The sequence below is a fragment of the Xanthomonas sp. NCPPB 3005 genome, assembly GCF_041228095.2.
GTDB classification, from domain to species: Bacteria; Pseudomonadota; Gammaproteobacteria; order Xanthomonadales; family Xanthomonadaceae; genus Xanthomonas_A; species Xanthomonas_A bonasiae.
On record NZ_CP166096.2, the window covers coordinates 507,500 to 564,061 of the forward strand.

The window sequence follows — 56,562 nt, forward strand, 5'->3', positions numbered from 1 at the left end:
GTGTCCGTACACCGCGCCGCCCAGCGTGCGGCGGCGCTGCCGCTGCTGCTCGGCGCTGGCGCCTTCGAGCAGCTCCAGCGGCATGAACACGGTGCGCGCCGGGCTCAGCCGGCGCCAGGTCAGGTAGCCGAACATCGGGCCCCAGCCCCAACGCAGTTGCGCGCGCAAAGTGTCGCGCACGCGCGGCACGTCGCCGAACACGCCGCGCGAGATCACGAACAGCGGGATCCGGTCCAGTACCGGTTTCAGCCACCACAGCAGCAATCCGGCGAGCCAGAGTTGGTCGATCGCCCAGGCACCGAGATTGAGCAGCGCGAACAGCGGCAGGGTAAACAGCAGCCACGGTTTCCAGATCGCGCCGGCATGGCGGCGCACCAGCGCGCTGCCCAGCTCCATCGCCTCCCAGGCCGAGCGCGCGCGCAGCACCACGTCCAGGCGCTCAATCCGCATCGCCGGCCTCCGCCACGCCGCGTCCGCCGCGCCACAGCCACAGCAGCACCAGCGTCCACAGCAGGCCGGACACGCCGTACTTCACCGCCGCCGGCAGCGAGCCGATCGAGGACCAGAACGCCTCGATGAAGGCGGCGACCAACAGCATGAACGCCACGCCCAGGCACAGCTTGGCGCCGATGGTGCCGCCTTCGACCAGCGCGTCGATGCGCCGGCGCCGGCCCGGCGCCAGCAGCTTCAGGCCCAGCTGCAGGCCGGCGCCGCCGGCGATCACGATCGCGGTCAGCTCGAACGGCGCATGCCCGGCGACGAAGCGCCAGAACGTCACCCCGTACCCGATCTGGTGCAGATGCCCGGCCACCGCGCCGATGGTGACGCCGTTGAACAGCAGCACCAGCACCGTGCCGAGCCCGGCCAGCAGGCCGCTGGCGAAGGTGCGCAGGCCGATGCTGATGTTGTGCATGATATAGGTGCCGAACATCTGCCAGTCGTCGCCGCTGTCGCGGCCGAGCTTGTGCACGGCGGTGGCCGGGTCGTACATCGCCTCCATCTGCGCGATCTGCATGGGATCCATCAAGCCATGGATCAGTTCCGGCCGGTACTGCAGCAGCACGAAGATGGTGACCAGCGGCACCACGAACAGCGCGGTGGCCGCGGCCATGCAGCCGGCCTGGCTGCGCACCAGCTGCGGGAAATCGGCGAACAGGAACTCGGCCGCGCGCCGCCAGCGCGGCCGCGGCGGCCGGTACAGCTCGGTGTGGCCCTGCTGCATCAGCTGCTGCAGGCGCGCGGTGACCAGCGGGCTGTAGCCGCGCTTGCGCGCCAGCGCCAGCTGCTGGCAGAGGCGCCGGTAGCGGGCCGGCATGTCTTCGTCGGCCAGGCGCCATGCGTCCGCGGCGCTGTCGGGCGCGCTGGCGTCCGCGTTCGCGGGGCGCTTGCGTCCGCGCGTGTGCAGCCAGGTCTCGAAGGCCTCCCACTCGTGCTGGTGGCGGGCGATGAACTGCTCCTGCCTCATCGCCGCCCCAGCAGCCAGTTGGCCATCGCATACAGCCGCAGCACGCCGGCCTGGCCGGGCGTGTGCGTCAACGGCAGCGCCAGCGTGGCCAGTTCCAGCTGCCGCGCTGGCGCCAGCCGCGGCGCGCGCTCGGCGAAGGCGATCAACGCCGCCTGCTCGGCCGGCAGCAACACCAGCGGCGGCGGCGCGGCGCTGGCGATCGGCGGCAGTCCGGTCTCGTGGCGCGGCGGCTGGTGGATCACCAGGGTGCCGGCGACCATGTCGCCCAGGCGCCGCGCATGCACATCGAACAGGCAGGCGATCAGGCCGACGGCGTAGCCGAACGGCAGCATGTCCACGGTGCGCAGCAGGTTGCGGGTGATCGCCGCCATCCATCCGGCCGGCGCGCCGTCGCGCGAGACCACGCGTAGGCCCAGCGCCTTCTTGCCCAGGGTCTGCCCGAACCAGCCTTCGAGCACGATCGGATAGGCCCAGAACACCAGGAACATCGCCACCAGGTACAGGCCCTGGCCGAAGCCGCCGAGCGCACCGAGCAGCAGGCCCATCAGGGTCAGCACGCCGAAACGCACCGCCAGGTCGATCAGCCAGGCCAGCGCGCGCGGCACCGCGCCGGCGGCCGGCAGATGCAACGGCACGCCTTCGGGCGTGATCACTTCACGGTAGGTATCGAGCATGCCGCTCACTGCCGGGGTGCGGCGTGGCGCGCATGCGTGCCTGCGATGTAGGGAGGCCGTCCTTCCGTCCGGCCGGCTGCCTGTGGCGGCATGCGTGATCTCGACTGCGTCCTGCTCCGAACCGCGACTTTAGCCGGCGCGGCGCCAATTGCCCAGCCGGGCGCCGTGGTCGGCGCCGGAAAGTCCTCACGCGATGACGACGGCGGCGCGGCAAGCGTGCCGCGCAGGCCGCTCAACGCACCGTGCCGCCGTCGCGCTTGCGCCCGGAGAACAGCTTGCCGATCCCGCCGACCAGCGCCATCAGCCCCAGCGCCACCAGCTTCCACGCCTTGGCCAGGATCAGGCCGAGCTTGGCGAACAGGCCGGCCTTGGCCGCCAGGCCGCCGCCGATCAGCGTGGCCAGGCCGTAGCTGGCGATCTTGTCGGTGGACGGGTTGTGGTCGGCGTAGCGCGCGCCGCTGTCGAACTCGGCCATCGGCAGCAGTTGCTGCATGCCTGCACGGACCTGCGGCAGCTCGTCCATGCCGGCGATCGCGTTGAGGCTCAGGTAGCCGTGGCGGCCGAGCACGCGGATGTCGTAGTTGAGGGTGTGGCCTTCGTTGCCCTGGAACGCCAGTTCGCGGGCCCAGTACAGCTTCTTGGTCGCGGCGTCGTAGCGCGGCGGCACCGCCCAGCCCACCAGGTCCACGCTCTCGTAGCCGGCTTCCTTGCGCTGCGTGTTCTCCTCGCGGGTTTCCTTCTGCATGTCCGCGAGCATGTCCTGGTAGTCGATCTTGCTGGCGTCCTCGTCGGACACGTAGCCGTCGTCGGCATAGGTGACCACCACCGCCCAGCTGCCCTTCTCGTCCAGCGCAGGCTGGCGCGGCACGATCAGGCCCAGCACGGTGTCGTCCGGCGGGTTGCCCCAGTACGTTTCCAGCACCTGCCGCGCATCGTCCTTGCCCAGGTAGCGGAAATCGTGGTTCAGGTCGAAATGCACCTTGGCCTGCGGCACCTCGATGTGCCCATCCTGGAAATGCAGCGAGGCGACGAACTGCTCGGCGGTCATGCCGTCCTCGCCGTGCGCTTCCTCGGCCATGGCCGATCCGGCGCTGGCGCCCAGCGCAAGCAGGAAAGCGGCCAGCAGGCCGCGCAGCGGAAGTGTCTTGGTCATCGCGAATCCATTCGGTGGCGTCCCCACGCCAGAGGCGCGCAGTGTCGCGCAAAGCGCCACGCCGCGCCAGTCGTCCGCGCCGATCAGGCGCGCGCTGCGGGCGCGTGGCCGATGCCGGCGTCGAAGGCGGCCAGCAGCTGCGCGCCGGCGGGCCACTCGCCCAGGCCGCTGGCCGCATTGAGATGTCCCAGGCCGTCGAGTTCGACCAGTCCGCTGCCCCAGTCGCGTGCGCGGCGGCGGCTGTAGGGCGGTGTCGCATACGGATCGTCGCTGCTGGCCACGATCAGGCTGCGGAACGGCAGCGGCGCCGTCGGCACCGGGACGAAGCTGGCGGCCTGCGCATGCGGAAACGCCGCGCTGTCCGGATCGGGGACTGCGACCAGCAAGGCGCCGCGCGGCAACCGTTGCGCGCGCGCCGCCCAGTGCGCGACCAGCAGGCAGCCCAGGCTGTGCGCGACCAGCAGCGGCGGCGTGGCGCAATCCTGCACGCAACGGTCGAGCGCGTGCAGCCAGTCGTGCAGCTGCGGTTGCGCGAATGAACTGGGCTGCAGCCGCCGCATGTGCGCGTTGCGCCGTTGCCAATGCGTTTGCCAGTGCTCCGGCCCCGAGTCGCCGATGCCCGGCACGATCACCACCGCTTGCATGCGCTACGCTCCGTTCGAGAGAGCGGTCAGTGTCGCGATGCGTGCGTCGCCGCGCCATGGCGATTCATCGCCATACGCGGCGTTTTGCCGATGAATCCAAGGTGCACGAAGAGAGGACGAGCGGCGTGGCAGCGAAACCCTGGCAGGGCGATGCCCTGGATCACGCGATTCTGGAGGCGTTGCAGTGCGACGGGCGCATCGCGTTGGCGGAACTGGGCCGACGCATCGGCCTGTCGCAGCCGGCGATGTCCGAGCGCGTGCGCCGGCTCGAGGAGCAGGGCGTGATCACCGGTTACGCGGCCCGGGTCGATCCGCGGGTGGTGGGCCTGGCGACCGCGGCCATCGTCCGCCTGCGTACCACGCATGCGCAGATCGGCGCGTGCCTGGAGCAGTTCGCGCAGATGCCGCAGGTGCTGGAAGTGCATCGGGTTACCGGCGAGGACTGCTTCGTGCTGCGGGTGCTGGTGCCCGCGCCGGCGCAGCTGGAGCCGATCATCGATGCGTTGGCGCGGTTCGGCGCGGTGACCACCAGCGTGGTGTTGCGCAGCGAGGCGCCGCGCCCGATCGGCCGCGCCTTGCTGGCGTTGGCGGCAGAGTAGCTACGGCGCCACGCGCGACATCTGCGCTTACTGCGGCGCCTGCGCGGCCGCGTCCAGATAACGGTCTTTCAGGCGCACGTAGTGCTGCGCGGAGTAGTGCAGGCTCTCGACCTCCTTGTCGCTGAGCGTGCGCGCCAGCCGCGCCGGATTGCCCAGCCACAGTTCGCGCTCGCCGACCGTCTTGCCCGGCCCGACCACCGCGCCGGCGCCGACGAAGCCGTATTTCTTCACCGTGGCGCCGTCGAGGATGCACGCGCCCATGCCGATCAGGCACAGGTCCTCGATGGTGCAGGCGTGGATAATGCAGCCGTGGCCCACGGTCACGTCGGTCCCGATCAGGGTCGGATAGCCGGCGGTGTTGAACGGGCTGTGGTGGCTGACGTGGATGATGGTGCCGTCCTGGATGTTGCTGCGCGCGCCGATGCGCACGTGGTTGACGTCGCCGCGGATCACCGTGCCCGGCCAGACCGACACGTCCTCGTCCAGCACCACGTCGCCGATGAGGGTGCAGGCCGGGTCCACGTAGACGCGTGCGCCGAGCTGCGGCGTCTTGTCCAGAAACGGGCGGATCGGGTTCACGGCATTCTCCGGCGGAAGCGGCGGGGGACATGCGCCGGGCTGCGGCGCGGTCGTCGATCATAGCGCCTGACCGCGCCGCGCCTGCCGCGACGCAGGCCCGCTCTGGCCGGAACAAGGCATGGCGGAGCAGCGCCCGGACGCCAGGCGCCAGCGGCCGACCATCGAAGCAAATCCGGATTTTGTTCGATAAACGCACATTACATCGATATTCGCACTTGAATGGTGCAGTGCGATAAAACTAGCGTTGCCTCCTGTTCCAGCGTTCCATCCCTGACGCGGCGAGGACGGCACTTGCGTGCCGAGGTCGGGTGCAGGGGATGACCGCCGGGAGTGCGCGCCGCGTGGCGGCGCCGATCAACGTCCTTGTGCGGAGATGTGTCCCATGCGTCGTAGCTTGTCCGGGTGTGCGCTGCTGGCCGCAGCGGTGGTGCCGCCGTGCGTGTCCGCCTACCAGGCCGAGCCGCTGCCTGCCGCACTGAGCGTGCTCACCGTGGACCGCTATGCCGACGACACCGCGCCGGGCTCGCTGCGCTGGGCGATCGCCACCGCCAACCTGGCGCCGGGCCGCCATCGCATCGAGATCGCCGCGGTGGGCCGGCCGCCGTACGTGATCCGGCCGGCGTCGCCGCTGCCGGAGATCAGAGGGCCGGTGCAGATCGTCGGCACTGCGCGCGACGTGGACGGGCAGTACATCGCCATCGACGGTTCGGCCTATGTGCGCGGCAAGGGCACCGAGGCGTGCCCCGGCGCGGAGAAGGGCCAGTTCGGCGCCAACGTGCGCACCACCACGCTGCCCGGGCTGGTGCTGCGCGATACGCAGGGCGTGGAACTGAGCGGCCTGGAGATCCGCAACTTCTGCATCGGCGTGCTGATCAACCGCGCCAGCGGCAACGAACTCCACGACAACCGCATCGTCGCCAACAAGGGCGGCGCCGGGGTGATGCTGACCGGCGACGACGGCAGCGGCCAGTCCACCGCCACCAGCACCGTGCACAACCGCATCGTGCGCAACGAGTTCCTCGACAACGGCGACGGGCTGGAGCTGACCCGCGGCGCCGCATGGAACCTGGTGGCCGACAACCTGTTCCGTTCTACCGACGCCAATCCGGAGCCGTCGCAGGGCATCGAGATCCTGTGGGGCAACGACAACAGCGTGCTGCGCAACCGCTTCGAGAACTACTCCGACGGGCTGCAGATCAACTGGGGCAACCGCAACACCATCGCCGCCAATACCTTCACCGGCAATTCGATCGGGGTCAGCATCAGCGGCCGCGGCAACGTCGTCGACGGCAACACCCTCAGCGGCAACGGCATCGGCATCGCGGTCCGCCCGCAGCCGCGCAGCGAGGCCAACCGCTTCACCGCCAACCTGCTGTCCGGCAACGGCCTGAAGATCGAGCGCTGCCAGGCCGGCGGCGCCTGCGTGCCGGGGCAGCCGCGCGGCGCGATCGTGTTCGGCGTGCCCGGCCTGGAACACGCCAGCTTCGTCGGCTCGCGCGGGATCGGCGTGGACACCGACGCGTCCAAGCGCGCCAGGATCTGCGCCGCGGGCGAGAGCGCGGACTGCCAGCCGGCGCCCAACCATGGCCAGGCGCCGCCGCGGCTGCTGGCGGTGAGCGGCCAGCGCGAACTGCAGGGCGAGTTCGCCGGCACCCCGCGCAGCCGCTACACGGTGGAGCTGTTCGGCAACCGCGACGCCGGCAGCGACGAGGCCGAACGCTACCTCGGCCGGCTCGACGCGGTGGTGGATGGCGACGGCCATGCACGCTTCCGCTATCGCCTGCCGCCGGACAGCGCCGACCTGGCCAATCTCACCGCCACCGTCACCAGCGCCGACGGCGCGACCTCGCCGCTGAGCGCGCCGCTGGCGTTGCCGCGTTGAGCGCCATGACCCTGCTTCCGCCCAGCAAGAGTGTCCGCATGTCCGCATCGCCGCCTCCATCCCGCCTGCTGCTCGTCGCCGTGCTGCTGGCGCTGCCCGCCGCGGCCGCCGCGCAGTCCGCAGCCAACGCCTACGCCGGCAACACCCTCACCGGCGATTGGGGCGGCACGCGCAGCGCCTGGGCCGCGAACGGGGTCAGCGTCCGCGGCGACTACGTCGGCGAAGCGCTGGGCGTGACCGACGGCGGCTACGGCCGCACCGGCGCGCGCTATGCGCAGCAGGTGCGGCTGGGGCTGGACCTGGACATGGGCAAGCTGGCCGGCTGGGAGGGCGGCACCTTCCGCTTCACCCTCAACGACCGCCGCGGCCGCAGCACGTCGGTGGACCTGATCGGCAACCGCTTCCCGGTGCAGGAGGCCTATGGCGGCCAGTACACGCGCCTGTCCGAATTCAGCTACGACCAGAAGTTCGCCAGCGGCACCTACTTCAAGCTCGGCTACTACGCGATGGGCAACCAGTTCGGCCTGCTCGGCGCCGGCACCAGTTTCGTCAATGCCGCGTTCTGCGCGCATCCGCTGGCGATGTCCGGCAACAGCGGCTGGTACAACTATCCGGTCGCGCGCTGGGGCGGCGAAGTGGCGCAGCAAATGAGCCCGGCGCTGAACCTGCGCGTGGGCGGCTTCCAGGTCAATCCGAACCTGGCCGGCGACAATGTGCACAACGCGTTCCGCCCGTTCGTCGGCGGCACCACCGGCACGCTGTTTCCGGTCGAGCTGACCTGGACCCCGGGCAAGGGCACGCGCCATGCCGGCGTGTACAAGCTCGGCGGCTATTACGATTCCTCGCGCGTGGCGCGCAAGGGCCTGGACAGCAGCGACACCACCGGCCGCCATGGCGCCTACCTGCTGGCCGAGCAGAAGCTGTACAGCGAGGCGGCCGATCCGGCGCGCGGCTTCAGCGTGTTCGGCGAATACATGCAGTCCGACCGCGCCACCGCGCAGATCCGCCGCTGGTACGCGCTGGGCGGCATCTACCAGGGCATCGGCGCGCGCAGCCAGGACCGCATCGCGCTGGGCTATGTCGGCGGCGACATCAACCGCACGCTGGTGGATGCGCGCCGCGCGTCGCTGGTGGACGCCGGGGTGCCGGCGGATTCGCCGCTGTACGCGTTGAGCGGGGCGGAGGAACTGTACGAGCTGTCCTACAGCGCCCAGATCACGCCGTGGCTGATGCTGCGCCCGGATGTGCAGTACGTGGTCAATCCCGGCACCTTCTCCTACCGCCAGACCGACAACGCCTGGGTGGTCGGCCTGCAGGCCAAGGTCACGTTCTGATGCGTGCCGGCGCTTTCCGGCGCGCCGCGCTGCGCGCTCCGTCGTTTCCACGAGGTGTTCCGATGACCATATCCCTGTCGCGCGTTTTCGTTGCCGCCCTGGCCGGAGTGCTGCTGCTGGCCGCGCTGCCGGTGTCGGCGCAGTCCGCTGCGGCGGCAACGCCGTTGCCGGCGACCAAGGTGCTGGACGTGCGCGGTGTGCGCATCGGCGAGGGCGCGCCCAAGACCATCGTGCCGATCACCGCCACCACGGCCGAGGAGGCGCTGGCGCAGGCCGCGCGCATCGCCGCCAACGCCGATACCGATATCGCCGAGTGGCGCATCGATTACCTGGACAACGCGCTCGACGGCAAGGCGCTGGCGCGGCTGGGACCGCAGGTGGCCAAGGCGCTGCACGGCAAGCCGCTGCTGCTGACCTTCCGCACCAAGGCCGAGGGCGGCGCCAGGCCGATCGCCGATGCCGACTACGGCACGCTCTATGCGACGCTGCTGCAGGCGCGCTTCGCCGACCTGCTGGACGTGGAGATGTTCCGCGACGCGGCGGTGGTGCAGGCGCTGGTCGCGCAGGCGCACGCGGCCGGCGTGTCCGTGGTCATGTCCAGCCACGACTTCCAGCGCACCCCCGACACCGCCGAGATCGTCGCGCGCCTGCAGCGCCAGCAGGCGCTGGGCGCGGACGTGCTGAAGATCGCGGTGATGCCGCGCGACGCCGGCGACGTGCTCAAGCTGCTCGACGCGACCTGGCAGCTGCGCCGCAGCAGCGACCGTCCGCTGCTGACCATGGCGATGGGCGGCACCGGCGTGGTCTCGCGCCTGTCCGGCGAGACCTTCGGCCAGGCGCTGACCTTCGGCATGCTCGGCAAGGCGTCCGCGCCGGGGCAGGTCGAGGTCGGCCGCCTGCGCGAGGTGCTCGACACGATCCACCAGGCCGCCAGCGCCGCGCGCTGAGCCGGCGCCGCCACCCAGGAATCCCGCCATGAGCCATGCCGCCGCCGCGCCTTCCTCCGTCGTGCTCGAACGCATGAGCGGCTTCCAGTGGGTCGCCATCGCGATCTGCGTCCTGCTCAACATGCTCGACGGTTTCGACGTGATGGTGATGGCATTCACCGCGCCGCACATCTCCGGCGACTGGCAGCTGTCGGGCAAGGCGCTGGGGCTGCTGCTCAGCGCCGGCCTGGTCGGGATGGCGGTGGGGTCGCTGTTCCTAGCGCCGCTGGCCGACCGCATCGGCCGGCGCGCGGTGATCCTGTGGTGTCTGGGCATCCTGACCGCCGGCATGGGCCTGTCGGTGCTGGCGCAGGGGCCGTGGCAACTCGGGCTGCTGCGCGTGTTCACCGGCGTCGGCATCGGCGGCATGCTGGCCAGCGTCGGCGTGATCACCGCCGAGTACGCCGACGCCAAGTGGCGCAGCACCGCGGTGGCGCTGCAGGCGACCGGCTATCCGATCGGCGCCACCCTGGGCGGGCTGATCGCCGCATTCGTGCTCGAGCGCTGGAGCTGGCATGCGGTGTTCCTGCTCGGCGCGGCCGCCTCGCTGCTGTGCGTGCCGCTGGTGCTGCGCTGGCTGCCGGAATCGCTGGACTTCCTGGTGACGCGGCGCCCGCCCGGCGCGCTGGCCCGGCTCAATGCGCTGCTGGCGCGGATGCGGATGGCGCCGCTGGCCGCACTGCCGCCGGTGGCGGTGCGCGCCAGCGGCGACAAGCAGGGCTATGCGGCGCTGTTCGTCGGCCCGCTGCGGCGGCCGGCGCTGCTGATCGCGCTGGCGTTCTTCCTGCACATGTTCGCGTTCTATTTCGTGCTGAGCTGGACGCCGAAATTGCTGGTGGCCGCTGGCGTTTCGGCGCAGCAGGGCATCACCGGCGGGGTGCTGCTGAACCTGGGCGGCATCGTCGGCGGCAGCCTGTTCGGCTGGTTGGCGTCGCGCCTGCCGCTGTCGCGCCTGACCAGCGTCAGCCTGTTGCTGGCCGGATTGGGCATGGTGCTGTTCGCCGGCTTCAACACCCGGCTCGGTATCGCCTTCCCGGTGGCGTTCGTGATCGGCGCGGCGCTGTTCGCGGCGATGGCCGGTCTGTACGCCACCGCGCCGGCGGTGTTCGCGCCGCAGGTGCGCAGCACCGGGCTGGGTTGGGCGATCGGCATCGGCCGGCTCGGCGCGATCCTGTCGCCGCTGACGGTGGGCCTGCTGGTCGATCGCGGTTGGTCGCCGTCGACGCTGTACGTGGTCTGCGCGGCGCCGCTGCTGCTGGCGGCCACGGTCTGCGCGCTGCTGCAACGCAGCGCGCGCTGAGCCGGGCGCCGGCGCGCAGCGAGAAGGCACGAGGACGCGGCCGCCGAATGCTGCAATGCAGCTTGCGATAATACTTATGATCAATAACTATTATTGAAAGTAACAGAAGCGTGCGGTCCCCGATCCGGGTGCCGGCGCGGGACGGATCGGAACAGGGCGCTCGGCGCCGTTGCGAAGCCGCGATATCCATGGCGTGTGGTCGGATCCGGGAGGATGCGTCGTATGCAGCAGCGAGGCAGTGCGTCGTTCTCGCCGACCGTGCCGGCGCCCGCAGCGCGGGCCGCGCACGGTGCCGCTGCGCCATGCGGCGGTGCGCCGGCGCCGGCCGAGCCCGGCGAACGCCTGCGCTATGCTGTGCGCACCGCTTCCCCTGCACGGCGCACCGCCCTTGAGCAACACGCAACTTCCCGACAGCAGCGCACCGGCCGAATCGATCGACCAGGCCCGGCTGACCCGGCTGCTCGGCTTCCGGCTGACCCGGACCGAATTGCAGATCCGGCGGATGTTCCTGGAGTGCGTGCGCGACTACGACCTGAAGCCGGTCGACTTCTCGGTGCTGGTGCTGGTGGATGCGAACAGCGGCGCCAACCAGCGCCAGCTCGCCGAAGTGCTGGATGTCTCCCCGCCCAACCTGGCGATCGTGATCGCGCGGCTGATCAAGCGCCGGCTGCTGCGCCAGGTGCGCGGACGCCAGGACCGGCGCATGCAGCATCTGCATCTGACCGCGACCGGCAAGGCATTGCTGGACGAGGCCGAGGCGGCGGTGCAGCGGATGGAAGCGCAACTGCTGGACGCGCTGGGCGCGTCCGCAGGGCGCTCGCTGCTGCGCGCGCTCGACCTGCTCGGCAGGATCGCACCGACGACCTGATCCTCGCGGCGCCTGCGCGCCGCTCCGCCGCAGCCCGCTCCACGCCGCCGGATTCCCCGGCCGGCGCGTGCAGCGCGTGCGGCGTTCGTCTCCCCCCGCGCTCGGCCGTTCCATCCTGTCCAGGAGAACCCTCGCCGTGAGTCGCATGCCCGTCGCTGTCCCCGCAATGCCGCGTCCGCGGCACCTCGCCTTCGCCCTCCTGCTCTCGCTCGCCGCTACCCCGGCCTGGGCGCAGAGCGTGCCGCAGACCGTGCAGCTGACCAACGGGCTGAACACCGGCGGCACCAGTTTCCTGGATGGCTTCACCCGTACCGAACCAGGCTGGGCGATCGTGCAGTACGCACGCTATACGCACCTGGATGCGATCGAGGACGCGCACGGCGACGACGTGCCGGCGTTCCGCGGCACCGACATCGGCTCCACGCTGCTGCTGACCCAGTTCGCCTACGCGACGCGGTACAAGCTGTTCGGCGGCGTGTTCGGCCTCAACGCGCTGGTGCCGCTGGTCAATCTCGACGCCGCGTTCGCGGCCGACAGCCCGGCACGGCTGCGCGACAACGGCTTCGGCCTCGGCGACATCACCTTCGGTCCGTATCTGCAGATGCTGCCGACGATCCGCGACGGGCGGCCGGTGTTCGTCCAGCGTTTCGAGTTCGACGCGATCGCGCCGGTCGGCAAGTTCGATCGCGACCGCGATCTCAACCAGAGCTCGGGCTATTGGTCGCTGATCCCGAGCTGGGCGTTCACCGTGTTGCCCACGCCGCAGTGGGAACTCAGCGCGCGCCTGAACTACGTCTACAACTTCCGCGCCGACAAGGCCGCCAACCCACCGCAGCTGGACGGTTTCACGTTCCGCAACGGCCAGGCCGGCGATGCGTTCTGGGTCAACTTCGCCAGTTCCTACGCGCTGACGCCCGCGTTCCGGTTGGGCGTGAACGGCTACTACCTCAAGCAGCTGCGCGACAACCGCACCAATGGCGAGCGCGTGGCCGACACCAAGCAGAGCCAGTTCTATCTCGGCCCCGGCGCGTCGTGGCGGATCGATGCGCACAACATGCTCAACGCCAATCTGTACCTGCCGGTGGAGGTGAAGAACGCCGCCTCCGGCAACAACGTCAACTTCCAGTACGTCCACGTGTTCTGAACCGGATTTCGCTCTCATGAACCTGCACAACAAGACCCTCGTAGTGACCGGCGTGGCCTCGGGCATCGGCGGCGAAGTGGCGCGGCTGGCACGCTTCCACGGCGCACGCGTGATCGGCGTGGACCGCAATCCGGTCAACATGACGCTGGACGGTTTCCACCAGGCCGACCTCGGCGATCCGGCCGCGATCGATGCGCTGGTCGCGCACTTGCCCGAACGCATCGACGCGCTGGCCAACATCGCCGGCGTGCCCGGCACCGCGCCGGTGGAACTGGTGGCGAAGGTGAACTACCTGGGCCTGCGCCATCTCAGCCAGGCGCTGCTGCCGCGCATCGCCGCCGGCGGCAGCATCGTCAACGTCGCCTCGATCCTCGGCGCGGAATGGCCGCAACGGCTGGACCTGCATCGCGCATTGGCGCAGACCCCCGACTACGCCGCCGGCGAACGCTGGCTGCAGGCGCATCCGGTGGCGCAGGCCACCTGCTACCAGTACTTCAAGGAAGCGCTGATCGTGTGGAGCGCGCTGCGTTCGCAGGACTGGTTCGCCGGCCACGACGTGCGCGTCAACAGCGTCGCGCCTGGCCCGGTGTTCACGCCGATCCTGGGCGATTTCGTGGCGATGCTCGGGCCGGAGCGGGTCCAGGCCGATGCGGGCAAGATGAAGCGCCCGGCCTATGCCGACGAGGTCGCCGAGGCGATCGTGTTCCTCGCCTCCGATGCCGCGCGCTGGATCAACGGCGTCAACCTGCCGGTGGATGGCGGCCTGGCCGCCACCGCGATCTGAACCTTCGTTCTCCCGTCCCTTTTCCGAGACCACGCACGATGAACAACCCCAGCACTCCCCTGGCCCTTGCCGCGACCTGGCAGGGCGCGCTGTTCGACGGCGACTGGATCGCCGCGGCCGACACCCTCGAGGTGATCGAACCAGGATCCGGCCAGCCGCTGTATTCGGTCGGCAAGGCCGGGCCGGCCGAGGTCGACGCCGCGGTGGCGAAGGCGCGCGCGGCGCAGCGCGCCTGGGCCGCGACGCCGCCACGCGAGCGTGCCGCGGTGTTCCATCGCGCCGCGGCGATCCTGCAGGAACAGGCGGCCGCGGCCGCGGCGCTGATCGCGCGCGAGACCGGCGGCATCCTGGCCAAGGGCGAGCACGAAGTGCGCGAGGCGATCGTGCTGCTGCAGCGCGCCGCGGCGATGCCGTTGCACGCCAGCGGGCAGGTGCTGCCGAGCGCGCCGGGCCGCTTGAGCCTGGCGCGGCAGCTGCCGTTGGGCGTGATCGGGGTGATCTCCCCGTTCAATTTCCCGCTGGTGCTGTCGTTGCGCTCGGTGGCACCGGCGCTGGCGGTCGGCAACGCGGTGGTGCTCAAGCCCGATCCGCGGACGCCGTATGCCGGCGGCTTCGTCATCGCCGAGGTGCTGGCCGCGGCCGGCCTGCCCAAGGGCCTGCTGCACGTGCTGCCCGGTGGCGCCGATGCCGGCCAGGCGCTGGTCGAGGCGCCCGGCGTGCCGATGATCGCGTTCACCGGTTCCACCGCGGCCGGCCGCAAGATCGGCGAGCTGGCCGGCAGGCACCTGAAGAAGGTCTCGCTGGAACTGGGCGGCAAGAACGCGCTGATCGTGCTGGAGGACGCCGACCTGGAGCGCGCGGTCTCGGCGATCGCGTTCGGCGCCTACTTCCACCAGGGCCAGATCTGCATGGCCACCGGCCGCGTGCTGGTCCAGCGCGGCATCGCCGCCGAGTTGACCCGGCGCCTGGCCGAGAAGGCGCGGCACCTGCCGGTCGGCGATCCGGCCAGCGGTCAGGTCGCGCTCGGGCCGATCATCGACCGGCGCCAGCTGCAGAACGTGGTGGACATCGTCGCCGCCTCGGTGGCGGCCGGCGCGGTGGTCGAGGCCGGCGGCAGTCACGAGGGCCTGTTCTACGCGCCGACCGTGCTGTCCAACGTGCAGCCGGGCATGCGCGCGTTCGAGGAGGAGGTGTTCGGACCGGTCGCCAACATCATCGTGTTCGACAGCGACGACGAGGCGGTGGCGTTGGCCAACCGCACCGAGTACGGCCTGTCGGCGGGAGTGATCTCGGCCTCGGTCGGCCGCGCGCTGGCGATCGGCGAGCGCCTGCACACCGGGTTGCTGCACATCAACGACCAGACCGTGGCCGACGAGGTGGTCAACCCGTTCGGCGGCACCGGCGCCTCCGGCAACGGCACCAGCGTCGGCGGCCCGGCCGACTGGGAGCAGTACACCCACTGGCAGTGGGTCACGATCCAGGATGCGGTGCCGCAGTACCCGTACTGAGCGCCATGCTTAAGCCCCTCTCCCTCCGGGAGAGGGGTTGGGGTGAGGGTCCGGCGCGAAAGCGACCCGCGGATTCAAGTGCACGAGGCTGCGCCCGGACCCTCATCCGCCCCTTCGGGGCACCTTCTCCCGACGGGAGAAGGAACACCCCCCCCATTCTCCCCCCACCGAGGTCGATCCACATGAGCAGCAAACCCGAACACGACACCGTCGCCTATGCCGTCGAGGACGGCGTGGCCTGGGTGAAATTCAACCGCCCGGAGAAGCGCAACGCGATGAGCCCGGCGCTCAACAGCAGGATGCTCGAGGTCCTGGATGAACTCGAATTCCGCGACGACGTGCGCGTGCTGGTGCTGACCGGCGAGGGCAGCGCCTGGACCGCCGGCATGGACCTGCAGGAATACTTCCGCGACACCGAGGCGCACGGCCTGGCCGGCACGCGCAAGGCGCAGCGCGAGAGCTACGGCTGGTGGCGGCGCCTGCGCTGGTACCAGAAGCCGACCATCGCGATGGTCAACGGCTGGTGCTTCGGCGGCGGCTACGGCCCCCTGTTCGCCTGCGACCTGGCCTTCGCCGACGAGGACGCCAAGTTCGGCCTGTCCGAGATCAACTGGGGCATCCTGCCTGGCGGCGGCGCCTCCAAGGTGGCGGCCGAACTGCTGTCGTTCCGGCGCGCGATGTACCACGCGATGCTCGGCGAACCGATCGACGGCCGCACCGCCGCCGACTGGGGCCTGGTCAACGAGGCGCTGCCGGGCGAGCGCCTGCGCGCGCGCGTGGCGGAGGTGGCGCAGGCGCTGTCGAAGAAGAATCCGGTGGCGCTGAAGGCGACCAAGGACGCGGTGCGGCGCGTACGCGAAATGACCTACGAGAACGCCGAGGACTATCTGGTGCGCGCGCAGGAAGCGGCCAACAGCTACGACGACGGCCGCAAGGAAGGGCTGAAGCAGTTCCTGGACGAGAAGAGCTACAAGCCCGGCCTGGGCGCCTACGATCTGTCCCGGCAACGCCGCGACGCCTGAGCACAGCGAGGTCACGATGGATATGAGTACGACTCCCGCCGCGCCGCCGCTGGGCGCGGTGCGGACCCCGGTGCAGCGGCTGCTGGAACCGGCTTCGATCGCCATCGTCGGCGCCTCGCCGACGCCGGGCGCGCTCGGCGCCTCGGTGTTGGGCAATCTCGAACGCAACGGTTATGCCGGACAGATCCACCTGATCAACCCCAAGCGCGAGGAGATCGGCGGGCGGCCGTGCCTGGCGTCGATCGCGCTCCTGCCCGATGGCGTGGACGTGGCGGTGCTGGCCATCCCGCAGCCGGCGGTGCTCGACGCGGTGCGCGCGCTGGCCGCGCGCGGCGTGGGCGCGGCGGTGATCTTCTCCTCCGGTTTCGCCGAGGCCGGCGAGGCGGGCCAGGCGCAGCAGCGCGAGATCGCGCGGATCGCCGCGGCGGCCGGCATGCTGGTCGAAGGCCCCAACTGCCTGGGTTGCATCAACTACCTGGCGCGCATCCCGCTGACCTTCATCGAAGCCGACGTCAGCGCCGAACAGGCCGCGCGCAACCGCGCCGCGCCGGCGATCGGCATCCTCTCGCAGAGCGGGGCGATGATGACGGTGCTCAACACCACGCTGGCCAGCCGCGACCTGCCGCTGTCCTATGCGATCTCCACCGGCAACGAGGCCGCCAGCCACATCGAGGACTACCTCGACTTCCTGCTCGATCACGCCGGCACGCGGGTGATCGCGATGATCGCCGAACAGTTCCGCCAGCCGCGCCGGCTGCTGGCGCTGGCGCGGCGCGCGCGCGCCGCCGGCACGCGGCTGGTGTTGCTGCATCCGGGAAAGAGCAGCGCCGCGCGCGACTCCGCCGCCACCCACACCGGCGCGCTCGCCGGCGACTACCAGGTGATGCGCACGCTGGTCGAACGCGCCGGCGTGGTGCTCGCCGACACCCTCGAAGAACTGGGCGACATCGCCGAGATCGCGCTGCGCTGCCCGCGCCTGCCGGCGGCGGGCACCGCGATCCTGGGCGAGTCGGGCGCGTTCAAGGCGCTGTGCCTGGACCTGTGCGAAGACCTGGGGCTGGACCTGCCGCCCCTGCACGACGGCGATTCCCCGGCGCTGCGCGCGGCCATGCCGGCATTCGTCGCGGTCAGCAATCCGCTTGATCTCACCGCGCAGGGACTGGTCGATCCGGACCTGTACCAGCGCACCTTGGCGGCGTTGTTCGACGACCCGCGCTTCGCCACGATCGTGGTCGGCCTGATCCAGACCGATCCGGTGACCTGCGCGATCAAGCTGCCGCCGGTGCTGCGCGCGGTGCGCGAGCTGCGCCCGCACAAGGCGGTGATCTTCGCCGGCCTCGACGAGGGCGCGGCGCTGCCGGCCGACTATTTGGCGCAGTTGCGCGAAGTGGGCGTGCCGTACTTCCCCAGCAGCGAACGCGCGCTGCGCGCCATCGCGCGCCTGGCGGCGCTGGCCGAGCGCGATTTCGACGAAGCCGCGACGGTGGCGGTGCAGGTCGCGTTGCCGGCGCAGGGCGGGGTGATTCCCGAGCATCGCGCCAAGGCGCTGCTGGCCCCGCTCGGGCTGCCGTTCGCGCGCGGCGAACTGGCCGCCACGCTGCAGCAGGCGCAGGCGGCCGCGGCGCGGATCGGCTATCCGGTGGCGCTGAAGGCGCAGTCGGTCGAGCTGGGCCACAAGAGCGATGTCGGCGGCGTGATCCTCGGCCTCGGCGACGCCGCGGCGCTGGCGGAAGGCTGGGAACGGCTGCACGCCAATCTCGCCCGGCATGCGCCGGATGCGCCGCTGGAGGGCGTGCTGGTCGAGGCGATGGGCGAGCGCGGCATGGAGATGATCGTCGGCGCGCGCCACGATCCGCAGTGGGGGCCGGTGATCCTGGTCGGCTTCGGTGGCGTCGCCGCCGAGGTGCTGCGCGACGTGCGCCTGCTCGCGCCGGACCTGCCGGCGGCGTCGGTGATCGGCGAACTGCAACGGCTCAAGGGCGCGGCGCTGCTGCACGGTCATCGCGGCGCGCCGGCGCTGGACGTGGCCGCGCTGGCGGAGCTGGTGGTGCGGCTGGGCAGCGTGCTGCGCGCCGAACCGCGGATCCGCGAGATCGACCTCAATCCGGTGATCGTCTATCCGCAAGGGCGCGGCGTGCTCGCGCTGGATGCGCTGATGCTGATCGACTGATCCGGCCACCTGGCCGCCTTTCCACCACGACCCCAGACCTGGAGCGAGCGATGCAAGCCGATCCTTTCGACCCCTCGCGCCTGGCGCCCGACGTCCTCACGGCGCTGGCGACTATGGCTGCCGCTGCGGACGGCAAGCCGCCGTTGCATACCTTGCCGATGCCGGCGATGCGCCGCGCCTACCGCGAAATCACCACGGTGCTCGGCGGCGATGCGTGGCCGATGCGGGAGGTGCGCGACCTGCAGGCCGACGGGCCGCTCGGGCCGATTCCGTTGCGGCGCTATCTGCCCGCGGCGGCCGCGGCGCCGTCTGCGGCCATCGTGTACCTGCATGGCGGCGGCTGGATCCTGGGCGACCTGGACAGCCACGACAAGGTCTGCCGACGCCTGGCGCATGCCGCCGGCTGTGCGGTGATCGCGGTGGACTACCGCTTGGCCCCGGAGCATCCGGCGCCCGCCGGTCCCGAGGACGTGCTGGCGGCGATCCGTTGGCTGCACGCGCACGCCGCGGAACTGGCGCTGGATCCGGCACGCCTCGCGGTGGCCGGCGACAGCGCTGGCGGCGGTCTGGCCGCCATGGCCTGCCAGGCGTTGCGCGGCAGCGCGGTGGCCTTGCGCGCGCAGGTGCTGTTCTATCCGGGGACCGACCTGTCGCCCGGCGGCGATGCGTTTCCTTCGCGGCGCAGGAACGGCGCGGTACCGCCGTTGACGTTGGAGCTGATGCAGGCCATGTCCGGTCCGTTCCTGTCCTCGGGCCTGGACCCGCGCGACCCGCGCCTGTCGCCGCTGCAGGCAGCGGACGTGTCCGGATTGCCGCCGGCGCTGGTGTTCACCGCCGAATGCGATGCGCTGCTCGACGACGGCCGCCTGTATGCCGATGCATTGCGCACCGCGGGCGTACCGGTGGAGTACGTCGAACTGCCCGGCATGGTCCACGGCTTCATCGAGATGGCGGGCGTGTTGCCGGCTGCGGTGCAGGCGATCGAGCGTAGCGGCGCGTTCCTGCGCGAGCGCCTGGCTTGAGCGATGCGGGCAGGCCGATCCCGATCGCGCCGATAGGCAGCGCCCGGCAGCGCGGGCGTTCCTAGCGCGTTGCCGGCGCGCCGACGCCGCCCTGCTGCGCGCGGCGGAACGCATTCGGCGAACAGCCGGCATTGCGGGCGAAATAGCGGCTGAAATAGGCCGCGTCGGCGAACCCCAGCCAGGTGGCGATCTGCTGCACGCTCAGCGAGGTGTAGACCAGGCTGCGCTGCGCCTCCAGCATCACCCGCCGCTGCAGCAACTGCAGCGGCGCGGCGTTGGCATGCTGCCGGCACACCGCGCCGAGGTGGCTGGCGCTGAGGCCCAACTGGTCGGCATAGCGCTGCAGCGGCCAGTGTTCGCGATAGTGCCGGTCCACCAGCGCCAGGAAGCCGCGGACATGCTCGCTGCCGCGGTCGTGGCCGCTGTCCGCACCCGGCGCGGGTTGCTGCAGCACGCGCCGCGCGGTCCACACCAGCAACTGGCCGGCCAGCGCGTGCAGCATCGGCACCCGGCCTTCGCGGCGGTGCGCGTGTTCGGTGGCGAGTCCGGCGAAGCAGGCGTCGAGCATGGCGCGGTCGCGGCCGACGTCCAGGCAGGCAGGTCGCGCCAGCGCCTGCGCCATCTGCGGCCACTGCGCGTGCCAGGCCTGCAGCAGCGCGGAGGACAGGGTGACGATGTGGCCGCGGATGCGGCGATGGAAATCGAAGCCGTGCACGTACAGCGGCGGCATCCACACCAGCGCGGCCCGATCCACCCGCTGGCTGCGCCCGTCGATATGGATCCCGGCCGGGCCGCTCTGCACGTACAGCAATTGCGACAGATCGTGGTGCCGGTGCGGCCGGATCCGCCAGCCGTGCAGGCGGCTGCGCGCCGCGATCGACTCCCAGTGCAGCGCATCGGCCGCGGTGGCGTCGCCGGTTTCGCCGTACAGGCGGAACGCGGGGACGGGTTGGGCCTGAACGGGTGGTTCGGTGATCGCAGCCATCGGCGAAAAGTGCAGGAAATTCTCCGGTTAGTCCATTGGAATCGCGCAACGGCGCGAGAAGACTGGCGAAAAGTACCGCCATGCCGGTTTCGGAGAACGTATGAAGACGTCAGTCGCCATCATCGGTGCAGGCCCCGCCGGGCTGTTGCTGGGCCAGTTGCTGCTGCGCCAGGGCATCGACACCCTCGTCATCGAGCGGCGTTCGCCGCAGTACGTGCTCTCGCGCATCCGCGCCGGGGTGCTGGAGCAGGGCACGGTCGAGCTGCTGCGCGCGGCCGGTGCCGACGCCAGGCTGCAGCGCGAGGGGGTGGTCCACCATGGCTTCGAGCTGGTGCTGGACGGCCACCGCGAGCGCATCGACCTGGGCAGCTCCGGCGGCGCGGGCGCGGTCACCATCTACGGCCAGACCGAGGTCACCCGCGACCTGATGCAGGCGCGGGCCGAGGCCGGCGGGGTCAGCGTCTACGAGGCCGAGGACGTGACCTTGCATGGGGTGGACGGCGAGCATCCGTGGGTGGAGTACGTGCAGCACGGCGAGCGGGTGCGGGTGGAGTGCGACTACATCGCAGGGTGCGACGGGTTCCATGGCGTCAGCCGCGCGTCGATCCCGGCCGGGGTGCTGCGCGAGTACGAGCGGGTGTATCCGTTCGGTTGGCTCGGGGTGCTGGCCGATACCGCGCCGGTCAACGAAGAGTTGATCTATGCGCGGCATGCGCGCGGGTTCGCGCTGTGTTCGATGCGCTCGCCTACGCGCACCCGCTATTACGTGCAGGTGCCGGCCGGCGAGCGTGTGGAGGACTGGTCGGATGCGCGCTTCTGGGACGAGTTGCGCGCGCGCCTGCCGGACGCGGTGGCGGCGCGCCTGCGCACCGGGCCGTCGATCGAGAAGAGCATCGCGCCGTTGCGCAGTTATGTGGTGGAGCCGATGCAGTATGGCCGGCTGTTCCTGGCCGGCGATGCGGCGCATATCGTGCCGCCGACCGGGGCCAAGGGTTTGAATCTGGCGGCGGGCGACGTGGGGCTGTTGGCGTCGTTGTTCGCGCAGGCGCGGGAGCGGGGCGACGCTGCGCCGTTGCTGCGCTATTCGGAATTGGCGTTGAAGCGGGTATGGAAGGCGGTGCGTTTTTCGTGGTGGATGACGACGATGTTGCACCACTTCCCGGACGAGGATGCGTTCGAACGGCGCTTGCATGAGGCGGAGTTGGACTATCTGCTGGGTAGCGCCGAGGGGCGGGCGACGATTGCGGAGAACTATGCGGGGTTGCCGCTGGAGACGGGGGCGGCGTTGGGTTAGTTGGGTCGGCCGAGTGTGCTGCCGGATGGCGCTGGCCTATCGTTTCCTACGTCCCCTGTAGGAGCGGCTTCAGCCGCGACGAACGAAGCCTCACCACGGCCGATCTCGTTCACTGCGGGTGCCGGATCACTTTTGATCCGGATGCTGTTTGGCGTCTTGTGGTCATAGCTGAAGCCATCGTTAGAGCTGGAGCTATAGCTGGAGCTGGAGCAAAGAGCGACGGCAAAGGCTTTCGCCTTGCGGCGAGTCACTTTTCTTTGCTTGTGCAAAGAAAAGTAACCAAAAGAAAGCACACCCCGCAGCGCGCCCTCCGCGCTGCGCGCTCCGGGTCCGCAGCCCCGACGGGCATTTTTCGATGGCACATCCATGTGCCAACGAAAAACGTCGCGCATCCTGCGCGCCGCCCTTCGGGTATTCGCCCGCCGGGTCTGCCGCGCTGAGGGGGCCCGGAAGATCAAAAGCACAGCAGCAACAGCAATAGCAACAGCAGGAGCAGGAGCAGGAGCAGGAGCAAGAGCAACTGCCCGGTAAGGACAAGCGCGACGGTGGAAGTAACGGCGCTAGCGCGCTCTTAGCCCCTCTCCCATCGGGAGAGGGGTTGGGGTGAGGGTACGGGCGAAGCCTCGTGCTGCCTTCATCGCACAAAGCTGTGCGCGTGCCCTCACTCCATTCCTGCGGGGTGCCCTGTGAGGTGCTGCAGCTTGGTCGCTTGCGCGCGACGCGCGCTCACAGCGCGTCGACGCGGTAGCCGGTGTCGATGCTGATGCTGCCGCCCAGGGCGCGCGAGACGCAGGCGCAGAGTTTGCGGTTCTCGCGGCGCTGTTCGTCGCTGAAGAAGACGTCGCGATGGTCCAGGCCGGCGTCGGCGTCGAGCACGTCCACCTGGCACAGGCCGCATTCGCCGCGGCGGCATTCGGCCATCATGTCCACGCCGGCCGCCTGCAGGGCGTCGAGCATCGATTCGTTCTCCGCCACCGGGACCTCCAGGCCCAGGGCCGGCAGCCGCACCACGAACGGGCGCGCTGGCGCGTTGCCGCTGTTGCCGAAGGTCTCGAAGTGCAGCCGCGCGCGCGAGCGGCCGGCGGCGTGCCAGTGGCGGCGCACCGCGTCGAGCATGCCCAGCGGGCCGCACACGTAGATCTCGGCGGTGGGGGAGAGCCTGGCGATCTCGGCTTCCAGGTCGGGTGCGCCCCGCTCGTCGTCGCAATGCACGTGCAGGCGCTCGCCGAGCGTGTCCTGCAGTTGCGCCACGTAGGCCATCGCGCTGCGCGAGCGGCCCACGTAGAGCAGGCGGAACGCGGGATGCCGCTGCGCCAGCCGTTGCGCCATGCCCAGGATCGGGGTGATGCCGATGCCGCCGGCCACCAGCAGGATCTCCGCGGCGCGCTCGTCGAGCGCGAAGTTGTTGCTGGGCGCGGAGGTCTCGATGCTGTCGCCGGGCGCCAGCGTCCACATGTGCCGCGAGCCGCCGCGGCTGTCCGGCATCGCGCGGACGGCGATCAGATAGCGGCCATCGGCGCGGGGCTCGCCGACCAGCGAGTAGGAACGAATGTCCTCGCGCCCGTGCAGGCGCAGGCGAAAATCGAGGTGGCTGCCGACCGTGAACGGACGCGCATGCGCGCCGGGGTCGAGCAGGAGTTCGCGCACGCCGTCGCAGGCATCGGCGACGGCGACCACGCGGGCCGGGTACCACTGGGTTTCCTTGCGCATGGCGGGGTCCAGGTGGGGAGGAAGAAGAGCGCCGGGCTGGCGCTGCGGGTGCCGACGGCGGCCGGCGCCGGCGTGGTTCGACTCAGGCGCTGCCACCACGGCTGCGCGCCCGCGCGTCTGGCGGGTTCGGCTGGATCAGCCCGCCGCCGTGCACCCGTCCGATCGCCTGGTCGCGCAGGGCATAGCCGAAATTGCGCTGGGCCAGGCGGGCGTGCTCGCGCATCAGCGCTTCGGCGCGCGCGCCCTGGCGCTGCGCGATCGCTTCGACCACCTGCCGGTGCTGGTCCTGCGCCAGGGTCAGGATCAGGCGCGCTTCCGGCACCGCCACCTGGGCCATCACGAAGCCGTTGGGCGAGGCGAACGGCAGCTGCACGGTGCGCGCGAACTCGCGCGCCAGCAGGTCGCTGCCCGCCATCGCGATCAGCAAGGCATGCAGCTGTTCGTTGTACTGCACGTAGTTGGCGAAGTCGTCCTCGCCCAGCTCCGAGGCGAGGACCGCATCGAGTCGCTCCAGCAGCGCGTGCGCCTGCTGCAGCTCGGCGACGCTGGCGCCGCGTTCGGCGGCCAGGCGCGCGGCCAGCCCTTCCAGGGTGCCGCGCAGTTCGATCGCATCGTGCACGTCGCGTTCGCTGAACGCCTTGACCGCGTAGCCGCCGCCGGGCAGGGCGGTGGCCAGGCCTTCTTCGCACAGGCGTTGCAGCGCCGCGCGCACCGGCGTGCGCGAGACGCCCAGGCGTTCGACCACCGCCAGTTCGGACAGGCGTTCGCCCGGCGCCAGGGCGCCGCCGAGGATCAGGTCGCGCAGTTCCAGCAGCGCGCGGGTGGTCTGGGCGGCGCTGGAGCGGAAGGGAGGCGTGGCGTGCATGGCGTTCCGGTGGTGGGTGGGACGGTCAGCCGACCATGCGCAGATCCAGGTCGCGGCTGCGCTGCTCGCGCGCGACCATGCGCTCGATCAGCCGCCGCGCCCACATCCCGCCGGCATCGACGTTGAGGTTGTAGAACGCGTGGTCCGGATGCGCGTCGATCGCGCGCTGCTGCGCTTCCAGGATCACCTCGTCCTCGCCGAACACGCCGGTCACGCCCTCGCGCAGCAGCGTGGTCATCGACTGCTCGTGCAGCGAGTGGTTGCGCATGAACGCCCAGAAGTAGTGGCAACTGCCGTCGGTCTCGGGGGTGATGGTGTTGAGCACGTAGCCGTTCACGCCCTGGCTGCGGTCGCCTTCCGGCGCGCCGCTGCCGGCGACCGCCACGCCGACGTCGATGGCGATGGTGCACGGCGCCTCGAAGCGGATGATCTGCCAGCGGTCGACCTTGCCGCGGTAGCCCAGCGCGTGCTCGATCTGCCGCGCCCAGAACGGCGGCGGGTCGATGTCGCGCATCCAGCGCGAGACGGTGACGCTGCGCTCGCCGTGCACCACCTCGAACGGCGCCTCGGCCACCGCGTCCTGGCCGATGCTGGAGCCGTGCACGAAGGTCTCGTGGGTCAGGTCCATCAGGTTGTCCAGCACCAGCCGGTAATCGCACTTGACCTGGATGGTGCGGCCATCGCCGGCCCAGGCCGGGTCGCTGTTCCAGTGCAGGTCGGGGATCAGCGCCGGGTCGGCCAGCGCCGCGTCGCCGGGCCAGATCCACACGTAACGGTGCTTCTCGGCGACCGGGAAGCTGCGCACGCAGGCCGCGGGGTTGATCGTCTCCTGCGAGGGCATGTGCACGCAGCGGCCCAGCGCATCGTAGACCAGGCCGTGGTAGCCGCAGACCACGTCGTCGCCGCGCAGCTTGCCCATCGACAGCGGCACCAGCCGGTGCCAGCAGGCATCCTCCAGCGCCACCAGCGCGCCGGCGCCGGTGCGGTAGAGCACGATGTCGAGGTTGCAGGCCTTGCGCGGCAGCAGGGCGTGGCGGACCTCGTGGTCCCAGGCGATGGCGTACCAGGCGTTGAGAGGGTAGCGGGGAGTCGGGTCGGACATGGCGGGTCCTGTATACATTTGGCGGCGTACCGATCTGGGCACGGCGGGTAAATTGCGCTCTTGCTCGTTTTTTTCGGGTTAAAAAAAGCGGATGCCGACGTTTTGTATACATTGACCCGTGTCCGTGCACGCCGCGGTGCAGCATCGAAAATGTTCGATTATCGATTTACATGGCCGGTAATCGAATTGACCGCGTGAAGCGCCGGGCCTAACGTGTGGCTCTGTCCGGCGACGCGACGAGGGCTGCGTGCAGCCTCCATCGATGCGCCGGGGCTTCGATCAATCAGGCACCACGGCGGACGCCGCCGTTGCGCCCCCCGCGGGAGACAGCACCGATGTCGGCAATCCTCTATCGCCCCGTGACCGGCCCGCAGCCTGTCGCCGGGCACGGCCCCGCAGGAGCGGCGGCATGATCGACAAGACCGTCGCCTCGTTCGCAGCGGCCGTGGCCGACATCCACGACGGCGCCACGGTGATGATCGGCGGCTTCGGCAGCGCCGGCATGCCCGACGAACTGATCGATGCATTGATCGCGCAAGGCGCGCGCGCGCTGACCATCGTCAACAACAACGCCGGCAACGGCGACACCGGGCTGGCCGCGCTGATCCGGCACAAGCGCGTCCGCAAGATCGTTTGCTCGTTCCCGCGGCAGAGCGACTCGCAGCATTTCGATGCGGCCTACCGCGCCGGCGAGATCGAGTTGGAACTGGTGCCGCAGGGCAACCTGGCCGCGCGCATCCATGCCGCCGGCAACGGCCTGGGTGCGATCTTCACCCCGACCGGTTACGGCACCGAACTGGCCACGGGCAAGGAGACGCGCGAGATCGATGGCCGGCACTACGTGCTCGAATATCCGATCCGCGCCGACTTCGCGCTGATCAAGGCGTATCGGGGCGACCGCTGGGGCAACCTGGTATACCGCAAGACCGCGCGCAATTTCGGTCCGTTGATGGCGATGGCCGCCGACTGCACCATCGTGCAGGTCGGCGAAGTGGTGGCGCTCGGCGCGCTGGATCCGGAAGCGGTGGTCACCCCGGGCATCTTCGTGCAACGCGTGGTCGCCGCCGGAGACGCCGCATGAACCGTTTGAGCCGCGACCAGATCGCCGCGCGCGTGGCGCGCGATATCGGCGAAGGCGCCTACGTCAATCTCGGCATCGGCCTGCCGACCCTGGTGGCCAACTTCCTGCCTGCCGACAAGGAGATCTTCCTGCATTCGGAGAACGGCGTGCTCGGCATGGGCCCGGTGCCAGCGCCCGGCGAGGAGGATCCGGACCTGATCAACGCCGGCAAGCAGCCGGTGACGCTGCTGACCGGCGGCTGCTATTTCCATCATGCCGATTCGTTCGCGATGATGCGCAGCGGACGCCTGGACGTGTGCGTGCTCGGCGCATTCCAGGTCTCGGTGCATGGCGACCTGGCCAACTGGAGCACCGGCGCGCCGGACGCGATCCCCGCGGTGGGCGGCGCGATGGACCTGGCGATCGGCGCCAAGGACGTGTTCGTGATGATGGACCTGCTGACCAAGAACGGCGACAGCAAGCTGGTCGCCGAGTGCACCTATCCGCTGACCGGCCTGCGCTGCGTCTCGCGCGTCTACACCGACCTGGGCGTGTTCGCGGTCGGCAAGCACGGCGCCGCTGTCATCGAGCTGGTCGACGGCGTGTCGCTGGACGAACTGCAACGCCTGACCGGCCTGTCGCTGACGATGGAGAAAGCGCAATGAGCGACGTGTTCATCATCGATGGCATCCGCACCCCGATCGGCCGCTACGGCGGCGCGCTGGCCGGCGTACGCGCCGACGACCTCGGCGCGGTGCCGATCAAGGCGCTGCTGGCGCGGCATCCGCAGCTGGACCCGGCGCTGGTCGACGACGTCTATCTCGGTTGCGCCAACCAGGCCGGCGAGGACAATCGCAACGTCGCGCGGATGAGCCTGTTGCTGGCCGGGCTGCCGTCCAGCGTGCCCGGCAGCACCGTCAACCGCCTGTGCGGCTCGGGGCTGGACGCGGTCGGCACGGTCGCGCGCGGCATCCGTGCCGGCGAGTTGGGGCTGGCGATCGCCGGCGGCGTGGAGTCGATGTCGCGCGCCCCCTACGTGATGGGCAAGGCCGCCACGCCGTTCGCGCGCGAGCAGCGCATCGAGGACACCACGATGGGCTGGCGTTTCGTCAATCCGCAAATGCAGCGGCTGTACGGCGTGGAGCTGATGGGCGAAACCGCGGAGAACGTCGCCGCGCGCTACGCCATCTCGCGCGAGGACCAGGACGCGTTCGCGCTGCGCAGCCAGCAACGCACCGCCGCCGCGCAGGCGGCCGGTTTCTTCGACGGCGAACTCGTGCCGGTGACGGCGCCGGGCGGCAAGCGCGGCGAGACCGTCGAGGTCGCGCGCGACGAGCATCCGCGCGCGGACACCAGCGCCGAGGCGTTGGCGCGGCTGAAGCCGATCTTCCGCCAGCCGGGCACGGTCACCGCCGGCAACGCCTCGGGCATCAACGATGGCGCGGCGGCGCTGCTGCTGGCCTCGGCCGCGCAGGTGCAGGCGCTGGGCCTGACCCCGCGGGCGCGCGTGCTCGGCTTTGCTTCGGCTGGCGTGGAGCCGGCCTACATGGGCATCGGCCCGGTGCCGGCCACGCGCAAGTTGCTGGCGCGGCTCGGCGCTACGATCGAGGACTTCGATGCGATCGAATTGAACGAAGCCTTCGCCGCGCAGGGGCTGGCGTGCCTGCGCGAACTGGGCGTCGCCGACGATGCCGCGCACGTCAATGCCAACGGCGGCGCGATCGCGCTCGGCCATCCGCTGGGCATGAGCGGCGCGCGCCTGGCGCTGACCCTGCTGCGCCAGCTCGAGGCCAGCGGCGGCCGCCGCGGCCTGGCGACGATGTGCATCGGCGTCGGCCAGGGCGTGGCGCTGGCGATCGAGCGGGTCTGAGCGACTATCTTGTAGCCGCGGCGTTGCAGGCATGAAGCGGCTCCTGCGCGAGCAACGAACACGCAACAGGCTCCATGCGGAGCCACCGGAAGGAGCAAGATGAGCGATTCCACCAACGACGCGCTGCTCGGCTATCGCAAGCCGTATCCGGGCACGCAGCCGGCGTACATCCATCCTGCCTACGCCTCGACCGTGCGCCGCGGCCCCAGCCGCGACCCGATCGCGATCCCGGCGACGCTGTCGGAAATCACCGGACCCACGCTGGACCGGATCACCCTGGGCGCGCACGCCGCCGATCTCACCGCCGGCTTTCCCGGCGAGCCGCTGGGCGAGCGCATCGTCGTCTCCGGCCGCGTGCTCGACGAGAACGGCCAGCCGGTGCGCGACAGCGTGGTCGAGGTCTGGCAGTGCAATGCCGCCGGGCGCTACCTGCACGCCGGCGACCAGCACGATGCGCCGCTGGACCCCAACTTCACCGGCACCGGCCAGGTGCTGACCGACGAACACGGCCGCTACCGCTTCAAGACCATCAAGCCCGGCGCCTATCCGTGGCGCAACCACTACAACGCCTGGCGTCCGGCGCACATCCACTTTTCGCTGCACGGCGAGGGCATCGGCCAGCGCCTGGTCACGCAGATGTACTTCCCCGGCGACCCGCTGCTGGCCTACGACCCGATCTTCAATTGCGTGGACGACGACAAGGCCAAGGCGCGGATGGTGTCGGCGTTCGACTGGGAGAACGCGATCAGCGAATACGCGCTGGCCTACCGGTTCGACATCGTGCTGCGCGGCCGCAAGCAGACCGTCTGGGAGTGACACCATGAGTTTTCAGGCAACCCCTTCGCAAACCGTCGGCCCGTACTACCGCCTGGGCCTGGAGCCGCTGTACCGCACCGAGATCGCGCCGGCCGCGGCGCGCGGCGAGCGCGTGCAGGTGAGCGGCACGGTGTTCGATGGCGCCGGCGTGCCGGTCGCCGATGCGGTGCTGGAGATCTGGCAGGCCGACGCCGCCGGCATCTACGCGCATCGCGACGACCCGCGCCGCGACGATCACGATCCGGCGTTCCACGGCTGGGGCCGCGTGCCGACCGACGCGCATGGCCGTTTCTCCTTCAGCACGATCAAGCCGGGTACGGTGGCCGGGCCCAAGGGTGCGCCGCAGGCGCCGCACCTGGTGGTGCTGGTGTTCATGCGCGGCTTGTTGCGCGGCGCGTCCACCCGGCTGTACTTCGCCGATGCCGCCAGCAACGATGAAGACCCGATCCTGGCGCTGGTGCCGCCGCAACGGCGCGGCACGCTGCTGGCCCAGCGCACCGCGCCGGGGCACTACGCCTGGGACGTGCGCATGCAGGGCGAGCAGGAGACCGTGTTTTTCAGCTACTGAGCGCCCGCTTTGTGTAGGAGCGGCTTCAGCCGCGACCGGGGCTTTCCTGGTAACCCCCGGTCGCGGCTGAAGCCGTTCCTGCAGACAGGCGACAGCGGCGGCGGGTGCAGTCCGCGCATCCCGTCATCGCGTTGGCGCTACCCTTGGCCGGCCCGATGCGCCGGCACGACCCGCAGAGACGTCATCCATGAGTTCCAGCCTTTCCCTGCTCAGCCCCTTGTTCGGCGACCCCGACATCGATGCGCTGTTCGACGATACCGCGCGGTTGCAGGGCATGCTCGATTTCGAGGCCGCGCTGGCGCTGGCCGAGGCGCGCTGCGGGGTGATTCCGGATGCGGCGGTCGCGCCGATCCAGGCGGCCTGCCAGGCGCAGCGGTACGACCTGGCCGCGCTCGGCCAGGCCACCGCGCTGGCCGGCAACCCGGCTATCCCGCTGGTCAAGGCGCTGACCGCGCAGGTCGAGGCGACCGATGCGTCCGCCGCGCGCTGGGTGCATTGGGGCGCCACCAGCCAGGACGCGATCGACACCGGCAGCGTGCTGCAGCTGCGCGCCGCGCTGGATGCGCTGCAGCCGAAGCTGGCGGCGCTGTGCGATGCCGTGCATGCGCTCGCTCAGCGCGAGCGCGACACCGGTTTGCCTGGCCGCACGCTGCTGCAGCAGGCGGTGCCGGTGACGTTCGGACTCAAGGCCGCCGGCTGGCTGGATGCGCTGCAGCGCGCGCAGCGCCGCTTGCAGGCGCTGCGCGAGGACGCGCTGGTGCTGCAGTTCGGCGGCGCCGCCGGCACCCTGGCCTCGTTGCAGACGCAAGGGCTGGCGGTGGCGCAAGCCCTGGCGCAGGCGCTGCGGCTGCCGCTGCCGGCGCTGCCCTGGCATGCCGCGCGCGACCGCATCGTCGAGATCGGCAGCGCGTTCGCGCTGCTGGCCGGAACCCTGGGCAAGATCGCCACCGACATCGTGCTGCTGATGCAGTCGGAAGTGGCCGAGGCCTTCGAGCCGGCCGCGTCCGGCAAGGGCGGCTCCTCGGCGATGCCGCACAAGCGCAACCCGGTGGGCTGCGTGGCCGCCATCGCCGCGGCCACGCGCGTGCCCGGCCTGGTGTCCACGCTGTACGCGGCATTGCCGCAGCCGCACGAACGCGCCGCCGGGCAGTGGCATGCCGAGTGGGAAACGGTGCCGGAGATCGTGCGCCTGAGCGCCGGTAGCCTGGCGCAGATGCGCAGCGTCATCGAGGGCCTGGAACTGGACCGCGCGCGCATGCGCACGCACCTGGACAGCCATGGCGGCTTGCTCTACGCCGAGGCGGTGTCGGTCGCGCTCGCCGCCACCTTGGGCAAGGCCGCCGCGCACGCGTTGGTGGAGGAGTCCGCGCGCCACGCACTGCAGCACGGCCGTCACCTGCGCGAGGTGCTGGCGGCCGACACGCGGGTGACCGCGGTGTTGGATGAGGACCGGCTGCAGGCGCTGTTCGCCGCCGACAGCTGGCGCGGCATGGCCGATGTCTGGATCGACCGCGTGCTCGCCAACGGCTGAGCCTGTGCAACTGGATTCCGCGGAGCCGCCATGCCGTTTCTCGATCTGCCCAGCCATCGCCTGCACTACCGCCTCGACGGCAGCGCCGGCAAGCCGTGGCTGACCTTCTGCAATTCGCTGGGCACCGACCTGCACATGTGGGACGCGCAGATCGACGCACTGGCGCCGCACTACCGCCTGCTGCGCTACGACCGTCGCGGACATGGCGGCTCCGGCGTGCCGGCCGGCCCCTATCGCGTGGACGATCTCGGCGGCGACGTGCTGGCGCTGTGGGATGCGCTGCGGATCGAACGCAGCCATTTCTGCGGGCTGTCGATCGGCGGCCTGACCGGGCAGTGGCTGGGCCTGCACGCCGGCGCACGCCTGGAGCGCCTGGTGGTGAGCGCCACGGCGCAGAAGATCGGCAGCGAGGACAGTTGGCGCGCACGCATCGCGCAGGTGCAGGCCGAGGGCCTGACTGCACTGGCGGCGGCGACGCGCGAGCGCTGGTTCACCCCGGCCTTCGCCGCGCGGTGTCCGCAGCGGCTGGACGAGATCATCGCCACCTTCCTCGCCACCTCGCCCGAAGGCTATGCGGCATGCTGCCACGCCGTGGCCAGCGCCGACTTCCGTGGCCGACTCGGCGCGCTGGCGGTGCCGCTGCTGGCGATCGCCGGCGACGACGATCCGGTGTGCCCGCCGCAGGGCCTGCGCGAGATCGCCGCTGCGGTGCAGGACGGCCGCGCTGCGCAGGTGCCTGGCCGCCACATCTGCAATGTGGAGTCCGCGCAGGCGTTCAACCAATGCCTGATCGAGTTTCTGCAGGCTTCCTAGCACGCAGTCCGCTCCGCAGCTTGCCGATAACCCGCCGTCCAGCGAACCCGACGCTGCATTCTCCCGCCATCACAACGGAAACCCCATGGACGAAAAACAACGCTACGACGCCGGACTGCAGGTCCGCAAAGCCGTACTCGGCGAAGACCACGTGGAACGCTCGCTGGCCGCGCGCACCGACTTCACCAGCGAGTTCCAGGAGTTCATCACCCGCACCGCCTGGGGCACGGTCTGGACCCGCGACGGCCTGCCGCGCCACACGCGTTCGCTGCTGACCCTGGCGATGATGGTCGCGCTCGGCCACGACGAGGAATTCAAGCTGCATGTACGCGCCGCGCGCAACAACGGCGTGAGTGCGGACGAGATCAAGGAAGTGCTGCTGCAGGCGGCGATCTACTGCGGCGTGCCCGCGGCCAACCACGCCTTCGCGCTGGCGAAGCCGATCCTGGAAGAGCAGGCGGCCGAGGGCTGAGGGCGGCGGCGCTGGCGTCGCGCTGCTCGCATCGCGTGGCCGATCTTGTAGGAGCGACTTCAGTCGCGACAGGCCTTCCCGGTAACGCCTGTCGCGACTGAAGTCGCTCCTACAGGACGGCGCGGACGCCAAAGACACCCACACCGAAACGCTTCAACGGCGCTGGATGCGGATCACCAACGTGGTGTCCTGCAGCAGCGATACCGCGCGGGTCGGCGTATCGGCGCTACGCAGGCACGCGGGGGACCCTGCCGAGACCCTGGATTCCAGTTCCGGGAAATCGGCCAGCACCTGTTCGCGCTCCATGATCCGGCCGCCGCGTTGTTCGCAGCTGTGCATCAACGCTGCCGCCAGCGACTCTGGCAGCCGATACCCCTGCGACACGGCGATGCCCTCTCCCAGCAGCCCCTCCTCGCGCGTCTTCCACGCCGGGCGCATGGCGTCGGGCATGTCGAAGCCGGCGATGTGTTCGATGCGCTCGCGCAACGCGCGGGAAGCCCTGCCGCCACTGACGAACATGGCCATGACGATCAGCGCCAGCGAGCCGAACACGATCCAGCGCGCCCGTGGCGTCTTCGGGTCCACGCGAAATCCGAAGAACGTGATGCCGCCTTCCTCGCTCATTCCTGCTCCTGCTGTCGCCCGCTTGGCGCCGTGCATGATGGGCCGGTTCCGCCGCGTTCCGCCAGCGTTGCGGCACTTCGTCGGCCGGCGCGACGGCACGGATGGCCGTGGCAAGATGCAGGCCGATGTGGCGCAGGCGCTGGCCGCCGATCCGGTGCGCACGGACTGGCGTGCGCAGGAGCAGTTCGCGTGACGGCCCGAGCAGGTCGCGGATGTGCCGGTGCTGGTGCTGCGCGGCGTCGACGATCCGCTTGCCACGCAGGCGGAAAACGCGCATCTGTACCAGCGCCTGCGCGGCAGGGACCGCAGCCGGGTCACGCTGCCGCACGCCGACCATGTGGCGCACGTCGAGGACGCGCATGCGGCGTGGGTGGAGGCGGTGGTCGGCTACCTGCGCCGGCCGCGCCGAGCGCGACACGGGCGCGGTGGCCCGACGGATCGAACGGTGCGGCGATGGGGGCCGTGTAGCGAACGCAGGCGCGCGCTCAGCTGAGCAAGCCGCCCAGCCGCTGCGCGGCGTCCCTCAGCGGCGGCAGCAGCTGCGTCTGCATCGCCTGCAGGGTCACGCGGCCGGCCTGGGTGCCGATGTTGAGCGCGGCGATGACCTCGCCGCGGCGGTTGCGCACCGGCACCGCGATCGAGCGCAGGCCGATCTCCAGTTCCTGGTCGATCAGCGAGACATCCTCGCGGCGCACGCGCGCCAGCGTCTCCAGGAACTCGCGCTGGCCGGTGACGGTACGTTCGGTGCGCGGGCGCAGCGGATTGCGTTCCAGGTAGCTCTCCAGGGTGTCGTGCGGCAGCGCCGCCAGCAGCACCCGGCCCATCGAGGTGCAGTAGGCCGGCAGCCGACTGCCGGCGCGCAGGCCGATCGACATGATGCGCACGGTCTCGGCGCGGGCGATGTACAGCAGGTCGTCGCCGTCGAGCACGCCCAGCGAGCAGGATTCGTGCACCGCGTCGCGCAGTGCGTCCAGCACCGGCTGCGCGGCGGCGGTCATCGACGAGGACGCCACGTAGGCGCCGCCGATGCCCAGCACGCGCGGCAGCAGCACGTAGCCGCGGCCCTGTTCGCCGACGTAGCCGAGCTTGCCCAGGGTGTAGAGCACGCGCCGTACCGCCGCGCGCGAGATCCCGGTCTCGGTGCTGATCTGCGACATGGTGACCTCGCGCGCGTGTAGCGCGAACACGCTGAGCACGGCCAGGCCGCGCGCCAGCGAGGTCATGAAGTCCGGGTCGCCTTGCAGCCCATCGATCTGCTGCATCAGCTCGTGGGTGAGCCCGCGCTCGGCGGGCGGCGAACCGGCGCCGGCCTTGCGCCGGCCTGCGGAAGCGGGGGAATCGGCCATCAGGTGAGCGTGCAATCCATCGGATACCCCGTCATGGTAAGCGCTGCACGGCCGCCTGCGTGGCGGCCGTGTTCCCGGTAGCAGCGGAACCGGCGCGCGCCGGCCGGTTCCGGGCGGGTCTCAGTGCTTGCCGGGCAAGGCGTAGGCGATCACGTAGTCGCCGCGGTCCGGCGACTGCCGCGCGCCGCCGGCGGTGACCACGATGTACTGGCGGCCGCTCCTGGGCGAAACGTAGGTCATCGGCGTGCCCTGGCTGCCGACCGGCAGCCGTGCCTTCCACAGTTCCTTGCCGGTGTGGCTGTCGAGGCCGCGCAGGTAGTAGTCCTGGGTGCCGGCGAAGAACAGCAGGCCGGACTGGGTGGCCAGCGCGCCGCCCAGGGTCGGCATGCCGATCGGGATCGGCAGGCGCATCTTGATGCCGAGCGGGCCGGTGTCCTGCACCGTGCCGACCGGTACCTGCCAGACCAGCTTGCGGGTGGCCAGGTCGATCGCCGACAGGGTGCCGTACGGCGGCTTCTGGCACGGGATGCCGAGCTTGGAGACGAAGCGGTCGCGCAGCGAGCCGTACGGGGTGCCGGTCTGCGAGGCCGCGCCCATCTCCACGCCGCCGGCCTTCTGGCTCTCCATCTGCCGGCGCGGGATCAGCTTCGTCCACAGGCCGATGCGCATGTCGTTGACGAACAGGTAGCCGGTGGTCGGGTCCAGCGCGGCGCTGCCCCAGTTCATGCCGCCCAGCGAGCCCGGCCACTGCAGCGCCAGGTCCTCGCCCGGCGGGGTGTACATGCCGTCGTAGCGCATCTGCCTGAACTGGATGCGGCACAGCATCTGATCGATCGGGGTGGCGCCCCACATGTCGGCTTCGGTCAGTTTTGCGGTGCCGATCTGCGGCATGCCGGTGGACAGCGGCTGGGTCGCCGCGTAGCGCTCGCCGTCGGCCTTGCCCTGCGGTGCGGCCACCTCCTGGACCTGCGCCAGCGGCTGGCCGGTAGCGCGATCGAGCATGAAGATCTGCCCGGCCTTGGTCACCTGCAGCAGCGCGGGCACGGTGCCGCCCTTGCCGTCGGGCACGTCGGCCAGGGTCGGCTGCGCCGGCAGGTCGTAGTCCCACAGGTCGTGGCGCACGGTCTGGTAGTGCCAGCGCACGCGCCCGGTCGCGACCTCCAACGCCACGATCGAGGAACTGTACTTGTCGTCCTGCGGCGTGCGCTCGCCGCCCCAGGCATCCGGGGTGGTGTTGCCGGTGGGCAGGTAGATCAGGCCCAGCGCCGGATCGTAGGCCATCGAGGTCCACACGTTCGGGGTGGCGCGGGTGTAGTGGATGTTCGGATCCAGCGGAGTGTCCGGGGTTTCCTTGGCCAGGTCCCACGCCCACACCAGCTTGCCGCTGCGCACGTCGAAGGCGCGGACCACGCCCGAGGGCTCGCCGACCTCGATGTTGTCGGCCACGCGGCCGCCGACCACGATCAGGTTGCCGGCGATCAGCGGCGCCGCGGTCAGGGTGTAGAAGCCGGGCTTGACCTCGCCCATGCCGGCCTTGAGGTCGACCACGCCGTCCTGGCCGAAGTCGGTGCAGGGCGTGCCGGTCTGCGCGTCGAGCGCGAACAGGCGCGCATCGACCGTGTTCATCAGGATGCGGCGGCGGCACAGCGCCGGTGTCGCCGCTGGCGCTGCAGCAGCGGGCGCCGGCATCAGGTTGTCGCCGGCGGCCGCGGTTGCGGTCGCTGCGCTGTCTGCGTCGTAGTAGCCCAGGCCGCGGCAGCGTTGCCAGTTCGGCGCGGTGGCCTTGGGGTCGAACGACCAGCGCTTCTGTCCGCTGTCGGCATCCAGCGCGAACACCTGGTTGTGCGGGGTGCAGACGTACACGGTGTCGCCGATCTGCAGCGGCGTGGCCTGGTCCTCGGCGCCGAAGCCGTTGCTGGTCGGCACGTCGCCGGTGCGGGTGGTCCACGCCACCTGCAACTGGCCGATGTTGTCGCGGTTGATCTGGTCCAGCGCGGCGAAGCGGGTGCCGGCCACGGTGTTGCCCCAGTGCATCCAGTCCTTCTGCTCGGTGCCCGGCGCCACCGGCGTGACCGGCGCATCGGCGCTGGCCTGCACGACCGGGCGCGGCACGAAGGCATAGCCCGCGGTAGCGGCCAGGCCGACCACCAGCAGCGCGGACAGCGCATAGGCGCCGCGCCCGGCCGGCTGCCGGCGGCTGCGGCGCAGGGTCGGCCACAGCAGGGCCACCAACAGCGCCAGCACCGCCGGCGCGACCAGGCGCGAGACCAGCGGCCAGAACGCCAGTCCCACTTCCCACAGCGCCCACACCAGCGTGCCGACGAAGGCCGCGGCGTACAGCGCGGCGCCGGCGGGCCGGCGCGCGATCACCAGGATGCCGGCGGCCAGCGTGGCCAGCCCCATCAGCAGGAAGTACCAGCTGCCGCCCTCCGTCGCCAGGCGCAGGCCGCCGACCAACAGCACGCCGCCGATCAGCACCAGCAACAGGCCGACCACCCAAAGCAGTCCGCGGCCCAGGACCGAGACATCCGATTGCGTATTCACGTTGCGTATTCCTCTGCAGACTCCGTGACCGCGCGCGGTTGCGCGACGGCGGTGTGCCCGGGCGTTCCGTCAGACGGCTAGGGAAACGGACGGGTCCTGACCGCAGCGGAAGGCGTCTTCCGTGGCCTGCCGCTGCGCCGGGAAACGCGACGGCGACACCAGCGCGCCGCCGTCCTGGCGGGCGGCACCGACGACGGTGCATTCCGAGAGGTCTGGTCGATTATCGCACCGATGTGCGAATTTGGCACCGGTCGCGGCGAGGCGCCGATCGGCGTGCGGCAGATCGACCGACGGCTGGGGCGAGTGCGAGGGCGGCGAGGCGCAGATGGCGGTGGAACGCAGCGGCGTGGACGGCCGGTGGACCCATGCGGGCGGCAACGCATGCGCGGACCGCGGCGTCTGCGTGGTGGCCGGGCCGATGCAGGGATGGGTCGATCGCAGTGCGCGCGGGCGCGGCACGGTCGTTCACGCGCCACCGGGATCCGCATCGGGCCGCCGCGTCCGGATCTGTGAAGAGCCGGCCCTGCTGCGGCGTGCCGCGTCTGCGGCCACGTTCCGGCGAGCCCGTCGCGCGAGCTCGCCGGAGGCGCTTGCTACTTCTTCTTTTCTTTCTTGGCCGCGCGCTTTTCCTTCAGCGTCTTGGTCGGCTGCTTCTTGTCGCTCTTCTTCTGATCCATGCCCTTGCTCATGACACCCTCTGGACGATTGCACTGTGGATTGCCGACTGCGGCCGCCGTGGCGGCGATCGCGGGTGCCACTTTACTCCGCTGGCGGCCGGCCATGCCGCAGTTGTCGACCGGCATGCACGCAAGGTTGGGCCATAATCGTGTTTTCCCCCAAGGTGCCCCGCGTCCGATGAAAACCCCCCAGGGCCTGCAGCCGCTGATCGAGGATGGCGTCATCGACAGCGTGCTGCGCCCACTCAAGAGTGGCAAGGAGGCCGCCGTGTACGTGGTCCAGGCCGGCGCCGAGGTGCTGTGCGCCAAGGTCTACAAGGACATGGCGCAGCGCAGCTTCCAGGCGCGCGTGCAGTACCAGGAGGGCCGCAAGGTGCGCGGCAGCCGCCAGGCGCGGGCGATGGGCAAGGCGACCAAGTTCGGCCGCCGCGAGCAGGAAGCCGCGTGGAAGGACACCGAGGCCAACACCCTGTACCAGCTGGTGGACGCCGGCGTGCACGTGCCGCAGCCGCGCGGCTACTTCCACGGCGTGCTGCTGATGGACCTGGTCACCGACGCCGACGGGCAGAGCGCGCCGCGGCTGGGCGAAGTGGAGCTGGAGCCGGAGCAGGCGCGTGCGTTCCACATGCAATTGATCGGCGACGTGGTGAAGATGCTGTGCCTGGGCCTGGTGCACGGCGACCTGTCCGAATACAACGTGCTGGTCGCCGCCGAGGGCCCGGTGGTGATCGACTTCCCGCAGGTGGTCAGCGCCGCCGGCAACAACGCCGCGCGCGACATGCTGCTGCGCGACGTGCACAACCTGCGCGACTGCCTCGGCCGCTTCGCCCCGGAGCTCAACGAAACCCATTACGGCGAAGAGATGTGGGCGCTGTACGAGAAGGGCGAACTGCGCCCGGACAGCGCGCTCAGCGGCCGCTTCGTCTTCGACACCCGCCGCGCCGACGTGCGCGCGGTGCGCGACTCGATCGAGGACGCGCGGCAGGAAGCGATCATCCGCCAGCAGGGCCGCGAGGCCGCAGCGGACGAGGACTGAGTCGCGCGGCAGCGCGTCCTGCACGACGCGCTGCCGAAAAAACATTCCTCGCTGCTGCGCCGATCGCCGCAGCGCGCCGTCGATCGCATCGGTGGCTCCTTCACTGTCGCATCCCTGTCATTTCCGCATCGCCACGCGTGTTCGCCAGGGCGTGTCATCGATTCTCCGACAGGTTGCGTTGGCGCTGACAGATACAAGCCGCACGCCTGCTCTTGCGCGCGCTGGCGTGTCGCCCCGGCTCACTTCTTCCATCTCTCCTTTCCATGCACGCGCAAGGTGGTGCGTGTTGCTCGGGATCGAGGGTGCGTCTTGGTATCGGCAGCGAATGGCGCTGCCATCGACGAGCGCAACAGCGCGCCCGGCAACGGGTTGGAAACGTGCCGCAAACGCGACGCGGCGACCGGAATATCGGTATCCCGATGCGATACCAACGTATCGCCCGCAATACGAATCTTTCGTCAATCTTTCTGCGCGCACGCGCAAGTTGTAGTGGCAGCTGACTGCGGTTTTCGTGCGGATATATCGCGGGAATACATTTCGTGTAGCGTTGCGCGCTTCGATCTTCCCACCCCCACGATTTGACCCTCATGCTCGACGCTTTCGCCGCGCCTCGTTGTTTCATTCTCTGTGGTTCCGTTGTCGCGCTCGCGATGGCGGCGGGGTGTTCGTCCGCGCCGCAACCGCCGCCGCCGATCAAGGTCGGCACGCTCGCGCTGACCCCGCACAGCTTGCCGGTGGAGCAGTCGCTGCCCGGGCGCACCGTGGCCTACGAAGTCTCCGACGTGCGACCGCAGGTCAACGGTCTGCTGCGGCAACGGCTGTTCACCGAAGGCCAGGAAGTCCAGGCCGGGCAGGTGCTGTACCAGATCGATCCTGCGCCGTACCAGGCCGCCTACGACACGGCGCGCGGGCAGCTCGCGCAGGCCCAGGCCGCCGTGGTCGCGGCGCGTCCCAAGGCCGCGCGCTACCGCACCCTGGTCGAACAGGACGCGGCCAGCAAACAGGACGCCGACGACGCGCAGGCCGCCTTGCAGGAAGCCGAAGCCAACGTGGTGGCAGCACAGGCGTCGTTGCAGGCGGCGCGCATCAATCTCGACTACACCCGGGTGACGGCGCCGATCTCCGGCACCATCGGCAGCTCGGCCTATACCGCCGGCGCGCTGGTGACCGCGCAGCAGGATGCGGCGCTGGCCAAGATCCAGCGGCTGGACCCGATCTACCTGGACGTGAGCCAGTCCAGCACGCAGATGCTGGCCTTGCGCGAGCGGCTCGATGCCGGCCAGATCAAGGCGGCCGACGGCAAGATCTCGGTGCGGGTACGCCTGGAGGACGGCAGCTTCTATCCGCATCCGGGCACGCTGGAGTTCGTCGGCACCTCGGTCGATCCTGGCACCGGCGGGGTCACCCTGCGCGTGGTCGTGCCCAATCCGCAGCATCTGCTGCTGCCCGGCATGTACCTGCGCGCGCTGTTGCCGCTGGCCAGCGACCCGAATGCGATCCTGGTGCCGCAGCAGGCGGTGACCCGCGATGCCAAGGGCGATCCGCTGGTGAAGCTGCTCGGTGCGCACAACCGGGTCGAGGAGCGCCGCATCCGCACCGGCGACGCGGTCGGCCACGACTGGGTGGTGCAGGCCGGACTCAAGCCGGGCGAACGGCTGATCGTGGTCAACGGCAGCCGCGCCGAGATCGGCAAACCGGTCGTGCCGTATGCAGTCAGCGCCGCGCAGCTCGAGGCCGCGTCCGCGGTGCCGGGCGACGCCCAGGCCGACTGAGGAGCTGCCATGTCGCGTTTCTTCGTCAACCACCCGGTGGTGGCCTGGGTCATGGCCATCGTCGTCGTCCTGGTCGGCATGCTGGCCATCCACGCGCTGCCGATCGAGCGCTATCCGCAGATGGCGCCGCCGACCATCACCGTTCGCGCCACCTACACCGGCGCCTCGGCGCAGACCGTGGAGAACACGGTCACCCAGCTGATCGAGCAGTCGCAGCAGAGCCTGGACCATCTGCTGTACATGACCTCGACCAGCGCTTCGGACGGGACCGCGCAGGTCAACCTGGTGTTCGAGACCGGCACCAATGCCGACACCGCGCAGGTGCAGGTGCAGAACCAGCTGCAGTCGGTGATGTCGGTGCTGCCGCAGGACGTGCAGCAGAACGGCATCGTCATCACCAAGTCCAGCGGCTCGCTGTTCGAGGTGGTGGCGTTCACCTCCGACGACGGCAGCATGGACAACTTCGATGTCGCCAACTACATGGAATCGAACATCGACGACCAGATCAGCCGCGTCAGCGGCGTGGGCAACATCCAGCCGATGGGCTCGGAGTACGCCATGCGCATCTGGCTGGATCCGGAGAAGTTGCGCAAGTACGCGCTGATGCCCTCGGACGTGGAGAACGCGCTGCAGGCGCAGAACACCGACGTGTCGGCCGGCGAGATCGGCGGCCAGCCGGCGCCGCGCGGGCAGCGCCTGGATGCGACCGTGACCACGCGCAGCCGCCTGCACACGCCGGCGCATTTCGGCGCGATCGTGCTCAAGAGCGGTCCCGGCGGCGCGGCGGTGCACCTGTCCGACGTGGCCAGGATCGGCCTGGGTCCGGAAACCTACGACAGCATCACCCGCTTCAACGGCAAGCCGTCGGCCTCGCTCGGCATCGAATTGAACGCCGACGCCAACGCGGTGGAAACGTCCAGGGCGATCGACGCGCGCCTGCAGGAACTCAAGCAGTACTGGCCGCACGGCTACACCTACCACATCGCCTTCAGCACCACGCCGTTCGTGACCACCTCGATCAAGGAAGTGGTCATCACCCTGATCGAGGCGGTGCTGCTGGTGGTGGCGGTGATGTACCTGTTCCTGCAGAACTGGCGCGCCACGCTGGTCCCGACCATCGCGGTGCCGGTGGTGCTGATGGGCACCTTCGGCGTGCTGGCCGCGTTCGGCTACTCGATCAACACCCTGACCATGTTCGCGATGGTGCTGGCGATCGGCCTGCTGGTGGACGACGCCATCGTGGTGGTGGAGAACGTGGAGCGGGTCATGAGCCAGGAAGGGCTGCCGCCGAAGGAGGCGACGCTGCGCTCGATGCAGCAGATCGGCGGCGCGCTGGTCGGCATCGTGCTGGTGCTGACCGCGGTGTTCGTGCCGATGGCCTTCTTCAACGGCGTCACCGGGGTCATCTACCGGCAGTTCTCGATCACCATCGCCGCCTCGATGATCCTGTCGGTGCTGGTGGCGATGACCCTGACCCCGGCGCTGTGCGTGACCATTCTCAAGCCGCTGCACCAGGGCGAGGAACCGATCGGTTCGCACGGCCGCCTCGGCCGGTTCTTCGCCTGGTTCAACACGCGCTTCCGTGCGCTGTCCGAGCGCTACCGTGCGCTGGTCGAGCGGGTGCTGGGCCGGCGCGCGCTGGGCCTGCTCGCTTACGCGCTGCTGCTGGGCGTCACCGGCGTGCTGCTGTGGCGCCTGCCCGGCGCGTTCCTGCCCGACGAGGACGAGGGCATGCTCAACGTGCTGGTCAAGCTGCCGGCCGGCTCCACCCTGGAGCAGACCCTGGCGGTGACCGACCGCCTGACCAAGGCCGCGCTGCACGAGCCGGGCGTGCGCTCGGTGCTGTCCTCGGCTGGCTTCAGCGTGACCGGCGCCGGCCAGAACGTCGGCATGGCCTTCGTCCGCCTCAAGGACTGGGACGACCGCGAGGACGACGCCGACACCATCGCCGCGCATCTCAACAAGGCCCTGGCCGACGTGCCCGACGCGGAGCTGTTCGTGACCTCGCCGCCGGCCATCAGCGGGCTCGGCGACGCCTCCGGCTTCACCTTCGAACTGATGGACTACGAAGGCGCCGGCCACGCCGCCCTGGTGAACGCGCGCGACAAGCTGCTGCGCCTGGCCGGGCAGGATCCCAAGCTGCGCGACGTGCGCTACGCCAGCCTGGAGGACGCGCCGGTCTATGCGGTCAAGATCGACGACGACAAGGCGCAGGCGCAGGGCGTGGACCCGGGCGACATCAACGCCACGCTCAACAGCGCGCTCGGCGGCGACTTCGTCAACAACTTCATCTACAAGGGCCGCATCAAGAAGGTGTTCGTGCAGGGCGACGCCGAGGCGCGCATGGCACCGCAGGATCTGCAGCGCTGGACGGTGCGCAACGCCAGCGGCGACATGGTGCCGATGTCCGCCTTCACTACCTCGCACTGGACCAGCGCGCCGGCCGCGCTGGAGCGCTACAACGGCGTGTCGGCGATGGAACTCACCGGCCAGGCGGTGGCGGGCGTCAGCTCCGGCGCGGCGATGGACGCGATGGCCGCACTGAGCAAGCAGCTGCCGCACGGCTTCGGCTATGCGTGGTCGGACATGGCCTACCAGGAGAAGCTGTCGGCCAACCAGGCGCCGGCGCTGTACGCGATCTCGCTGCTGTTCGTGTTCCTGTGCCTGGTGGCGCTGTACGAAAGCTGGACGGTCCCGTTCGCGGTGATGCTGGCGGTGCCGGTGGGCGTGTTCGGCGCGGCGCTGTTGATGACCGTGCGCGGCCTGCAGAACGACGTGTACTTCCAGGTCGGCCTGCTGACAACGGTCGGCCTGGCGGCCAAGAACGGCATCCTGATCGTCGAGTTCGCGCGCGAGCTGGAGCAGCGCGGCGAAAGCCTGCTGGCGGCCACCCTGCACGCGGTGCAGATGCGCCTGCGGCCGATCCTGATGACCTCGCTGGCGTTCCTGCTCGGCGTGCTGCCGCTGGTGTTCAGTCACGGTGCCGGCTCGGCCGCGCGCCATTCGCTGGGCACCGGCGTGACCGGCGGCACGCTGGCCTCGATCACCCTGGGCCTGTTCTTCGTGCCCTTGTTCTACGTCATCGTGCGCAGCGTGTTCCCCGGCAGCAAGCATCCGCCGCTGGAGGCCACGCCATGAGCGCATGGTCGTCCCGCCTGCTGGCCGCAACGTGCTGCGCGGCGCTGGCCGCGTGCAGCATGGCCCCGCACTACGCGCGCCCGGCGCCGCCGGTGCCGCTGCAGTTCGATGCCGCGGGCAGCGCCCCGCCTGCGGCCGGCGCCACGCTGGCGATGCCGGACTGGCGCGAGGTGTTCCTCGATCCGCGCCTGCGCCAGGTCATCGCCCTGGGCCTGGACAACAACCGCGACCTGCGTGTGGCCATGCTCGACATCGACAAGGCGCGCGCGCAGTACCGGATCCAGCGCGCCGCGCTGGCGCCTTCGCTGGATGCCAATGCCAGCAACAGCCGCCAGCGGACCAGCGCCAGCGCCAGCGACACCGGGCAGGCGCAGATCGGCAGCAGCGACACGCTGCAGGTCGGCATCAGCAGCTGGGAACTGGACCTGTTCGGCCGCGTGCGCAGCCTGAAGGACGAGGCCCTGGAAACCTGGCTGGCCAGTGCCGAAACGCAACGCAGCGTGCGCCTGAGCCTGATCGGCCAGATCGCCGACGACTGGCTCGCGGTCGGTGCCGACCGGCAACTGCTGGCCCTGGCGCAGCAGACCCTGGACAGCCAGGAGCAGACGCTCAGGCGCAGCCGCGCCCAGCACGACAACGGGATCGGCTCCGGGCTGGACCTGGCGCAGATCCAGAGCAGCGTGGAAGCGGCCCGCGTCGATGTGGCGCGCGATGCCACCCAGCTCGCCCAGGCCCGCGATGCCTTGCAACTGGTGGTCGGCGCGCCGGTGGACGCCGCGTTGCTGGCCGGGCCCGATGCGTTCGACGGCAGCGTGGCCCTGGCTCCGCTGCCGGCGGGACTGGATGCCACGGTGCTGCTGCAGCGTCCCGACGTGCTCGCCGCCGAGCATGCGCTGAAGGCGGCCAATGCCGACATCGGTGCCGCCCGCGCGGCGTTCTTCCCGACCGTCTCGCTGACCGCCTCCACCGGCCGCAGCAGCGACGCGCTGTCCACGCTGTTCGCGGCGGGCTCGCGGACCTGGTCGTTCGTGCCCAGCATCGCGCTGCCGATCTTCCACGCCGGCGCGCTGAAGGCTTCCTTGGACGTATCGAAGATCGGCAAGAACATCGCCGTGGCGCAATACGAAAAGGCCATCCAGAGCGCCTTCAGCGACGTCGCCGATGCGCTGGCGCAGCGCGACCACCTCGCGGCGCAGCTGAGCGCGCAACAGGCGCTGGTGGACGCGGTGCGACGCAGCCACACGCTGGCCGAGGCGCGCTACCGCGCCGGCGTGGACGACTACCTGCAGGTGCTGGACGCGCAGCGTTCGCTGTACGCCGCACAGCAGGATCTGATCGCCCTGCGCCTGCAGGACGACAGCAACCGGGTCGCGCTGTACACCGTGCTGGGCGGCGGCGCGGATGCGAGCGCGACAGCCCCTGCCGCGGCGAGCCGCTGAGCGCGGGGCCGGGCAGGTTCGAGTCAGTTCACGCGGATGCGCGATGTGGGAGCGACTGAAGTCGCTCCCACAGATGCGCAGCTTGCTACTCGCGGAATGGACCGCGGTCGGCATCCCCGTGGGAAACGCCCGGTGGCGAAACCAGCGTGCCCAGATGGGCCTGCGCAAACGTATCCGCGGCGACCGGGCGGCCGAACAGATAGCCCTGGTACGCCGTGCATCCCATCTCGCCCAGCCATGCATGCTGCTGCTCCGTCTCCACGCCTTCGGCGACCGTGGAGATACCCAGGATGCCCGCGATCTCGATGATCTTGCGCACCAGCTCGCGTTGGTTGCCGTCTGCGGTCATTCCGCGGACGAACGACCGGTCGATCTTCAGTTCGTCCAGCGGCAGCGCCTGCAGCAGCGACAGCGAAGAGAAACCCGTGCCGAAGTCGTCCAGCGACCACGATATCCCGTCCTCGCGCAGCGCGTTCATCCTCGCGGTGACCAAGGGCAGGTCGCTCGCCAGCGCCGACTCGGTGATCTCGAAACGGAGTCTGTTCGCCGGAGCGCCGATCCGGCCCACCACGCCGCGCACGTCTTCGACGAAGCTCGCCGACACCAGTTGCAAGGGGCTGACGTTGACCGACAGCACCAGATCCGCGGTGCCGGGATGCCGCGACCAGGCTTTCAGCTGCAGGCAGGCCTGTTCCAGCACCCACATGCCGATCTGATGGATCAGCCCGGTACTTTCGGCCAGGGGGATGAACTCGGCCGGCGGCTGCAATCCATAGCCCGGTCGATTCCAGCGCAGCAGCACTTCCGCGCCGACCAGCCGTCCGCGCGCCGACACCTGCGGCTGCAGGTGGGCGCACAACTCCTCATGCGCGAGCGCGCGGACCAGCGCCGCATGCTGGTCCAGCCGCACCTTGATGTCCTCGCTGAAGATGGCCAACACCCCGGCGGTCAGGATCATCGCGGTCGCGGTGTTCAGGCCATGGCCGATCCGGCGGATCTCCTCCGGCATCAGCCTCAGCGCAACGCCGAGGCTGCCAGGGATGATGGCCAGCGCGATCAGCAACGCAAAGCACAACGCCGGGAATGCCCAGCGCAGGTAGACCCCTTCGCTGCGGAACAGGAAAAAGGCGGCTGCACCGATCGGCAGAAGGAACAGATGCGTCGATCGCGCCGCCGCCGCGGTCGGCGTATCGGCCAGGCTGGCGAACACCGTCATGATCAGCAGCAGATGCGCGATGGCGACGAGGGAAACGCGATCGAGCCTGCGCGACATGTACAGGCAGGCCGTGCCCATCAGCATCACCGAAAAGAGAACGAGCGCCAGTGCGCTCATGCCATGCGTGATGTAGTACGCCGTCCATGCCAGGCCGTGCGCCATGCAGGCGAGCCCGCCGAACCGCAGCAGGCGTTGGACCCGCGGCCACTGCGCCTGGTCGGGGAGGTTGCGCGCCACCCAGTCGTCGCCGCCAGCCCCCAAGCCGGTTTTTTTCACATGTATCCCGTTCTTCTGCGCATCGTCATGTGATCTGCGTCGGCTCGGTCGGCACCTGCACACGCCCTTCAATAGCGAAAGTCCCGCGTGGACAAGGTGACGAAGAAGCAGGCCGGTTGCAAGGCAGGAATGCGGCAGCGGCTCCACGCGATCCGGGCTGCGCGCTGCGATGCTGCGGCCGGGGAGTGGGGCGCGCCACCGCGCCGGCGTGGACGAGGACCTGCAGGTGCTGGACGCACGGCGGTCGCCGTACGCCGCACAGCAGGCGCTGATCGCCCTGTGCCTGCAGGACGACAGCAACCGGGTCGCGCTGTACACCGTGCCGGGCGGCGGCGCGGATGCGACGGCGGCGGCTCCGCCGCACCGCGCCAATGACGGCAGCACGCCCCATGATGCCAGCCCGCCCGCGCATGGGGCCTTCTGGCGCGTTGCGCGAGACCAGCGAACGCGCCCGGTCGCCTGCGCGTTGCGCACTCTGTTGCCGTTCTGCATGGGTCCGGCGGCCGTGTTCGGCGCGAACGCACGCGCCCAAGTCGCGCTACCGCATCGAAGCATCACCAAATGTTGTGGTGGCGCAGTGCGTGCCCCATAGCGCTTGGGGTGATCGCCAAGTGCCCGATTTACAGCGGAAACTTCATGTGTTTACTCATGTGTGCAATGCAAAAATTCCATGGATAGACTCGGATTCCAGGGCAACGAAGCCTGTGCCGTTTCGGTGCGGTGTGCCCTGGAGTCGAGGCAAGGTATGAAGACGGAAGAGAGTTCGTACGAAACGCTGGTCGATCTGGTACACGATCTGCAAGCAGTCCAGGACGACGCATTGGAGTTGCTGGATAAGGCAACGGCCATTAACAACGAAAGCATCCGGCGGAACAATCTGGACGCCGACGAGCATGAAGAACTGCCGCTCGGCGAAGAGACTGCCATGCTGCGGAGCAATGTGTTGAATCCGATGCCTGAGGAAATCGCTTGCGTCGAGAAGGCGATCAAGGCGCTCGAAGCCGGAGCTATCAGCGAAGAACAGGCCGCCGCGATCGCGGTGGATGCTGCTGAAACGCTCAAGACGGCGGAAGCGACGCTCGAGGAAGTCGAACAGAGCATCTCGCGCCATGAAGACGATGGCGAGGACGAGGAGTAAAAATAAAAGCTAAAGCTTCACCGCCTGCAGCAGGCGATACCCCATCAGGAGCCATTGCGCTCATCAATTTGCGGCTGCCGGCCTAGCCCGGCAGCCGCTGCACTGCATCCTGCACGCCGCCGCCGCTTACGCCACCCGGCTGCGCCGCGCACGCTCCAGGTGCACCAGCAGCAGCGAGATCGCCGCCGGGGTCATGCCGGGAATGCGCTGCGCCTGGCCCACGGTCTGCGGGCGCACGCGCTGCAGCTTCTGCTGTACCTCGGCCGACAGCCCGCGCACCTGCGCGTAGTCGAACGCCTCGGCGATCGGCGTGTCTTCGTGGCGCTGCTGGCGCGCGATCTCGTCGCGCTGGCGGTCCAGGTAGCCGGCGTACTTGATGCCGATCTCGACCTGCTCGGCGACCTGCGCGTCGTCCACGCCCGGGCCCAGCGACGGCACCCGCATCAGCGCGGCGTAGTCCAGTTCCGGGCGCTTGATCAGGTCGAGCACGGTGGTCTCGCGGCTCACCGCCACGCCCAGCGTCGCGGCGACCTCGCGGCCCAGCGCATTGCCGGGCGTGGCCCACAGCGCGCGTAGCCGCTCGTTCTCCCGCGCCACCGCCTCCTGCTTGGCCTGGAAGCGCGCCCAGCGCGCCTCGCCGACCAGGCCCAGGTCGTGGCCGATGCCGGTCAGGCGCGCATCGGCGTTGTCCTCGCGCAGCTGCAGCCGGTATTCGGCGCGGCTGGTGAACATGCGGTACGGCTCGGTGGTGCCGTGGGTGATCAGGTCGTCGATCAGCACGCCGATGTAGGCCTGGTCGCGGCGCGGCGACCACGGCGCCAGTCCGCGCACCTGGCGCGCCGCATTGAGCCCGGCGATCAGGCCCTGCGCGGCGGCTTCCTCGTAGCCGGTGGTGCCGTTGATCTGGCCGGCGAAGAACAGCCCGGGCATCGCCTTGGTCTCCAGCGAGGCCTTCAGCCCGCGCGGGTCGAAGAAGTCGTATTCGATCGCGTAGCCGGGACGGGTGATGTGCGCGCGCTCGAAGCCGCGGATCGAGCGCACCAGCTCCAGCTGCACGTCGAACGGCAGCGAGGTGGAGATGCCGTTGGGATAGATCTCGGCCACGTCCAGGCCTTCCGGCTCGACGAAGATCTGGTGGCTGGCCTTCTCGGCGAAGCGCACCACCTTGTCCTCGATCGACGGGCAGTAGCGCGGGCCGATGCCCTCGATCTGGCCGGTGTACAGCGGCGAGCGGTCCAGCGCGCCGCGGATGATGTCATGGGTGCGCTCGGTGGTATGGGTGATCCAGCACGAGACCTGGCGCGGATGCTGGGCGAGCTCGCCCATGAACGACATCACCGGCAGCGGATCGTCGCCGGGCTGCTCCTCCATCGCCGCGTAGTCCAGGCTGCGCCCGTCGATGCGCGGCGGGGTACCGGTCTTGAGCCGGTCCACGCCGAAGCGGCCGTCGCGCAGCGTCTGCGCCAGTGCGGTGGCCGGCGGGTCGCCGGCGCGGCCGCCGGCGTACTGGGTCTGGCCGATGTGGATCTTGCCGGCCAGGAAGGTACCGGCGGTCAGCACCACCGCCGCCGCCTCGAAGCGCAGGCCGGTCTGGGTGACGGCGCCGCGCACGCGCTCGCCCTCCACGATTAGCGCGTCCACCGCGGCCTGGAACAGGGTCAGGTCGGGCTGCGCCTCGACCAGGCGCCGGACCGCGCCGCGATACAGGTTGCGGTCGGCCTGGCAGCGGGTGGCGCGCACCGCCGGGCCCTTGGAGGCATTGAGCGTGCGCCACTGGATGCCGGCCAGGTCGGCGGCATGCGCCATCGCCCCGCCCAGCGCATCGATCTCCTTGACCAGGTGGCCCTTGCCGATGCCGCCGATGGCCGGGTTGCAGCTCATCGCGCCCACCGTCTCCACGTTGTGGGTCAGCAGCAGGGTGCGCGCGCCAGCGCGCGCGGAGGCCAGCGCCGCTTCGGTGCCGGCATGGCCGCCGCCGATCACGATGACGTCGTAGCGGTAGAAGGAATCGCTCATCGGCTATTCGTCCGCCCGGTCGCGCGGACCGGGATGGGGGCGTGCGCGGGACGGCGCGCGCCGGAAAACGGAATTTTTGGAGTTCGCATCACAGTTTACGGATTCGGCCCTAAAGTTGGCACGTAGTCTGCAGATATCCCTACTGCACCCAACGTGGCATTGCGTCAGGGGCGTACGACTGGAATTGGAACAGGGGCCAGTCACGCGCACGTTGGGGGAGCTGGGGGCCGGTAGTCGGGGGACTGCCGGCCCTTTTTTATGCCTGCGATTCGGGTCCGATGCCAGCAACCGCAAGGCCCGAACGCGAAAAGCCCCGGCGAACCGGGGCTTTTCGTTTTAGGCGCCGACGCCCGACAGGGCCGGAACAGGGGGGATCCAGATTTCCCTGTCGGACATCGACATAGACGGTGGGGCGATCGCTTCGGGTCATAAAGCGACGCAGGCGGTCACCCCGTACGACGTAGAGTGCGTCTTGTGCCCGCGTGAAATCAAGCCTTTTCTTAGGGCTCTAGTGTGCGCTTCGTCCCATTGCTACGACCCAGATTGCCAGGCCGGGGCGCGGCCGGACGCGGCTGGGCGGCCGGCCGCGGCGCGCTGGCCGGACGTGGCTGCATCGACTGCGGACGCGGCTGCATCGCCTGGGGGCGTGGGCCGGCGTTGGCGGCATCGGGACGGCGCAGCCGGTCCAGGTCGCGCCACGGCGACTTGACCCGGCCGCCGCCACCGCCGATGACCGGCGGCGGACGGTCCGGCGGGCGGCCGTTGTCGTCGGGCCGCGGGCGCGGCGGCGGACGGTGCCGCGGCGGACCGTAGTAGTCGCGGTAGTAGTAAGGGCCGCCGTAGCCGTAGTAGCCATAGCCGTAATAGCCGGCGCCATAGCCATAGGGCACGGCACCGTAAGGCGCGTAGTAGCCGTCGGAGTAGCCGTCCGGATAGCGGTATTCGACCGAGGGGGCGCCGCGGTAATAGCCGCCACCGCTGTCGGCGTAGTCGTAGGTGGCGCAGCCGCTCAGCGTGGCCAGCAATCCAGCGGCCAAGATCAGGCGCATGTTCATGGCGAATCCTCTCCCTGAGGCTGACCGACAGGTTCGGCGTGTTGCATTGAATGCCCCCTTAACCCGCTTCGTCGTTGATTGAACGCTTAAGTCGCGTGCAACGGCTGCATTGCCTTGGCAGCCCGCGACACCGCGAACTTGGGACGATACGCTAACCTTTCACGCATGTTCTCATCTTCACTGCCCGTTTTCGCGGATGTGACCGCCGCCGCCGCGCGGATCGCGCCGCATGCCCAGGTGACGCCGGTCCTGCGCTCGCGGGCGCTGGACGCGTCGACCGGCGCGACGCTGTTCTTCAAGGCCGAGCACCTGCAGCGCAGCGGCGCGTTCAAGTTCCGCGGCGCCTGCAATGCGGTGTGGGCGCTGAGCGAGGCCCAGGCCGCGCGCGGCGTGGTCACCCATTCCTCGGGCAACCACGGTGCGGCCCTGGCGCAGGCCGCGCGTAGCCGCGGCATCGGCTGCCACGTGGTGGTGCCGGAGGGCGCGGTGGCGGCCAAGCTGGCCAACATCGCCCGCGACGGCGCCACCCTGTGGCGCTGCGAAGCCGGCATCGCCGCGCGCGAGGCGATGTGCGCGCAGGTGCAGCAGCAGACCGGCGCGACCCTGGTGCATCCGTATACCGATCCGGCGGTGATCGCCGGCCAGGGCACCGCGACCCTGGAATTGCTCGGCGCCAGCGGCCCGCTCGACCTGCTGGTGGTGCCGGTCGGCGGCGGCGGCCTGGCCGCCGGCAGCCGCCTGGCGCTGTCGGCGCTGGCGCCGCAGGCACGCCTGCTGCTGGCCGAGCCGGCCGGCGCCGCCGACACCGCGCGCTCGCTGGCGGCCGGCGCGCTGCGCGTGGACTTCGTTCCGGACACGGTCTGCGACGGCCTGCGCGGCACTCTCGGCGCGCCCAACTTCGCGCTGCTGCATGGCCAGGCGGAGACGATCGTGGTCGAGGACGCCGCCACCGTGGCGGCGATGCGGCTGCTGTGGCAGGTGCTCAAGCAGGTGGTGGAACCCTCGTCGGCGATCGCGCTGGCGGCGGTGCTGGCGCAGCCGGAGCGCTTCGCCGGGCGCCGGGTCGGGCTGATCCTGTCCGGCGGCAACGTCGACCTCGACACCCTGCCGTGGGGCGCGGCTTGAAGCCGCGGCGGCGGCGCGGCTGGCTGGGCTGGCTCGGTCGGCTGGCCGCGGTGCTGGGCCTGTGGCTGCTGGGCGTGGCGATCTACATCGTCTGGGTCGGCGACCGCGACCAGGCGGCGCCGGCCGACGCGATCATCGTGCTCGGCGCGGCCGCCTACGACGCCAAGCCCTCGCCGGTGTTCGAGGAACGCATCCGCCACGGCCTGGACCTGTACCAGCGCGGCTATGCGCCGACCCTGATCTTCACCGGCGGCTTCGGCGGCAACGGCGCGCGTTTCGCCGAATCGCAGGTGGCGCGCCGCTACGCGCTGCGCCACGACGTGCCGGCCGACGCGATCCTGATCGAGACCGTCTCGCGCACCACCCGCCAGAACCTGCTCGAGGCGCGCGGGCTGATGCGCAGCCACGGCCTGCACCGGGCGATCGTCGTCAGCGATCCGCTGCACATGGCGCGGGCGCTGCGCCTGTGCCGCGAGCTGCAGATCGACGCGCTGGCGTCCTCGACCCCGAGCACCCGCTTCCGCAGCTTCCAGACCCGCTGGCGCTTCCTGCTGCAGGAGGTCTACTTCTTTCACCGCGACCTGCTGGTGCCGGGCGCCTGAGCGGGCCCGGCCGCCGTATCATGGGCGCCCGCATGGCATGAGGTGGTGGCGATGAAGATCGACGGAACCCGCGAGCAGGACCGCGCCATCGAACTGGTGCTGTCCTATTACGACGCGTTCAACCGCGGCGACTGGGCGGCGATGCTCGACAAGCTGACCGACGACGTGGCGCACGACCTCAACCAGGGCGCGCGCGAGACCGGCAAGGACACCTTCGCCGCGTTCCTGCAGCGGATGAACGCCAGCTACCGTGAACAGCTGCGCGACATCGTGGTGCTGGGCGGGCAGGACGGCCGCCGCGCCGCCGCCGAGTACGTGGTGCACGGCGAATACCATCACACCGACGAAGGCCTGCCGCCGGCGCGCGGGCAGACCTACGTGCTGCCGGGCGGGGCGTTCTTCGACATCCGCGACGGCAAGATCGCCCGGGTCAGCAACTACTACAACCTGCAGGACTGGATCGACCAGGTGTCGGCCTGAGTAGTCGCACGCAGGAGCGCGTATACGGCCGGCCGGGCTGTCGTGTAGGAGCGGCTTCAGCCGCGACAGGCATTAACGGTAACGCCTGTCGCGGCTGAAGCCGCTCCTACAGGTAGTGCATCCGGTTCTGGGCTCTTGCGATTCCCGATTCCCGATTCCCGATTCCCGGAGCGAAGCGCGTGCCTCAATCGCCGCGGCGACGGATCGGGATCGCCGACACCGGCACCGCGGCGATCTCGCTGCCGCCCTCGCGGATCGGCGCGCCCGGCGGCGGCGCCCAGGCGTGCGCATAGATCACTTCCCAACTGCTCGGCAGCGTGCCGTCGGCGTTGCGCAGCGGCTCGTAGGCGGCGCTGGCGGCGGCGAAACGGCCGCGTCCGGTCAGCGTGTGGCGGCGCGCGTGCAGCGCGTTGGTCGCGCCGATCGCGCGCAATTCGCGCATCAGTGCGGCCAGGTCGGGATAGGTGAGGGTGAACAGGTCGCGGTCCAGCACCGGGTCGCGGAAGCCGGACAGCATCAGCGCATCGCCGAACTGCGCGATCGGCGCGAAGCGGCTCACGTGCGGCGCCTCGCGGTCGGCGTGCGCGAACGCCTCGCGCAGTTCCACCAGCGTGTCCGGGCCGAAGCTGGAGCACAGCAGCAGGCCGCCGGGCTTGAGCACGCGGCGGAAACCGGCGAACACCGCCGGCAGGTCCTCGACCCACTGCAGGCACAGGTTGCTGAAGATCACATCCACGCTGTGCTCGGCCAGCGGCAGCGCGCGCGCGTCGGCGCAGACGCGGCCGAACGGCTTCCACCAGCCGGCCTGGCGCTTGGCCTGCTGCAGCATCGGCAGCGCCTGGTCGAGCGCGATCACCTGCGCGCGCGGCCAGCGCTTCTTCATCGTCGCCGCGGCGTGCGCGGGGCCGCTGCCCACGTCCAGCACCACCTGCGGCACGCGGTCGCCGAGATAGTCCAGCGATTCCAGCAGGCGCTTCTCGACCTCGTGCTGCAGGGCGGCGGCGGCATCGTAGCTGGCGGCCGCGCGCGAGAACGCGCGGCGGATGTGGTTGGCATCGAACGAAGAAGGATCCATCGGCGCATTATCGCCGGCCGCGGCGCGCAGCGGCCAGCGAAAAGCCGGGAATGGGGAATCGGGAGTGGGGAATCGAAGCGGCTGCGGAGGCGAGGCGGTCGCCTGGCTTGACCATTCCCGTCTCTCCATTCCTCAATTCCCATCGCCATCGCGCATCAGTCCGAGCGCATCAGCGGACACCGCGCGGACCGCATGCAGCCATTCACTCCGTCTCGAACCCTGTCCCTTTCCAGGATGGGCCGCGCACCAAGCAACAGGATCTGCCCACTGACGCAATGGCCTGTGCATTGCACGCAGGCGCGCAGGCCGCACCGAACTCATCCGCACTACAAACGGCAAACACCGGAAGCCGCCGCGCGCAGTCCCCCATCCCCACTCCCGAATCCCCACTCCCGGCTTTTCAGAACGTCCCCGGATAGGCCCCGCCATCGAGCAACAGGTTCTGCCCGCTGAGGTAGCCGGCCTGCGCGCTGCACAGGAATGCGCAGGCCGCGCCGAATTCCTCCGCCGTGCCGAAACGCCCCGCCGGGATCTGCCCGCGCTTCTGCGCCGCCACTGTCTCCACGTCGGTGCCGCTGCGCTGCGCGGCATGGGCGAAGTTGCCGCGCAGCCGGTCGGTGTCGAACTGGCCGGGCAGCAGATTGTTGATGGTGACGTTGTGCGCGACGGTGCGCCGTGCCAGCCCGGCGACGAAGCCGGTCAGGCCGGCGCGCGCGCCGTTGGACAGGCCCAGGCTGTCGATCGGCGCCTTCACCGCTGCCGAGGTGATGTTGACGATGCGGCCGAAGCCGCGCGCCTGCATCGCATCGACGGTGGCACGGATCAGCGCGATCGGCGCCAGCATGTTGGCGTCCAGCGCGCGCAGCCAGTCTTCGCGCTCCCAGTCGCGGAAGTCGCCCGGCGGCGGGCCGCCGGCGTTGTTGACCAGGATGTCGACCTGCGGGCATGCCGCCAGTGCGGCGGCGCGTCCGGCCTCGGTGGCGATGTCGGCGGCCACCGCGATCACCGCGCCGGCGCCGGGCAGCGCGCGCAGGCCGTCCGCCGCCGCATCCAGTGCGGCCTGGCCGCGCGCCACGATCACCACGTTGACGCCTTCGCCGGCCAGCGCCCGCGCGCACCCCAGGCCCAGGCCCTTGCTCGCGGCGCAGACCAGCGCCCATCTGCCGGCGATGCCCAGATCCATGCGTTCGCTCCGCTCGTCGAAACCGCGATGATCGTCCATCGCCGTCGCGGCGGCCAGCCACGCGCCGCCTCGACGGTTGTTTGCGTGCGTTGTGCGGGCGCCCAGCGAGAACGATCCACGAGCGCGATGCCGCGAGCCGTTTTGCGAACGCCAGTATTCGTACGCAGATGCGGCAACGCGAGGCGGGGTCTCCGGTCGGGTGCTGGAGGCTGCCGATCCGGTGGAGCGGCTCTTGGCGGACTCGGGCAATCGAACGCCGAGGATCATCGGCCTGGTGAGGACCTTGCCCTGGCCCCGCATCGGGTGGCGACGCTGAGGGCCCGGTCGCGGTCGTTCATTCCGGACGGCTCTCCGTGATCCGCTGCGCCAGAGCGGCGTAGTAGGCGGCAGACGCCTGGTTTCCCTCTTGGCGCAAGCGCGCGGCGGTTTCGAGCGCAGCCGCTCGCGCTTGCGCGAACACGCGGTCGTCCTCGTTTGGCCGGAGGCCGTCGCTGCTCACGACACGCAAGGCCGCATCGAAGCGAACGGCTACCATCAATCCCCCCTCGTGCAGCATGAGCAGGCCCTCGGCCGGGCGGCCCTCCTGCATCCGTCCCGCGAAGAAGGCATACGGCTCGGCGGTCCCGGCCCTGACTATGCCGAGCCCGTCGGCGGCTCCATGTCGGCAACCGCCGAGCCATCGGGCGGGGGCGGCGTCCAGGTCCGCGGGCGCCTCGAACCGGCAAGGCGCCGCCGGAGGCGACGACATGGCGGGCATGCTGGCGCTTGCCGCGACCAGGAGCCCGAACATCCTGATGATTCTGCCGAGCATCGATACCATCGTGTCGCTCTCCTGTTGCCGGAAATCTCAGACCGCGTTCCGCCTCGTTGTCCTGTGTCGGCATCGCGTTGCCGCCTTTGATCATGACATGCGCGGTGTTCCAAACCACCTGCGGATCTGCATGCGCTCGGGCGCGCGGTCGCAGTGGGTAGTGCACGCAACGGCGGGTGTCTTGATGCACTGGAGTGCGGACGCTTCGCTGGCGCAGCGCCTGGCGACGCTGAATCCGCGTTCGGCTGCGCATCGGCGGCGCCATGGGGAGGTTTGCCGTGCAGATCCAGCATCTCTGCGCGCCGGGGTCGGGGAGCTGCGGCTGCGCGGGGTCCCGATGGCTGCGCTTCGGATGGCGCAGTCATCATGCGAAGGTATGTCAGGTGGCTGCCGCATCGTTCGCCAGCGGCCAGTGCCGGGGGGCGTAGTCCTTACGGCAAGGCGGCAAGGAACTCGCTCAGCGCCATGGCGACGTCGTCGGCATGGCCGAGGAACGGAGCGTGGCCGCCGCCGGCGATGTGCAACGTCCGCGCATGCTGCGTCAGCGCTGCGGCGTCGTCCATGCCGGCGGGCGAAACCAGCCGGTCGCGCTGGCCGCTGATCCACAGGCTGGGCACGCGCAGGCCCGGCAATGCACGGCGCAGGTCGCTGCGCTCGAGCAGCGCCAGCCCATCCTGCAGCGCCTGCGCATCGGGTTCGCCGCGCGCGCTCAGGGTCTCGCGCAGCGTGCGCAATTCGCTGCGCGCATGCGCCGAACCCAGCGTGTCCAGCGCCAGGAAGCGGTCCAGC

At 70.3% G+C, this 56,562-nt stretch carries 51 protein-coding genes and 1 pseudogene (2 of these 52 only partly in view); 31 read left to right on the plus strand and 21 right to left on the minus strand.

All coding sequences use genetic code 11. The annotated features are described in order from the left end of the window. The 5 genes from AB8810_RS02355 to AB8810_RS02375 form a co-directional block, all read right to left on the minus strand. Positions 1-450, minus strand: the start of a protein-coding gene (locus AB8810_RS02355; RefSeq protein ID WP_369915463.1) for a DUF4129 domain-containing protein. It extends 1,218 nt beyond the left edge of the window; 450 of the gene's 1,668 nt are visible here — the first part of the coding sequence; its start codon is at positions 448-450; the stop codon falls past the left edge of the window. Beyond that, entirely contained in the window at positions 440-1,465 is a 1,026-nt protein-coding gene (locus AB8810_RS02360) for a stage II sporulation protein M (RefSeq protein WP_369915464.1), read from the minus strand. The genes AB8810_RS02355 and AB8810_RS02360 overlap by 11 nt, the downstream gene beginning before the upstream one ends. Continuing rightward, positions 1,462-2,139: an RDD family protein gene (locus AB8810_RS02365; protein ID WP_191825852.1), complete on the minus strand. Its 678-nt coding sequence runs from the start codon at positions 2,137-2,139 to the stop codon at positions 1,462-1,464. The genes AB8810_RS02360 and AB8810_RS02365 overlap by 4 nt, the downstream gene beginning before the upstream one ends. A 232-nt stretch (positions 2,140-2,371) precedes the next feature. Next, on the minus strand, positions 2,372-3,292 hold the full coding sequence (locus AB8810_RS02370) for a DUF2167 domain-containing protein (protein ID WP_369915465.1): 921 nt from the start codon (positions 3,290-3,292) through the stop codon (positions 2,372-2,374). A gap of 83 nt (positions 3,293-3,375) precedes the next feature. Next, complete coding sequence (locus AB8810_RS02375; protein ID WP_369915466.1) at positions 3,376-3,936, minus strand: RBBP9/YdeN family alpha/beta hydrolase; 561 nt, start codon at positions 3,934-3,936, stop codon at positions 3,376-3,378. 125 nt (positions 3,937-4,061) lie between these two features. On the opposite strand from AB8810_RS02375, the gene AB8810_RS02380 reads away from it, so the two are divergent. Then, complete coding sequence (locus AB8810_RS02380) at positions 4,062-4,535, plus strand: Lrp/AsnC family transcriptional regulator (RefSeq protein WP_179570962.1); 474 nt, start codon at positions 4,062-4,064, stop codon at positions 4,533-4,535. A gap of 27 nt (positions 4,536-4,562) precedes the next feature. Here the strand turns inward: AB8810_RS02380 and AB8810_RS02385 are convergent, their stop codons facing one another. Continuing rightward, positions 4,563-5,114 carry a gamma carbonic anhydrase family protein gene (locus AB8810_RS02385; protein WP_191825849.1) on the minus strand — a complete coding sequence of 184 codons (552 nt, stop codon included), beginning with the start codon at positions 5,112-5,114 and terminating at the stop codon, positions 4,563-4,565. A 382-nt stretch (positions 5,115-5,496) separates the two neighbouring features. On the opposite strand from AB8810_RS02385, the gene AB8810_RS02390 reads away from it, so the two are divergent. From AB8810_RS02390 to AB8810_RS02440, 11 genes are all read left to right on the plus strand, one after another. Next, positions 5,497-6,996 carry a nitrous oxide reductase family maturation protein NosD gene (locus tag AB8810_RS02390; RefSeq protein ID WP_369915467.1) on the plus strand — a complete coding sequence of 500 codons (1,500 nt, stop codon included), beginning with the start codon at positions 5,497-5,499 and terminating at the stop codon, positions 6,994-6,996. A gap of 38 nt (positions 6,997-7,034) precedes the next feature. After that, entirely contained in the window at positions 7,035-8,330 is a 1,296-nt protein-coding gene (locus tag AB8810_RS02395) for a carbohydrate porin (RefSeq protein WP_369915468.1), read from the plus strand. A 62-nt stretch (positions 8,331-8,392) separates the two neighbouring features. Beyond that, positions 8,393-9,277, plus strand: coding sequence for a type I 3-dehydroquinate dehydratase (aroD, locus tag AB8810_RS02400; protein ID WP_369915469.1), 885 nt, complete (start codon positions 8,393-8,395; stop codon positions 9,275-9,277). A 28-nt stretch (positions 9,278-9,305) separates the two neighbouring features. Beyond that, on the plus strand, positions 9,306-10,616 hold the full coding sequence (locus AB8810_RS02405) for an MFS transporter (protein WP_369915470.1): 1,311 nt from the start codon (positions 9,306-9,308) through the stop codon (positions 10,614-10,616). A gap of 349 nt (positions 10,617-10,965) precedes the next feature. After that, complete coding sequence (locus AB8810_RS02410) at positions 10,966-11,484, plus strand: MarR family transcriptional regulator (RefSeq protein ID WP_179570957.1); 519 nt, start codon at positions 10,966-10,968, stop codon at positions 11,482-11,484. Positions 11,485-11,629: 145 nt separating this feature from the next. Next, the gene (locus tag AB8810_RS02415) at positions 11,630-12,628 is read left to right on the plus strand and encodes a transporter (protein WP_191825978.1); all 999 of its coding nucleotides are present in this window, start codon (positions 11,630-11,632) and stop codon (positions 12,626-12,628) included. Positions 12,629-12,644: 16 nt separating this feature from the next. Next, positions 12,645-13,412, plus strand: a complete 768-nt coding sequence (locus tag AB8810_RS02420; RefSeq protein ID WP_191825845.1) for a coniferyl-alcohol dehydrogenase — start codon at positions 12,645-12,647, stop codon at positions 13,410-13,412. A 38-nt stretch (positions 13,413-13,450) separates the two neighbouring features. After that, complete coding sequence (locus AB8810_RS02425; RefSeq protein WP_179570955.1) at positions 13,451-14,920, plus strand: benzaldehyde dehydrogenase; 1,470 nt, start codon at positions 13,451-13,453, stop codon at positions 14,918-14,920. 182 nt (positions 14,921-15,102) lie between these two features. Beyond that, entirely contained in the window at positions 15,103-15,942 is an 840-nt protein-coding gene (locus tag AB8810_RS02430) for a p-hydroxycinnamoyl CoA hydratase/lyase (RefSeq protein WP_369915471.1), read from the plus strand. A 22-nt stretch (positions 15,943-15,964) separates the two neighbouring features. Continuing rightward, positions 15,965-18,112 (plus strand): acetate--CoA ligase family protein, encoded by a 2,148-nt coding sequence (locus AB8810_RS02435; protein WP_369915472.1) that lies wholly within the window; start codon positions 15,965-15,967, stop codon positions 18,110-18,112. 50 nt (positions 18,113-18,162) lie between these two features. Continuing rightward, the gene (locus AB8810_RS02440; protein ID WP_179570952.1) at positions 18,163-19,134 is read left to right on the plus strand and encodes an alpha/beta hydrolase; all 972 of its coding nucleotides are present in this window, start codon (positions 18,163-18,165) and stop codon (positions 19,132-19,134) included. 61 nt (positions 19,135-19,195) lie between these two features. Here AB8810_RS02440 and AB8810_RS02445 read toward each other — a convergent pair whose 3' ends face one another. Then, on the minus strand, positions 19,196-20,119 hold the full coding sequence (locus AB8810_RS02445) for a helix-turn-helix domain-containing protein (protein WP_369915473.1): 924 nt from the start codon (positions 20,117-20,119) through the stop codon (positions 19,196-19,198). Between the two features lie 100 nt (positions 20,120-20,219). Here AB8810_RS02445 and pobA point away from each other — a divergent pair, with 100 nt between their 5' ends. Beyond that, positions 20,220-21,413: a 4-hydroxybenzoate 3-monooxygenase gene (pobA, locus tag AB8810_RS02450; RefSeq protein WP_369915474.1), complete on the plus strand. Its 1,194-nt coding sequence runs from the start codon at positions 20,220-20,222 to the stop codon at positions 21,411-21,413. 726 nt (positions 21,414-22,139) lie between these two features. On the opposite strand, the gene AB8810_RS02455 is transcribed toward pobA, so the two are convergent. The 3 genes from AB8810_RS02455 to AB8810_RS02465 all read right to left on the minus strand — a co-directional run bounded on the left by AB8810_RS02455 (position 22,140) and on the right by AB8810_RS02465 (position 25,090). Beyond that, positions 22,140-23,123, minus strand: coding sequence for a 2Fe-2S iron-sulfur cluster-binding protein (locus AB8810_RS02455; RefSeq protein ID WP_369915475.1), 984 nt, complete (start codon positions 23,121-23,123; stop codon positions 22,140-22,142). Positions 23,124-23,205: 82 nt separating this feature from the next. Further along, entirely contained in the window at positions 23,206-23,988 is a 783-nt protein-coding gene (locus tag AB8810_RS02460) for a GntR family transcriptional regulator (protein WP_179570948.1), read from the minus strand. A 25-nt stretch (positions 23,989-24,013) separates the two neighbouring features. Next, on the minus strand, positions 24,014-25,090 hold the full coding sequence (locus AB8810_RS02465) for a Rieske 2Fe-2S domain-containing protein (RefSeq protein WP_369915476.1): 1,077 nt from the start codon (positions 25,088-25,090) through the stop codon (positions 24,014-24,016). A gap of 409 nt (positions 25,091-25,499) precedes the next feature. On the opposite strand from AB8810_RS02465, the gene AB8810_RS02470 reads away from it, so the two are divergent. The 8 genes from AB8810_RS02470 (at position 25,500) to pcaC (ending at position 32,220) form a co-directional block, all read left to right on the plus strand. After that, positions 25,500-26,171 carry a 3-oxoacid CoA-transferase subunit A gene (locus AB8810_RS02470; RefSeq protein WP_191825837.1) on the plus strand — a complete coding sequence of 224 codons (672 nt, stop codon included), beginning with the start codon at positions 25,500-25,502 and terminating at the stop codon, positions 26,169-26,171. Continuing rightward, positions 26,168-26,815 carry a 3-oxoacid CoA-transferase subunit B gene (locus AB8810_RS02475; protein WP_369915477.1) on the plus strand — a complete coding sequence of 216 codons (648 nt, stop codon included), beginning with the start codon at positions 26,168-26,170 and terminating at the stop codon, positions 26,813-26,815. The genes AB8810_RS02470 and AB8810_RS02475 overlap by 4 nt, the downstream gene beginning before the upstream one ends. Then, positions 26,812-28,020: a 3-oxoadipyl-CoA thiolase gene (gene pcaF, locus AB8810_RS02480; protein WP_369915478.1), complete on the plus strand. Its 1,209-nt coding sequence runs from the start codon at positions 26,812-26,814 to the stop codon at positions 28,018-28,020. Before AB8810_RS02475 ends, pcaF begins: the two co-directional genes overlap by 4 nt. 99 nt (positions 28,021-28,119) lie before the next feature. Next, entirely contained in the window at positions 28,120-28,836 is a 717-nt protein-coding gene (gene pcaH, locus AB8810_RS02485; protein ID WP_179570943.1) for a protocatechuate 3,4-dioxygenase subunit beta, read from the plus strand. Between the two features lie 4 nt (positions 28,837-28,840). Beyond that, positions 28,841-29,404 carry a protocatechuate 3,4-dioxygenase subunit alpha gene (gene pcaG, locus AB8810_RS02490; RefSeq protein WP_369915479.1) on the plus strand — a complete coding sequence of 188 codons (564 nt, stop codon included), beginning with the start codon at positions 28,841-28,843 and terminating at the stop codon, positions 29,402-29,404. Between the two features lie 187 nt (positions 29,405-29,591). Next, positions 29,592-30,935 (plus strand): 3-carboxy-cis,cis-muconate cycloisomerase, encoded by a 1,344-nt coding sequence (locus tag AB8810_RS02495; RefSeq protein ID WP_179570941.1) that lies wholly within the window; start codon positions 29,592-29,594, stop codon positions 30,933-30,935. 30 nt (positions 30,936-30,965) lie between these two features. Continuing rightward, positions 30,966-31,748: a 3-oxoadipate enol-lactonase gene (pcaD, locus tag AB8810_RS02500; protein ID WP_369915480.1), complete on the plus strand. Its 783-nt coding sequence runs from the start codon at positions 30,966-30,968 to the stop codon at positions 31,746-31,748. A gap of 85 nt (positions 31,749-31,833) precedes the next feature. After that, positions 31,834-32,220, plus strand: coding sequence for a 4-carboxymuconolactone decarboxylase (gene pcaC, locus AB8810_RS02505; protein ID WP_191825831.1), 387 nt, complete (start codon positions 31,834-31,836; stop codon positions 32,218-32,220). A 153-nt stretch (positions 32,221-32,373) separates the two neighbouring features. Here the strand turns inward: pcaC and AB8810_RS02510 are convergent, their stop codons facing one another. Beyond that, positions 32,374-32,880, minus strand: a complete 507-nt coding sequence (locus tag AB8810_RS02510; protein ID WP_369916726.1) for a hypothetical protein — start codon at positions 32,878-32,880, stop codon at positions 32,374-32,376. A gap of 85 nt (positions 32,881-32,965) precedes the next feature. Here AB8810_RS02510 and AB8810_RS02515 point away from each other — a divergent pair. Further along, positions 32,966-33,250, plus strand: a pseudogene (locus AB8810_RS02515) (alpha/beta hydrolase); the annotation flags it as partial. Between the two features lie 79 nt (positions 33,251-33,329). On the opposite strand, the gene AB8810_RS02520 reads toward AB8810_RS02515, so the two are convergent. The 3 genes from AB8810_RS02520 to AB8810_RS02530 form a co-directional block, all read right to left on the minus strand. Continuing rightward, a complete protein-coding gene (locus AB8810_RS02520; RefSeq protein ID WP_179570938.1) occupies positions 33,330-34,190 on the minus strand; it encodes an IclR family transcriptional regulator C-terminal domain-containing protein in 861 nt (286 codons plus the stop codon). Between the two features lie 120 nt (positions 34,191-34,310). Then, entirely contained in the window at positions 34,311-36,734 is a 2,424-nt protein-coding gene (locus AB8810_RS02525) for a membrane-bound PQQ-dependent dehydrogenase, glucose/quinate/shikimate family (RefSeq protein ID WP_369915481.1), read from the minus strand. 593 nt (positions 36,735-37,327) lie between these two features. Then, on the minus strand, positions 37,328-37,537 hold the full coding sequence (locus AB8810_RS02530) for a hypothetical protein (protein WP_179570893.1): 210 nt from the start codon (positions 37,535-37,537) through the stop codon (positions 37,328-37,330). Positions 37,538-37,589: 52 nt separating this feature from the next. Between AB8810_RS02530 and AB8810_RS02535 the strand changes: the two genes are divergently transcribed. From AB8810_RS02535 to AB8810_RS02550, 4 genes are all read left to right on the plus strand, one after another. Next, a complete protein-coding gene (locus tag AB8810_RS02535) occupies positions 37,590-38,447 on the plus strand; it encodes a PA4780 family RIO1-like protein kinase (RefSeq protein ID WP_179570936.1) in 858 nt (285 codons plus the stop codon). Positions 38,448-39,034: 587 nt separating this feature from the next. After that, a complete protein-coding gene (locus AB8810_RS02540) occupies positions 39,035-40,219 on the plus strand; it encodes an efflux RND transporter periplasmic adaptor subunit (protein WP_369915482.1) in 1,185 nt (394 codons plus the stop codon). Between the two features lie 9 nt (positions 40,220-40,228). Further along, positions 40,229-43,357: a multidrug efflux RND transporter permease subunit gene (locus tag AB8810_RS02545; RefSeq protein ID WP_369915483.1), complete on the plus strand. Its 3,129-nt coding sequence runs from the start codon at positions 40,229-40,231 to the stop codon at positions 43,355-43,357. Beyond that, entirely contained in the window at positions 43,354-44,796 is a 1,443-nt protein-coding gene (locus AB8810_RS02550) for an efflux transporter outer membrane subunit (RefSeq protein ID WP_369915484.1), read from the plus strand. The genes AB8810_RS02545 and AB8810_RS02550 overlap by 4 nt, the downstream gene beginning before the upstream one ends. A gap of 85 nt (positions 44,797-44,881) precedes the next feature. Here the strand turns inward: AB8810_RS02550 and AB8810_RS02555 are convergent, their stop codons facing one another. Then, positions 44,882-46,288, minus strand: a complete 1,407-nt coding sequence (locus tag AB8810_RS02555) for an EAL domain-containing protein (protein WP_179570932.1) — start codon at positions 46,286-46,288, stop codon at positions 44,882-44,884. A 208-nt stretch (positions 46,289-46,496) separates the two neighbouring features. Between AB8810_RS02555 and AB8810_RS02560 the strand changes: the two genes are divergently transcribed. Both AB8810_RS02560 and AB8810_RS02565 read left to right on the plus strand, forming a co-directional pair. Next, on the plus strand, positions 46,497-46,880 hold the full coding sequence (locus tag AB8810_RS02560; protein ID WP_369915485.1) for a hypothetical protein: 384 nt from the start codon (positions 46,497-46,499) through the stop codon (positions 46,878-46,880). A gap of 153 nt (positions 46,881-47,033) precedes the next feature. After that, the gene (locus AB8810_RS02565; protein WP_369915486.1) at positions 47,034-47,426 is read left to right on the plus strand and encodes a hypothetical protein; all 393 of its coding nucleotides are present in this window, start codon (positions 47,034-47,036) and stop codon (positions 47,424-47,426) included. Between the two features lie 126 nt (positions 47,427-47,552). Here AB8810_RS02565 and mnmG read toward each other — a convergent pair whose 3' ends face one another. Next, on the minus strand, positions 47,553-49,442 hold the full coding sequence (gene mnmG / locus AB8810_RS02570; protein ID WP_369915487.1) for a tRNA uridine-5-carboxymethylaminomethyl(34) synthesis enzyme MnmG: 1,890 nt from the start codon (positions 49,440-49,442) through the stop codon (positions 47,553-47,555). A 500-nt stretch (positions 49,443-49,942) separates the two neighbouring features. Next, the gene (locus AB8810_RS02575; RefSeq protein ID WP_179570929.1) at positions 49,943-50,497 is read right to left on the minus strand and encodes a hypothetical protein; all 555 of its coding nucleotides are present in this window, start codon (positions 50,495-50,497) and stop codon (positions 49,943-49,945) included. Positions 50,498-50,662: 165 nt separating this feature from the next. On the opposite strand from AB8810_RS02575, the gene AB8810_RS02580 reads away from it, so the two are divergent. From AB8810_RS02580 to AB8810_RS02590, 3 genes are read left to right on the plus strand one after another with little or no spacing between them, the layout of a single operon-like run. Continuing rightward, on the plus strand, positions 50,663-51,622 hold the full coding sequence (locus AB8810_RS02580; RefSeq protein ID WP_206230605.1) for a pyridoxal-phosphate dependent enzyme: 960 nt from the start codon (positions 50,663-50,665) through the stop codon (positions 51,620-51,622). Then, positions 51,607-52,224: a YdcF family protein gene (locus AB8810_RS02585; RefSeq protein WP_179570927.1), complete on the plus strand. Its 618-nt coding sequence runs from the start codon at positions 51,607-51,609 to the stop codon at positions 52,222-52,224. Before AB8810_RS02580 ends, AB8810_RS02585 begins: the two co-directional genes overlap by 16 nt. A 51-nt stretch (positions 52,225-52,275) precedes the next feature. After that, the gene (locus AB8810_RS02590) at positions 52,276-52,704 is read left to right on the plus strand and encodes a ketosteroid isomerase-related protein (RefSeq protein ID WP_179570926.1); all 429 of its coding nucleotides are present in this window, start codon (positions 52,276-52,278) and stop codon (positions 52,702-52,704) included. Positions 52,705-52,888: 184 nt separating this feature from the next. On the opposite strand, the gene bioC is transcribed toward AB8810_RS02590, so the two are convergent. The 4 genes from bioC to bioH all read right to left on the minus strand — a co-directional run. Further along, positions 52,889-53,779, minus strand: coding sequence for a malonyl-ACP O-methyltransferase BioC (gene bioC / locus AB8810_RS02595; RefSeq protein WP_179570925.1), 891 nt, complete (start codon positions 53,777-53,779; stop codon positions 52,889-52,891). A 400-nt stretch (positions 53,780-54,179) separates the two neighbouring features. After that, positions 54,180-54,962 carry an SDR family oxidoreductase gene (locus tag AB8810_RS02600; RefSeq protein WP_369915488.1) on the minus strand — a complete coding sequence of 261 codons (783 nt, stop codon included), beginning with the start codon at positions 54,960-54,962 and terminating at the stop codon, positions 54,180-54,182. Positions 54,963-55,296: 334 nt separating this feature from the next. Continuing rightward, entirely contained in the window at positions 55,297-55,782 is a 486-nt protein-coding gene (locus tag AB8810_RS02605; protein WP_369915489.1) for a hypothetical protein, read from the minus strand. A gap of 422 nt (positions 55,783-56,204) precedes the next feature. Continuing rightward, positions 56,205-56,562: the 3' end of a pimeloyl-ACP methyl ester esterase BioH gene (gene bioH / locus AB8810_RS02610; RefSeq protein WP_369915490.1), read on the minus strand. It continues 404 nt past the right edge of the window; the window shows 358 of its 762 coding nt (coding positions 405-762); the start codon falls outside the window, past its right edge; the stop codon is at positions 56,205-56,207.

Coding starts and splice junctions, on each gene's coding strand:
- AB8810_RS02360 (WP_369915464.1), bottom strand. CDS start 1,465: ATGAGGCAGGAGCAGTTCATCGCCCGCCACCAGCACGAGTGGGAGGCC.
- AB8810_RS02365 (WP_191825852.1), bottom strand. CDS start 2,139: ATGCTCGATACCTACCGTGAAGTGATCACGCCCGAAGGCGTGCCGTTG.
- AB8810_RS02370 (WP_369915465.1), bottom strand. CDS start 3,292: ATGACCAAGACACTTCCGCTGCGCGGCCTGCTGGCCGCTTTCCTGCTT.
- AB8810_RS02375 (WP_369915466.1), bottom strand. CDS start 3,936: ATGCAAGCGGTGGTGATCGTGCCGGGCATCGGCGACTCGGGGCCGGAG.
- AB8810_RS02390 (WP_369915467.1), top strand. CDS start 5,497: ATGCGTCGTAGCTTGTCCGGGTGTGCGCTGCTGGCCGCAGCGGTGGTG.
- AB8810_RS02395 (WP_369915468.1), top strand. CDS start 7,035: ATGTCCGCATCGCCGCCTCCATCCCGCCTGCTGCTCGTCGCCGTGCTG.
- aroD (WP_369915469.1), top strand. CDS start 8,393: ATGACCATATCCCTGTCGCGCGTTTTCGTTGCCGCCCTGGCCGGAGTG.
- AB8810_RS02405 (WP_369915470.1), top strand. CDS start 9,306: ATGAGCCATGCCGCCGCCGCGCCTTCCTCCGTCGTGCTCGAACGCATG.
- AB8810_RS02410 (WP_179570957.1), top strand. CDS start 10,966: ATGCTGTGCGCACCGCTTCCCCTGCACGGCGCACCGCCCTTGAGCAAC.
- AB8810_RS02415 (WP_191825978.1), top strand. CDS start 11,630: ATGCCCGTCGCTGTCCCCGCAATGCCGCGTCCGCGGCACCTCGCCTTC.
- AB8810_RS02420 (WP_191825845.1), top strand. CDS start 12,645: ATGAACCTGCACAACAAGACCCTCGTAGTGACCGGCGTGGCCTCGGGC.
- AB8810_RS02425 (WP_179570955.1), top strand. CDS start 13,451: ATGAACAACCCCAGCACTCCCCTGGCCCTTGCCGCGACCTGGCAGGGC.
- AB8810_RS02430 (WP_369915471.1), top strand. CDS start 15,103: ATGAGCAGCAAACCCGAACACGACACCGTCGCCTATGCCGTCGAGGAC.
- AB8810_RS02435 (WP_369915472.1), top strand. CDS start 15,965: ATGAGTACGACTCCCGCCGCGCCGCCGCTGGGCGCGGTGCGGACCCCG.
- AB8810_RS02440 (WP_179570952.1), top strand. CDS start 18,163: ATGCAAGCCGATCCTTTCGACCCCTCGCGCCTGGCGCCCGACGTCCTC.
- AB8810_RS02445 (WP_369915473.1), bottom strand. CDS start 20,119: ATGGCTGCGATCACCGAACCACCCGTTCAGGCCCAACCCGTCCCCGCG.
- pobA (WP_369915474.1), top strand. CDS start 20,220: ATGAAGACGTCAGTCGCCATCATCGGTGCAGGCCCCGCCGGGCTGTTG.
- AB8810_RS02455 (WP_369915475.1), bottom strand. CDS start 23,123: ATGCGCAAGGAAACCCAGTGGTACCCGGCCCGCGTGGTCGCCGTCGCC.
- AB8810_RS02460 (WP_179570948.1), bottom strand. CDS start 23,988: ATGCACGCCACGCCTCCCTTCCGCTCCAGCGCCGCCCAGACCACCCGC.
- AB8810_RS02465 (WP_369915476.1), bottom strand. CDS start 25,090: ATGTCCGACCCGACTCCCCGCTACCCTCTCAACGCCTGGTACGCCATC.
- AB8810_RS02470 (WP_191825837.1), top strand. CDS start 25,500: ATGATCGACAAGACCGTCGCCTCGTTCGCAGCGGCCGTGGCCGACATC.
- AB8810_RS02475 (WP_369915477.1), top strand. CDS start 26,168: ATGAACCGTTTGAGCCGCGACCAGATCGCCGCGCGCGTGGCGCGCGAT.
- pcaF (WP_369915478.1), top strand. CDS start 26,812: ATGAGCGACGTGTTCATCATCGATGGCATCCGCACCCCGATCGGCCGC.
- pcaH (WP_179570943.1), top strand. CDS start 28,120: ATGAGCGATTCCACCAACGACGCGCTGCTCGGCTATCGCAAGCCGTAT.
- pcaG (WP_369915479.1), top strand. CDS start 28,841: ATGAGTTTTCAGGCAACCCCTTCGCAAACCGTCGGCCCGTACTACCGC.
- AB8810_RS02495 (WP_179570941.1), top strand. CDS start 29,592: ATGAGTTCCAGCCTTTCCCTGCTCAGCCCCTTGTTCGGCGACCCCGAC.
- pcaD (WP_369915480.1), top strand. CDS start 30,966: ATGCCGTTTCTCGATCTGCCCAGCCATCGCCTGCACTACCGCCTCGAC.
- pcaC (WP_191825831.1), top strand. CDS start 31,834: ATGGACGAAAAACAACGCTACGACGCCGGACTGCAGGTCCGCAAAGCC.
- AB8810_RS02510 (WP_369916726.1), bottom strand. CDS start 32,880: ATGCACGGCGCCAAGCGGGCGACAGCAGGAGCAGGAATGAGCGAGGAA.
- AB8810_RS02520 (WP_179570938.1), bottom strand. CDS start 34,190: ATGGCCGATTCCCCCGCTTCCGCAGGCCGGCGCAAGGCCGGCGCCGGT.
- AB8810_RS02530 (WP_179570893.1), bottom strand. CDS start 37,537: ATGCCGGTCGACAACTGCGGCATGGCCGGCCGCCAGCGGAGTAAAGTG.
- AB8810_RS02535 (WP_179570936.1), top strand. CDS start 37,590: ATGAAAACCCCCCAGGGCCTGCAGCCGCTGATCGAGGATGGCGTCATC.
- AB8810_RS02540 (WP_369915482.1), top strand. CDS start 39,035: ATGCTCGACGCTTTCGCCGCGCCTCGTTGTTTCATTCTCTGTGGTTCC.
- AB8810_RS02545 (WP_369915483.1), top strand. CDS start 40,229: ATGTCGCGTTTCTTCGTCAACCACCCGGTGGTGGCCTGGGTCATGGCC.
- AB8810_RS02550 (WP_369915484.1), top strand. CDS start 43,354: ATGAGCGCATGGTCGTCCCGCCTGCTGGCCGCAACGTGCTGCGCGGCG.
- AB8810_RS02565 (WP_369915486.1), top strand. CDS start 47,034: ATGAAGACGGAAGAGAGTTCGTACGAAACGCTGGTCGATCTGGTACAC.
- mnmG (WP_369915487.1), bottom strand. CDS start 49,442: ATGAGCGATTCCTTCTACCGCTACGACGTCATCGTGATCGGCGGCGGC.
- AB8810_RS02575 (WP_179570929.1), bottom strand. CDS start 50,497: ATGAACATGCGCCTGATCTTGGCCGCTGGATTGCTGGCCACGCTGAGC.
- AB8810_RS02580 (WP_206230605.1), top strand. CDS start 50,663: ATGTTCTCATCTTCACTGCCCGTTTTCGCGGATGTGACCGCCGCCGCC.
- AB8810_RS02590 (WP_179570926.1), top strand. CDS start 52,276: ATGAAGATCGACGGAACCCGCGAGCAGGACCGCGCCATCGAACTGGTG.
- bioC (WP_179570925.1), bottom strand. CDS start 53,779: ATGGATCCTTCTTCGTTCGATGCCAACCACATCCGCCGCGCGTTCTCG.
- AB8810_RS02600 (WP_369915488.1), bottom strand. CDS start 54,962: ATGGATCTGGGCATCGCCGGCAGATGGGCGCTGGTCTGCGCCGCGAGC.
- AB8810_RS02605 (WP_369915489.1), bottom strand. CDS start 55,782: ATGGTATCGATGCTCGGCAGAATCATCAGGATGTTCGGGCTCCTGGTC.